This window comes from Lacticaseibacillus salsurivasis, assembly GCF_036246225.1.
GTDB classification, from domain to species: Bacteria; Bacillota; Bacilli; order Lactobacillales; family Lactobacillaceae; genus Lacticaseibacillus; species Lacticaseibacillus salsurivasis.
In genome coordinates this window covers 1-57,671 of the sequence record NZ_BTTP01000012.1, presented here as the reverse complement: position 1 = coordinate 57,671, position 57,671 = coordinate 1, and the positions used below count along the sequence as shown (strand labels likewise).

At 54.1% G+C, this 57,671-nt stretch carries 47 protein-coding genes and 2 pseudogenes (1 of these 49 running past the window's edge); 23 read left to right on the top strand and 26 right to left on the bottom strand.

Annotation, left to right across the window (positions count from 1 at the left end; translation table 11 throughout):
- The 6 genes from AAA927_RS09085 to AAA927_RS09060 all read left to right on the top strand — a co-directional run.
- A protein-coding gene (locus AAA927_RS09085) for a sensor histidine kinase (protein ID WP_338217577.1) crosses the window boundary here: on the top strand, positions 1 to 371 show its end. The gene continues 988 nt to the left of window position 1, outside the view; the window shows 371 of its 1,359 coding nt (coding positions 989-1,359); the start codon falls outside the window, past its left edge; its stop codon occupies positions 369 to 371.
- Between the two features lie 215 nt (positions 372 to 586).
- Positions 587 to 1,237, top strand: a complete 651-nt coding sequence (locus AAA927_RS09080) for a VTT domain-containing protein (RefSeq protein ID WP_002819944.1) — start codon at positions 587 to 589, stop codon at positions 1,235 to 1,237.
- Positions 1,227 to 1,898 (top strand): phosphatase PAP2 family protein, encoded by a 672-nt coding sequence (locus AAA927_RS09075; protein WP_338217576.1) that lies wholly within the window; start codon positions 1,227 to 1,229, stop codon positions 1,896 to 1,898. The genes AAA927_RS09080 and AAA927_RS09075 overlap by 11 nt, the downstream gene beginning before the upstream one ends.
- Positions 1,880 to 2,827, top strand: coding sequence for a glycosyltransferase family 2 protein (locus tag AAA927_RS09070; protein ID WP_338217575.1), 948 nt, complete (start codon positions 1,880 to 1,882; stop codon positions 2,825 to 2,827). The genes AAA927_RS09075 and AAA927_RS09070 overlap by 19 nt, the downstream gene beginning before the upstream one ends.
- 9 nt (positions 2,828 to 2,836) lie before the next feature.
- Positions 2,837 to 4,771, top strand: coding sequence for a glycosyltransferase-like membrane protein (locus AAA927_RS09065; protein WP_338217574.1), 1,935 nt, complete (start codon positions 2,837 to 2,839; stop codon positions 4,769 to 4,771).
- 16 nt (positions 4,772 to 4,787) lie between these two features.
- Positions 4,788 to 5,192, top strand: coding sequence for a GtrA family protein (locus tag AAA927_RS09060; protein WP_338217573.1), 405 nt, complete (start codon positions 4,788 to 4,790; stop codon positions 5,190 to 5,192).
- A gap of 48 nt (positions 5,193 to 5,240) precedes the next feature.
- Here AAA927_RS09060 and AAA927_RS09055 read toward each other — a convergent pair whose 3' ends face one another.
- Positions 5,241 to 6,218: a Gfo/Idh/MocA family protein gene (locus AAA927_RS09055; protein WP_338217572.1), complete on the bottom strand. Its 978-nt coding sequence runs from the start codon at positions 6,216 to 6,218 to the stop codon at positions 5,241 to 5,243.
- Complete coding sequence (locus AAA927_RS09050; protein ID WP_338217571.1) at positions 6,215 to 6,664, bottom strand: heme-binding protein; 450 nt, start codon at positions 6,662 to 6,664, stop codon at positions 6,215 to 6,217. The genes AAA927_RS09055 and AAA927_RS09050 overlap by 4 nt, the downstream gene beginning before the upstream one ends.
- A gap of 174 nt (positions 6,665 to 6,838) precedes the next feature.
- On the opposite strand from AAA927_RS09050, the gene AAA927_RS09045 reads away from it, so the two are divergent.
- Together AAA927_RS09045 and AAA927_RS09040 are read left to right on the top strand one after the other, a co-directional pair.
- The gene (locus AAA927_RS09045) at positions 6,839 to 7,690 is read left to right on the top strand and encodes a MurR/RpiR family transcriptional regulator (RefSeq protein ID WP_338217570.1); all 852 of its coding nucleotides are present in this window, start codon (positions 6,839 to 6,841) and stop codon (positions 7,688 to 7,690) included.
- 33 nt (positions 7,691 to 7,723) lie between these two features.
- Positions 7,724 to 8,215 (top strand): VOC family protein, encoded by a 492-nt coding sequence (locus tag AAA927_RS09040; protein ID WP_338217569.1) that lies wholly within the window; start codon positions 7,724 to 7,726, stop codon positions 8,213 to 8,215.
- 138 nt (positions 8,216 to 8,353) lie between these two features.
- Here the strand turns inward: AAA927_RS09040 and AAA927_RS09035 are convergent, their stop codons facing one another.
- Positions 8,354 to 11,107, bottom strand: coding sequence for an SEC10/PgrA surface exclusion domain-containing protein (locus tag AAA927_RS09035; RefSeq protein ID WP_338217568.1), 2,754 nt, complete (start codon positions 11,105 to 11,107; stop codon positions 8,354 to 8,356).
- 285 nt (positions 11,108 to 11,392) lie between these two features.
- Here AAA927_RS09035 and AAA927_RS09030 point away from each other — a divergent pair, with 285 nt between their 5' ends.
- Positions 11,393 to 13,285: a helix-turn-helix domain-containing protein gene (locus tag AAA927_RS09030; protein WP_338217567.1), complete on the top strand. Its 1,893-nt coding sequence runs from the start codon at positions 11,393 to 11,395 to the stop codon at positions 13,283 to 13,285.
- A gap of 209 nt (positions 13,286 to 13,494) precedes the next feature.
- Here AAA927_RS09030 and AAA927_RS09025 read toward each other — a convergent pair whose 3' ends face one another.
- The 5 genes and pseudogenes from AAA927_RS09025 to AAA927_RS09005 all read right to left on the bottom strand — a co-directional run bounded on the left by AAA927_RS09025 (position 13,495) and on the right by AAA927_RS09005 (position 17,180).
- A complete protein-coding gene (locus AAA927_RS09025; RefSeq protein ID WP_338217566.1) occupies positions 13,495 to 14,367 on the bottom strand; it encodes a LysR family transcriptional regulator in 873 nt (290 codons plus the stop codon).
- A gap of 15 nt (positions 14,368 to 14,382) precedes the next feature.
- On the bottom strand, positions 14,383 to 15,015 hold the full coding sequence (locus AAA927_RS09020) for an NAD(P)H-binding protein (protein WP_338217565.1): 633 nt from the start codon (positions 15,013 to 15,015) through the stop codon (positions 14,383 to 14,385).
- 1 nt (position 15,016) lies between these two features.
- Positions 15,017 to 15,352: a carboxymuconolactone decarboxylase family protein gene (locus AAA927_RS09015; RefSeq protein ID WP_338217564.1), complete on the bottom strand. Its 336-nt coding sequence runs from the start codon at positions 15,350 to 15,352 to the stop codon at positions 15,017 to 15,019.
- Positions 15,353 to 15,355: 3 nt separating this feature from the next.
- A complete protein-coding gene (locus AAA927_RS09010) occupies positions 15,356 to 15,769 on the bottom strand; it encodes a cupin domain-containing protein (protein WP_338217563.1) in 414 nt (137 codons plus the stop codon).
- A gap of 171 nt (positions 15,770 to 15,940) precedes the next feature.
- Positions 15,941 to 17,180: pseudogene (locus AAA927_RS09005) on the bottom strand (MFS transporter).
- 171 nt (positions 17,181 to 17,351) lie between these two features.
- On the opposite strand from AAA927_RS09005, the pseudogene AAA927_RS09000 reads away from it, so the two are divergent.
- Positions 17,352 to 17,591, top strand: a pseudogene (locus AAA927_RS09000) (flavodoxin); the annotation flags it as partial.
- Positions 17,592 to 17,599: 8 nt separating this feature from the next.
- Positions 17,600 to 18,142 carry an alcohol dehydrogenase catalytic domain-containing protein gene (locus AAA927_RS12930; protein ID WP_435891521.1) on the top strand — a complete coding sequence of 181 codons (543 nt, stop codon included), beginning with the start codon at positions 17,600 to 17,602 and terminating at the stop codon, positions 18,140 to 18,142.
- Here the strand turns inward: AAA927_RS12930 and AAA927_RS08990 are convergent.
- The 3 genes from AAA927_RS08990 to AAA927_RS08980 are packed head-to-tail and all read right to left on the bottom strand — an operon-like array spanning position 18,109 to position 23,799.
- A complete protein-coding gene (locus AAA927_RS08990) occupies positions 18,109 to 18,657 on the bottom strand; it encodes an AP2 domain-containing protein (RefSeq protein ID WP_338217562.1) in 549 nt (182 codons plus the stop codon). The two genes, AAA927_RS12930 and AAA927_RS08990, sit on opposite strands and share 34 nt — an antisense overlap.
- A gap of 3 nt (positions 18,658 to 18,660) precedes the next feature.
- Positions 18,661 to 19,629, bottom strand: a complete 969-nt coding sequence (locus AAA927_RS08985) for a glycosyltransferase family A protein (RefSeq protein ID WP_204118337.1) — start codon at positions 19,627 to 19,629, stop codon at positions 18,661 to 18,663.
- Between the two features lie 21 nt (positions 19,630 to 19,650).
- Positions 19,651 to 23,799, bottom strand: coding sequence for a KxYKxGKxW signal peptide domain-containing protein (locus AAA927_RS08980; RefSeq protein WP_338217561.1), 4,149 nt, complete (start codon positions 23,797 to 23,799; stop codon positions 19,651 to 19,653).
- Positions 23,800 to 24,024: 225 nt separating this feature from the next.
- On the opposite strand from AAA927_RS08980, the gene AAA927_RS08975 reads away from it, so the two are divergent.
- Positions 24,025 to 25,473 carry a hypothetical protein gene (locus AAA927_RS08975; RefSeq protein WP_338217560.1) on the top strand — a complete coding sequence of 483 codons (1,449 nt, stop codon included), beginning with the start codon at positions 24,025 to 24,027 and terminating at the stop codon, positions 25,471 to 25,473.
- Positions 25,466 to 26,509 (top strand): MucBP domain-containing protein, encoded by a 1,044-nt coding sequence (locus AAA927_RS08970; RefSeq protein ID WP_338217559.1) that lies wholly within the window; start codon positions 25,466 to 25,468, stop codon positions 26,507 to 26,509. The genes AAA927_RS08975 and AAA927_RS08970 overlap by 8 nt, the downstream gene beginning before the upstream one ends.
- Positions 26,510 to 26,640: 131 nt before the next feature.
- Here the strand turns inward: AAA927_RS08970 and AAA927_RS08965 are convergent, their stop codons facing one another.
- The 3 genes from AAA927_RS08965 to AAA927_RS08955 all read right to left on the bottom strand — a co-directional run bounded on the left by AAA927_RS08965 (position 26,641) and on the right by AAA927_RS08955 (position 31,666).
- Positions 26,641 to 27,084: a hypothetical protein gene (locus AAA927_RS08965; protein ID WP_338217558.1), complete on the bottom strand. Its 444-nt coding sequence runs from the start codon at positions 27,082 to 27,084 to the stop codon at positions 26,641 to 26,643.
- Positions 27,085 to 27,329: 245 nt separating this feature from the next.
- A complete protein-coding gene (locus tag AAA927_RS08960) occupies positions 27,330 to 30,521 on the bottom strand; it encodes a CAP domain-containing protein (protein WP_338217557.1) in 3,192 nt (1,063 codons plus the stop codon).
- A 146-nt stretch (positions 30,522 to 30,667) separates the two neighbouring features.
- On the bottom strand, positions 30,668 to 31,666 hold the full coding sequence (locus AAA927_RS08955; RefSeq protein WP_338217556.1) for a helix-turn-helix transcriptional regulator: 999 nt from the start codon (positions 31,664 to 31,666) through the stop codon (positions 30,668 to 30,670).
- Between the two features lie 536 nt (positions 31,667 to 32,202).
- Here AAA927_RS08955 and AAA927_RS08950 point away from each other — a divergent pair.
- The 4 genes from AAA927_RS08950 to AAA927_RS08935 are packed head-to-tail and all read left to right on the top strand — an operon-like array spanning position 32,203 to position 35,610.
- Positions 32,203 to 33,072 (top strand): class C sortase, encoded by an 870-nt coding sequence (locus AAA927_RS08950; protein ID WP_338217555.1) that lies wholly within the window; start codon positions 32,203 to 32,205, stop codon positions 33,070 to 33,072.
- A complete protein-coding gene (locus AAA927_RS08945; protein ID WP_338217554.1) occupies positions 33,069 to 33,872 on the top strand; it encodes a class A sortase in 804 nt (267 codons plus the stop codon). Before AAA927_RS08950 ends, AAA927_RS08945 begins: the two co-directional genes overlap by 4 nt.
- A gap of 41 nt (positions 33,873 to 33,913) precedes the next feature.
- Positions 33,914 to 34,774, top strand: coding sequence for a sortase (locus tag AAA927_RS08940; protein WP_338217553.1), 861 nt, complete (start codon positions 33,914 to 33,916; stop codon positions 34,772 to 34,774).
- Positions 34,771 to 35,610, top strand: coding sequence for a class C sortase (locus AAA927_RS08935; protein ID WP_338217552.1), 840 nt, complete (start codon positions 34,771 to 34,773; stop codon positions 35,608 to 35,610). Before AAA927_RS08940 ends, AAA927_RS08935 begins: the two co-directional genes overlap by 4 nt.
- 210 nt (positions 35,611 to 35,820) lie before the next feature.
- Here AAA927_RS08935 and AAA927_RS08930 read toward each other — a convergent pair whose 3' ends face one another.
- From AAA927_RS08930 to AAA927_RS08905, 6 genes are all read right to left on the bottom strand, one after another.
- Positions 35,821 to 37,773 (bottom strand): BspA family leucine-rich repeat surface protein, encoded by a 1,953-nt coding sequence (locus tag AAA927_RS08930; RefSeq protein WP_338217551.1) that lies wholly within the window; start codon positions 37,771 to 37,773, stop codon positions 35,821 to 35,823.
- A 56-nt stretch (positions 37,774 to 37,829) separates the two neighbouring features.
- Positions 37,830 to 38,471 carry a SpaA isopeptide-forming pilin-related protein gene (locus AAA927_RS08925; protein ID WP_338217550.1) on the bottom strand — a complete coding sequence of 214 codons (642 nt, stop codon included), beginning with the start codon at positions 38,469 to 38,471 and terminating at the stop codon, positions 37,830 to 37,832.
- A gap of 82 nt (positions 38,472 to 38,553) precedes the next feature.
- Positions 38,554 to 40,161, bottom strand: a complete 1,608-nt coding sequence (locus tag AAA927_RS08920; protein WP_338217549.1) for a SpaH/EbpB family LPXTG-anchored major pilin — start codon at positions 40,159 to 40,161, stop codon at positions 38,554 to 38,556.
- Between the two features lie 245 nt (positions 40,162 to 40,406).
- On the bottom strand, positions 40,407 to 41,963 hold the full coding sequence (locus tag AAA927_RS08915) for a SpaH/EbpB family LPXTG-anchored major pilin (protein ID WP_338217548.1): 1,557 nt from the start codon (positions 41,961 to 41,963) through the stop codon (positions 40,407 to 40,409).
- Positions 41,964 to 42,432: 469 nt separating this feature from the next.
- Positions 42,433 to 43,371 carry a helix-turn-helix domain-containing protein gene (locus tag AAA927_RS08910; RefSeq protein ID WP_338217588.1) on the bottom strand — a complete coding sequence of 313 codons (939 nt, stop codon included), beginning with the start codon at positions 43,369 to 43,371 and terminating at the stop codon, positions 42,433 to 42,435.
- 254 nt (positions 43,372 to 43,625) lie between these two features.
- Complete coding sequence (locus AAA927_RS08905) at positions 43,626 to 44,531, bottom strand: helix-turn-helix domain-containing protein (RefSeq protein ID WP_338217547.1); 906 nt, start codon at positions 44,529 to 44,531, stop codon at positions 43,626 to 43,628.
- A 367-nt stretch (positions 44,532 to 44,898) separates the two neighbouring features.
- On the opposite strand from AAA927_RS08905, the gene AAA927_RS08900 reads away from it, so the two are divergent.
- On the top strand, positions 44,899 to 45,474 hold the full coding sequence (locus AAA927_RS08900) for a TMEM175 family protein (RefSeq protein ID WP_338217546.1): 576 nt from the start codon (positions 44,899 to 44,901) through the stop codon (positions 45,472 to 45,474).
- A 178-nt stretch (positions 45,475 to 45,652) separates the two neighbouring features.
- On the opposite strand, the gene AAA927_RS08895 is transcribed toward AAA927_RS08900, so the two are convergent.
- The gene (locus AAA927_RS08895; RefSeq protein ID WP_338217545.1) at positions 45,653 to 46,696 is read right to left on the bottom strand and encodes an SDR family oxidoreductase; all 1,044 of its coding nucleotides are present in this window, start codon (positions 46,694 to 46,696) and stop codon (positions 45,653 to 45,655) included.
- A gap of 116 nt (positions 46,697 to 46,812) precedes the next feature.
- Here AAA927_RS08895 and AAA927_RS08890 point away from each other — a divergent pair, with 116 nt between their 5' ends.
- On the top strand, positions 46,813 to 47,355 hold the full coding sequence (locus AAA927_RS08890) for a TetR/AcrR family transcriptional regulator (RefSeq protein ID WP_338217544.1): 543 nt from the start codon (positions 46,813 to 46,815) through the stop codon (positions 47,353 to 47,355).
- A gap of 96 nt (positions 47,356 to 47,451) precedes the next feature.
- On the opposite strand, the gene AAA927_RS08885 is transcribed toward AAA927_RS08890, so the two are convergent.
- A complete protein-coding gene (locus AAA927_RS08885) occupies positions 47,452 to 48,174 on the bottom strand; it encodes an NADPH-dependent oxidoreductase (protein WP_338217543.1) in 723 nt (240 codons plus the stop codon).
- Between the two features lie 207 nt (positions 48,175 to 48,381).
- Here AAA927_RS08885 and AAA927_RS08880 point away from each other — a divergent pair, with 207 nt between their 5' ends.
- On the top strand, positions 48,382 to 49,359 hold the full coding sequence (locus AAA927_RS08880) for a zinc-binding dehydrogenase (protein ID WP_338217542.1): 978 nt from the start codon (positions 48,382 to 48,384) through the stop codon (positions 49,357 to 49,359).
- A 340-nt stretch (positions 49,360 to 49,699) separates the two neighbouring features.
- On the opposite strand, the gene AAA927_RS08875 is transcribed toward AAA927_RS08880, so the two are convergent.
- Entirely contained in the window at positions 49,700 to 50,749 is a 1,050-nt protein-coding gene (locus tag AAA927_RS08875; RefSeq protein WP_338217541.1) for a GNAT family N-acetyltransferase, read from the bottom strand.
- Between the two features lie 455 nt (positions 50,750 to 51,204).
- Between AAA927_RS08875 and AAA927_RS08870 the strand changes: the two genes are divergently transcribed.
- From AAA927_RS08870 to AAA927_RS08860, 3 genes are all read left to right on the top strand, one after another.
- Positions 51,205 to 51,795 carry a TMEM175 family protein gene (locus AAA927_RS08870; protein WP_338217540.1) on the top strand — a complete coding sequence of 197 codons (591 nt, stop codon included), beginning with the start codon at positions 51,205 to 51,207 and terminating at the stop codon, positions 51,793 to 51,795.
- Positions 51,796 to 51,988: 193 nt separating this feature from the next.
- Positions 51,989 to 52,930, top strand: coding sequence for a magnesium transporter CorA family protein (locus AAA927_RS08865; RefSeq protein WP_338217539.1), 942 nt, complete (start codon positions 51,989 to 51,991; stop codon positions 52,928 to 52,930).
- A gap of 117 nt (positions 52,931 to 53,047) precedes the next feature.
- Positions 53,048 to 53,653, top strand: coding sequence for a hypothetical protein (locus tag AAA927_RS08860; protein ID WP_338217538.1), 606 nt, complete (start codon positions 53,048 to 53,050; stop codon positions 53,651 to 53,653).
- A 245-nt stretch (positions 53,654 to 53,898) separates the two neighbouring features.
- Here AAA927_RS08860 and AAA927_RS08855 read toward each other — a convergent pair whose 3' ends face one another.
- The 3 genes from AAA927_RS08855 to AAA927_RS08845 form a co-directional block, all read right to left on the bottom strand.
- Positions 53,899 to 55,692: a GmrSD restriction endonuclease domain-containing protein gene (locus tag AAA927_RS08855; protein ID WP_338217537.1), complete on the bottom strand. Its 1,794-nt coding sequence runs from the start codon at positions 55,690 to 55,692 to the stop codon at positions 53,899 to 53,901.
- Between the two features lie 118 nt (positions 55,693 to 55,810).
- Complete coding sequence (locus AAA927_RS08850) at positions 55,811 to 56,143, bottom strand: hypothetical protein (RefSeq protein WP_338217536.1); 333 nt, start codon at positions 56,141 to 56,143, stop codon at positions 55,811 to 55,813.
- A gap of 256 nt (positions 56,144 to 56,399) precedes the next feature.
- On the bottom strand, positions 56,400 to 56,936 hold the full coding sequence (locus AAA927_RS08845) for a hypothetical protein (protein ID WP_338217535.1): 537 nt from the start codon (positions 56,934 to 56,936) through the stop codon (positions 56,400 to 56,402).
- Positions 56,937 to 57,671: the final 735 nt, after the last annotated feature.

Genomic DNA, 57,671 nt, shown 5'->3' with positions numbered 1-57,671 from the left:
CCACGGAAATCCAGCCCGACATCCACATCACCGGCAACCAAAGCGCAATTGAACAAATTCTGGTCAACCTGGTCACCAACGCTGCCAAGTATTCGCCAGCTGATAGCCAAATCACCGTCACCCTCTCGCAGCAAGCCGGTGAGGCGCCAGCACTGGCAGTGAAAGATCAAGGTAGCGGCATCAGTGCTGAAGATAAGAGTCATATTTTCGAACGCTTCTACCGCAGCGCCGATGTCCGCGGCACCGTGGCCGGCACCGGTTTAGGCCTGGCGATTGCCACCCAACTCGCCCAGCTCAGCAATAGTGAGCTGACCGTTGCCGACAATCAACCGCATGGCACCATTTTCACCTTGATTTTCCCCACCAAATAAACAGTTACGCGCCGCTCAAAAATATTTTTGAGCGGTTTTTTTGAGCCAAATATTAGTAATCTGAATATTTTTCAGCTAAATTACCCTTGATACCGGCACTCCCGCGCTGAAAGCTGAAAATTATTGAGTTTCGCGTTAGTTTTCATGAGTGGGAGCGCCGAGGAAATGCCGTTATGCTGGGTTCATCCTGAAAGTTCAGTCAAGGGGGACACATCATGACCGCACTCATTACCCTGCTGCCTAACCTTAATCAATTGTTGCCGCAGCTCATCAGTCAATTCGGCTCACTCATCTATCTGGGCTTGTTCGCCATGATCTTCATTGAAACCGGCGTCGTGGTGCTGCCTTTTCTGCCTGGCGACTCGCTCCTGTTTCTCTGCGGCTCGCTGGCGGCGATGGCCAATCACAGTTTGAACATCTGGGTGCTGTTCGGCCTGCTCAGTGTGGCCGCGGTACTCGGGGATTCGCTTAACTTTGAAATCGGTGAACACTTCGGCTTGCGCCTCGCGCACAGTGCCAAGCTGAGCCGCTTCATCAAACCAGCCTACCTTGAACGTTCGCAGCGGTTCTTCGACCGGCACGGTAAAGCCGCAATTTTCCTTGGCCGCTTCATGCCAATCATCCGCACCTTCATCCCCTTCACTGCCGGCGTGAGCCAGATGCGCTACCGCGACTTTGCCGCCTACAACGTGCTTGGCGGCGTGACTTGGGTGGCCGTGGCGCTGGGTGCCGGCTACCTGTTCGGCAACATTGCCATTGTCAAAACCCATTTTGAGCTGATCATGCTTGCCATCGTTGTCATTTCCTTGGCACCTGCCGCCTTCATGGCGCTGCGCCATCGCGGAGGTGCCGCCGATGCCGATTAAAACCAAAACCATGCTCGGCGGACTTAGCCTGATGGCCTTTGCCGCCTTAGCCCTCGGCGTCATCACGCATGCCGCCTGGCTTGGGCAATTAGATGCCACCGCCAGCACTTTTGCCACTCGGGCAATCGATCCGACCAATACCGCCATTTTCAAGGTCGTCGCGACCCTTGGCAGTCCTGCCACCGTGATCGGCCTGACTGCGCTGCTGTGTCTGTGGCTGTGGTTCAAGCAAGGACCTGTCATCAGCCTGTGGTTCGCTGGCCTGCAGCTCGGCGGCTCCGCCATTACGGAAGGCTTCAAGTTGCTAATTGACCGCAGTCGCCCGCTGCATCAGCTGGTGCTGGATCACGGCGCTAGCTTCCCTAGCGGTCACACGTTTTGCACGGCGCTGCTGGTGTTCACCTTGTGGACATTATGCCTGCCGCACATTCAAGACCAGGAAAGCCAACTCATCACCATTTTGATTGGGATCGGTTGGATTGCGATGGTGGCCATTTCGCGGGTGTATCTGCGCGACCACTACCTCTCTGATGTGCTTGCCAGCGTGTGCTTAGCTGGCGGCTGGTGGCTGCTCGTCACGCCCGCTCAAGCCTTTATTCAAACCAAAATGCGTCAGTTTTTACCGGAAAGGATGTTGAAATCATGGCCACATCAAAATTAACGATTGTCGTTCCAGCCTACAATGAAGAGGAGGTGCTGACCTCCTCGGTGCAAAAATTACTGGCGGTTGAAGACCAAATCGCCGCGCAAACCGTCCTGGGCCAGCGCGCCGACATCCTGATCGTTGATGATGGCTCCAAGGATCATACTTGGGAAATCATCGAAAAACTGCACGCCACGAATTCTCGCGTGCGCGGGCTACGCTTTTCTCGCAACTTCGGCCACCAGTCGGCGCTCATTGCCGGCATGAGTGAAGCGGTGAAAACCGCCGACATGATTGTCACCATCGATGCCGATCTTCAAGATGATCCCGACAAAATCGTCGACATGGTGGATGCCTACGCTGATGGCGCCGATATCGTCTACGGCGTCCGTAACAACCGCGAAACCGACAGCTGGTTCAAGCGCACCACGGCCCAAGGCTACTACAAGACACTGAAACTGCTGGGGGTTGAACTCGTGCCGAACCACGCCGATTTTCGCCTCATGTCCAAACGCGCAGTTGAAACCTTCCTGCAGTATCCAGAACGCAACATTTTCATTCGCGGCCTGATTCCTAAGCTCGGCTTCAAGACTGCCAAAGTCTTCTACAAGCGCACGCCGCGCATGGCCGGCGAATCCAAGTACCCGCTGAAAAAAATGTTGGCCTTTGCCTGGGATGGCATTACCAGCCTGACCATTGCCCCAGTGCGGCTCATTCTCATTCTCGGCACCTTGGCTTGCTTGCTAGCAGTGGGCATGGTGGTTTACGCCATTGTCATGAAAATGCTGGGGCTCACCGTGCACGGCTGGTCGTCCTTGATGGTTTCGCTGTGGTTCATCGGTGGGGTCCAAATGATCAGCCTCGGGGTGATCGGTGAATATATCGGCAAGCTCACCACTGAAGTTAAACATCGTCCACGTTACACGGTGCAAACGATTCTGGATTAAGGTGAGGGTATGAAAAAGATTAAACCCGCTTTTCTGCCAGCAATTTTAATCATCTGTCTGCTCATTGGCAGCATTGGTAACCTGACCAGCGTGCTCGGGGTGCCATCACTGGTGGTCGCAGCCCTGCTCGGCACCGGCTTGTATTTCGCTGCCCCGCGGCTTGACCGGCTGACCGCAAAGCAACTGCGCTGGGGCCTTGGCCTCGGCTTGCTGGCGATGCTGGTCGCCCAAATCGTCGTCTTGCACGTGATGCCCAATACGGTGTACCACGATCCGTACCGAGTGCTGTCGCAAGCCGACCAGCTCGCCGCCGGGCACATGACCTGGGACATCACCTATTTCTGGCGCTATGCCAATAATGTGCCGCTGGCCTATCTCATGTCGCTGTGGCTGCGGCTGACGCAACTATTTGGCTTCAGCACCAATCTTTCCGTGCACCTGCTGAGTATTTTGGTGTTGGACGGCTTTATCGCCCTGGCCCTGCAGACGATTTGGCAGCTTAGCCGGCGGCCCAGCCTGCTGGTCGCGGCCTTCGGGTTTTTCGCCTTGACGCCGTTTGCCTACACCTACTATCTGCAGGTTTTCTACTCCGACTTGCCGACGATGCTGGTGCTTTTGATCATCATGCGCAGTCTGCTCAACTGGGCGCAAAAAACACCGCGCCAGCGCTGGCTGGCAGGTGCCGGACTGGTCGTGGCCGTCACCCTTGGCGCCATGCTCAAACCAAATCTGGTGGTCCTGTTGCCAGCGTTGCTGATTGTCGGGTTAATTTTGGCCCGCCAGCACTTATGGCGGCAAGCCAAATTGACCCTGCCCATTCTCTTGATTGTGCTGGGCTTCGGTCTGAGTCTGCCAGCGACCAAAGTCATTGACGGGGCGGCCAATTATCAACCGCGAACCGCCTTTTCGTTCCCAGCCACCAACTGGATTTTAATGGGTTACAACCAGCACAGCAACGGCGGCTACTCTGGCAAGGATGTCGGCCGTTCCATCAAGCAGCCCAGCCAAGCCGCCCGCCAGCAGTACGATCTAAAAACCATCCCCAAGCGCATCAAAAGCCTCGGCGTGGTTGGCGTCGTCCGGTTGTGGTTGGTGAAGTTAGGTATCGTCCTCAATGTCCAAGGCATTCAGCGCTGGTACAACGGCGGCTTCCGGGCCGCGCCCAGTTGGTACAGCAATCATGCCGGCTTTTATCAAGGCCTGACCGTGATTGGTTATGTGGCCGCGACCCTGCTCATGTGGGGTGCGCTGATGCTGAAGCTTTTGCAGTGGCGGCCAGATCTGACCGACCCGCACCAGATCGTTGCGCTGCTGGCAGTGACCACTGCCCTGGGCTACCTAGCTTTCCACACGCTACTGTGGGAAGTTGAACCGCGCTATGGTCAAGCCATTCTACCGCTGCTCTGGGTAGCTTTGGCGGCCATCCCGCATCGGGCTCGCCAGTCGCGCCCACGCTGGGCGAACAAGGCTGGCCTCCTCAGTGGGACCGCCGCTTTACTGCTGGCCGTCGGCGCCGCTGGCATCCTTGGTGCTAAGCTACCACAGAAGCAAGTCATCGCCGCCCAGCGCAGCCAGCTGTCCGTGCAGTATCACGCCAAACCTAAAACCGTGACGCCAGGCACTGTGCTGGCAGAGGTGGTCGATGTGAACGCCCCGGCGAACTATTTTTCCGTGCAGATTCATGCTGGTAGCCAGGTGCAAGTCAGCCTCACTAACCTCACCACCGGGCAACATTATCAGTTGACGATGGCTGGCAGCGTGGCGCGGCTGCACCACCAGCTCGCCGCTGGACAGTATCGGATTAGCGTGCAAAATCTCACCTCTCGTGGTCAGCAAGTCGACGTGACGCACACCTACCATTATCAGCTCGCTGCTCATCCGCTAACGGTGAACGGCCAGTCGCAGCCCACCGCTTCATTGATCTACACCTGCATGCAGCGCTAAGAAAGGAGCAAGACGCATGGAAAAACCAATCACGAACCTTTACAGCAAATACGGCACCGCCTTACGCTACTTGATTGTCGGCGGCCTCACCACTGGCATTAATGTGGTGCTGTTCTTCGGCCTGACTCACCTCGCGATGCCATGGTTCTGGGCGAACATTATCGCCTGGGTCCTCAGCGTGCTGTTTGCCTTCATCGCCAACAAAAAAGTCGTGTTCAACTCCGCCGACATGACCTTCCGGACCGTGATCAAAGAAGGCGCCAGCTTCTTCACCTTGCGCGGCGCGTCACTGCTGGCGGACACAGCAATTTTGTTCGTCGGCCTCACCCTAATGCACGGCTCGCCACTAGTGGTCAAGTTGATCGACCAAGTCGTCGTTGTCGTACTGAATTACGGGTTCAGCAAATTGATTTTCGCGTAACGAAAAAATGGTTCCGGCAGTTTCAGCTGCTGGGACCATTTTTGCTACTCAGCCGAGTTTAATGCCGGCATCCGCCAGCGCCGCGTCGACCACCTTCATCACTGCCAGCGAATGCGCCATCCGCTGCTTGGCGGCGGCCAAATCGTGATTGGCAATCATCGCTTCAAAAGCGACGAATTCTTCATACATGCGATGCTGGTCGACTTTCTGATCGACTGTTTCCTTGGTGCCGTCATTCAGCACCTCGGTGAAACCAGTCAGCACATTCACCGGCCCCGCGATTTGAATCGAGCCGCGGTTGCCTTGAATGGTGGAACGCACTGGTGCGGAGCAATCCTTCGCGGCCACGCACACCACCTGGGTTCCTGGATAGTTGAGCACCAACGCGCCTGAGGTATCGATGTTGCGCTCAACATTCGCGTAATAATGCCCGCTCAGCGGCGCCCCCAGCAGCCCGACGACAAAATGGATGTTGTAGATGTTCAGATCCATCAGCGCCCCGCCGCCTTTTTTCGGATCAAAGGCGGGCAAAATGGTGCCGGCCTGAAAGGCATCATAACGGTGCGAGTACTGCGAGTAGTTGCATTCAATCACCTTGATGTCCCCTAGCGCCGCCATCCGCTGCTTAATCGCAGCGTAATTGCTTAGATATTGGTTCGTGATGGCCTCAACCAGCACCAATCCCTTGGCTTCGGCTAGCGCCGCCAGCTCCTGCGCCTGCGCGCTAGTCAGCACAAACGGTTTTTCGCAGATGACGTTTTTACCTGATTCGAGCGCCAACTTGGCGAAACGATAATGTAGGAAGTTAGGTAGCGCCACGTAGACGGTATCGATATCGGCCTGGCTTAAGCAAGCGGCAACGTCGGTATACACCTCATCAATGTGGTGCGCCGCCTGCATCTCCTCCATGGTGGCCAGATCTGCCGGCACGCCCATAATCGCTTTCAGCTGAACGTCAGGCACCCGGTCAATCATGGTCAAAAAGTCTTTCACTATCATCCCGGCGCCAAAAATCGCTAATTTCATTTTGATTGCTCCTTTTGTAATTGCTGTAGTGACGAAACCAACAAAGCATGATCCTGGTCATGCCTCAACCCGGAAATGGCAAAGGCGCCGCGCAACTCACCGTTAATGACCAGCGGGAACCCGCCGCCGCAAATTGCGTAACGGTCATCGGTTTGCCAGTCACGGTATGGCGCCTCCTCACGATGCAAAAATGTGTACAGACTGCTGTGGTGAGTCTGTAGCACCGTGAATACCTTGCGGGCGACCCAGCCAGCATCTTTGCGCCCCGGCATCAGGTACTGCAAAACGATTTGTTCATCAAGCACCACCCGCAGTGCCACCGGCTTGAGCTGGTCAGCTTGCACCCGCTCAGTCACAATCTGCGCCCAGCGCAGGGCATCGGCGCTGGTGAAATACTTAAAAGTGAGTTGTTGTTCCAAAACCTGAAGTGCTTGATCTGTTAGCATAACGGCCCTCCCTTATCAGTAACAGGGTTAGTATAGCCGCCATGCGGATAAGCGGAAGGCTTTGGGGCGGCTTAGGTCAAAATGTGCCAAACTAGTGTATATTTGAAGCAAAAGGCGCGACATTTTGTTTTAATGGCGGGCAAAGCGAGGCACGTCACCTGGGGAGGGTTTATCATGACGTTCATGGACAAGCTTAACGCAACGCAAAATCTGAGTGACAACGAGCGCCAGATTCTGGCTTACATCAAGGCCCACCTGAATACGGCGGCCCAGATGACGAGCCAGGAGCTGGCGGCAGCGACCTTCACTTCGCATTCGGTCATCGTCCGACTGGCCAAAAAGCTCGGCTATCCGGGCTATCGCGCCTTGCACGAGGATCTCATCAAGGAAGTGCAGGCGCGGCTCCTGCAGCCAAAAGCCGTCGATGCGAATTTTCCTGTGCAACCTGGTGATTCGGCCATGACCGTGGCCAAGCACATCGCGGATCTGACCACCAACACCATCCAAACTGCGCTGACCCAGCTCGAGGCGGCCGACCTCGCCCAGGCGGCCCAGCTGATTGAAACGGCGCGCCGGATTTTTATTTTTGCTGCTGGCGATTCGCAAATTCGCGCGCGCAGTTTTCAAAATAAGCTGAGCAAAATCGGCCTCTACCCAGTGATTGCCGACGAGTATAACGATGCTGACTGGGTCGCCACCGGCCTGACCCCTGACGACCTCGCCATTTTTCTCAGCTACTCGGGCAGCGGCGCCAGCAACTTGCGCATCGCGGAGCGGCTGGGCCAGAGTCAAACGCCGCTGTTGGTGCTCACCGGCAACGCGAAGAGTCGGCTGTTGACCCATGCCACCTGCGCATTAGTGGTCACGCAAAAAGAATCGGCGCTGTATAAGGTCAGCACTTTTTCCTCGCAAATCAGCTTTGAATATCTGCTCGACACGCTCTTTGCCATTATCTATGGCCACAAGTATCAAACCCACGTCGGCAAGCTGATGACCGATTTGTCCACCATTCACCCCGAGCATTAAGCCGTCCAAATTCGGGTAAAGGAGGTTTGTCACATGGCAAACCAATCCATCATGCACCTCGCGTTTTACACCAATCAGCTCCCAGCCTTACGCGATTTCTATGAAAACACGCTGGGCGCCAAGCCGAGAACCATCGTCCGCTTCAGTGCCTACAAAGGCGTCAAGAACCGCGGCGACTGGGCAAAGCTGGCGGAAACCAACCCCAACGGTATCGTCTATGTGTTCGAAGAACTGGCGCCAGGGCAATTCTTGGAGCTGTTCCCCGTCGACCAGCCGCTGCCTAAAGCGCCAACTTTGGGCGACGGCACCTCCCATTACAGCCACTTCTCCATTCTGGTTGATGACATTCAAGCCAGCTATCAGCATTTGCTGGCGCATGGCGCGCCCATCGACACCAAGCCCAACATTGGGAATTCCCATACGTGGCAAATGTGGACGCATGATCCTGATGGCAATATGATTGAACTGATGCAGTACACCGACCAGTCGTTTCAGCTGACGGGACATATTGATGAACGCATTTAACTAGCCAGCAAAACGGCCTAGAACGCGTGGTGGCGGATTCGTCCTCACCTCACGTTCTAGGCCGTTTTGATAATCAAAAAAGCAGCTTCACTACCTGTTACGGTGTAGTGAGGCTGCTTTTAGTGAATCAAGAGCAGGCTATGCCTGGTGGCGCTTGCGGCTTTCAGCGAAGCCGAGGAGGCTGAACAATGCGGCGGTAGCCAACCCTAATACGGTCAGGTTGCTACTATCGGTGTCGCCTGTCCGTGGCAGCGCGGCTGGCTTGCCAGTTTGGGCCAAGTTGACCGGCTGACCCGGGATGGTCCGCCGTGGGGCAATTGGTGCTGCCGTTGGTTTCAGCACCGGCTTTGATGGGTCTGCTTTCTCACCCTGTTCCAGCTTGTCCAGCTGATCCACTAACGTCTGGGCCCGTTGAATCGTCGCCAGCAATTGCTGGGCAGAGGCCAAATCGCGGCGAGCGTTAGTCGCCAGTTGGGCCAGCACCTGATAAACCGCGTCTTTCAGCTTGGCCACATTTTGGGCCGTCGTCGCTTCGCGGGTCAAGGTTGCCAGCTTCTGCTGCGCCGCGTCTAGTGCCGCCTGAGCAGCAGCCAAGGTCGGCGCGGCGGCTTGGAGCGTCTTCAGCGTGGCTTCAAGCGCCGCCGCTTTGCTGGTGCCAGCCTGGAGGGCCTGCTGCGCTTGGGTCAACTGATCTTCAGCGGCGGTCAGCGCCTGCTGCAAGGCGTTGACTTGAGCCTGTTGGGCTTGTTGGGTCGCATGCGCCGCCGCCAGGGCCGCTTCCGCTGCGGTCACCGCGGCCGCGGCGGTCTGGGCTGCGGTATCGGCTTGCTGAGCGGCATCGGCGGCGGCAGTAACGGCCTGATCAGCGGCGGCCAAGTCAGCCTCAGCTTGGGTCAGTGCTGCAGTCGCTTCCTGTTGAGCCGTCTGGGCCTGGCTCAAGGTCGCCTTGGCTTGGCTCAAATCGGTATTCGCCGCAGTTTCCGCCGTTTGGGCCGCGGTCACTGCAGCGTCTGCCGCTTTCTTGGCGGCTTGAGTTGCTGTCTGCTTGGCCTGGGCGGCAGTCAAAGCCGTCTGCGCCGCGGCCACAGCGGCAGCCCCACCATTGGCTGCGTTGGCGTTTGCCTGGTCCAAAGCTGCTACAGCCGACTCGTAGGCCGCTTTATACTCATCGTAATGGCTATCGTAACGGACCCAGTCGCCGAGGGTTTCATCGTAGTACGCGACCCCTGGTTGTTGAGCAAGGTCGTAATTCTTTTTGGCCACATTGTAGGCCTGCTGGGCGGCGGCCTGCGCGGTATCAGGCTTGATGGTAGCCGCTGCCATTGGCCCGTAATTCTCCGCGATGAAGCGGACCCGTTCTGCCTCAGTGGTGGCTTGCGTTGGGGCGTCCGGCCCCACACCCAGCACATGAATCGAATATTGGTAGGTTAGTCCCGGTATCCCAGTGTCAGCCTCGGTCTGAGTCTGAACGCGAAACGCCAGACCATAATTATCCGAACTCTGAAGAAGCCCGATGGTATGCCCGTAATTTGAGTTCTGGTCTCTTGCCGTGAAATTCACGACCGAGTCGAAGGTAAGCTGGAACAGTTCGGCTTCGGAGAACTGTTTGTTCGGTGTGGAAGTGCTGGTAAAACCGGCATTATTTTCGTAAAAATTCATCGTGGTGCTCCCAGCTAAGCCCCGCTGCTCTGCCGCAGCGCTGATTGCCGCGAGGTTGTGCCCATCCCACAAGTCAAAATCACCGTAGCGCGCAGCCACATCCTTCGCGAAGTCAATGTCACCGGTGTTGACGTAGGCGGTGCTGTGCGGATCCAACGCTAAGCGCATCGAGTTAAGCAACGTGACGAAGTATTCGTTCACCTTGAGCAGTTCTGCGTCCGGCAGGTTGGCCAAATCGTACTTGGCCTCGGTGTCCAACCCCGTAGCGTCGAAGACATTCGCGGTTGCGATTGCTTGAGCCAGGCCGTCCAGCGTGGTCTTCGCCTGCGCCTTGGCCGTCGCATCGGTCGTCGTGGTGAAAAGCTTAAACGCATCCATCCACGTTTGTGAGAGGTTGATGGCCGTGGTGTAAGGCTTGGTGTCACTTGCAGTCTGGGCAGCGGTCAGCGCAGTTTGCGCCGTAGTCACAGCCTGGTCGGCATCGTCCGCCGCCGCTGCCGCATCCGTTTGCGTCTGCTTCGCGGCGGTCGTCGCGGCGGTTGCTTTGTCAACCATCCTCTGCTGGTTTGCAACTGCGGTGGTCGCAGCATCTACCGCCTGATTGGCGTTGTCCGAAGCCGTTTGTGCTTCTTGCTGCGCCTGCTGGGCGGCAGTCTGAGTCTCGGTGGCTGCGGTCAGCGCGGCGGCGGTGTCGCCGGCGTTCACTGCCGCCGCTTCAGCCGCTGTCAAATCAGCCTGCTTCGCTTCAACGACGGAGGTATCGGTAGCCAGCGTTGCCGAGGCGTCGTCTAACTGCTCTTGGGCAGTGTCCACTGCTGCTTGAGCGTCATCAACCTGCTGCGCAGTTTGCGCGTTAGCCTGTTGTTGCGCAGTCAAGTCAGCAGTTGTCTGGGCAATCACTTCTGGGGTCGCCGCATTTGCTGTCTGCTCGGCGGCGTCAACTGCTTGCTGCGCCTCAGTTACCGTTTGCTGAGCAGCGGCTGCCTGTGCTTGGGCTGCTTCGGCTTGTTGCTTGGCGCTCTCAGCTGCACTGCCAGCGGCTGCCGCTTTTGCTTCTGCCGCATCAGCGGCCGCCTGCTTGGCAGCCACACTTTGTTCGGCGTCTTGCAGCGCGTCTGGACTCGTAGTCTCGGTTGGCGCTGCCACTGTGTCTGCATGCACCACTTTGGTCGACACGGCGGCAGTGGTCATCGTCGCCGCAACGGTGGTGGCAAGTACGAGTGCTTTTTTCATATCACAATCCCCCTTGGCCTGACCCGTGTCCCCTCCACCGATCAAGCTACCCTTTTTCAATTTACGAGCGCGGCGGCCAAAGATGGCTCTGACCGTTCCCCCCTGCGAGACCGCAGTTGGCCGCTCTGCCGTTATTTTACAAGATGCTGTTCTTACCCCTCAATCGTTTGGGCGACTGGAGACCAGCTTTTAGGCAAAATCTTGCATATCTGTAATTTTTGCTTTATTCCAGACTGCGAATATTTTGTTATAATTTAACTAATTTAGAACCAGGAGGGTGAGCATATGAGCACACAAACCATTGGTGAATTCTTCCGGCAGTTTCGCAAGAACCGCGGCTTGTCTCTGACCCAGGCGGTAGCCGACGCAGACTGCTCTGCCGCCGCGCTGTCACGTTTTGAACGCGATCAAAGCGACCTGAGCCTCGCTGCCATCAAACAAATTATGCAAAATCTGCGCCTGACCACCAACGATTTCAACACTTTGCTGACGCAACAACCAGCTGCCCTGGGTGAACCAGCGTATGTCGCCTTTATTCGGCAAGATCAGGCGGCGCTCGCCGCTTTAGCCACCGGTTTTTGGCAGACCTTCCCGCACGACACGCAGCGACTGCCCTTGGTCTATGCGGATCTGCTACTGAAAACCAGCCAGATGCCGCAAACTGCTCATTATCACCTGCTACCCAATCAGGAAAAGGCCCTCGCCCACTTTCTGAAGCCCAGTCCGCTTTGGAACATCACGCAAACCTTAACCATGGCTGCGGCGCTGCGATTCGCCAGCCACGAACTGCTCGCGCTCATCACCGACCGCTTCATCCAAAACGTCCAAGCCATAGACGAGACAACTGTCAACGAGTCCTTCCTCCGTGAAGCCGACTTAGCACTGCTGCTGTTTCACCTCCTGTGCCGGCGCGAAGCTGCTTTAAGCCATCCGCTGCTGGAGGCGATGCAGACCTACCACACCTTGCGCCGCCAGCACCTGCAGCCTGGCACCTCGCGTGACGTCCATTCCGTCAACTCAGCACCCTATGTCCACTTTGGCCAAGCCATGGCGGACTGGCTTGCCCAACCCAGCGCGCAAGCAGAGGAGCGCGTGCGCGCCGAATCAAACAAGCTGCGAACGCTGGGCGCGGTGGCATTAGCCGACTACTTCGACCGGGTCTGGCCGCAGGTCAAACAAGGCCGCCAGTCCTGGCACAATCCGGCACTAGCCGCGACTTTTGACCGCGACACCTTGGCGTTGCCTGATCGACTCATGTTCTCCGGACCGGTCGTCAAACAGATTCGCCAGTTTTACGGTCTCACGCTGGCTGATTTGAGCGTGAATTGGCGGTCTGCCACCCAATCTCGTTTTGAAACAGGGCAAACCCAGCTCGGCTTCCGCGACGCCCTTAACCTTGTCCACCTGTTGATGCTGGATGGCAATATTTTCTACCCTGGATTGTTCAGCTACCCGCTCGCCGCGTTCGATCACCAAGTGGCGGCGCATGCGACGTTACCACGGCAAGAGGCCATCAAAGCGGCCTTGATTGAGGCGCGGGCCACTGCCGCCTGCCAGTCGCTGGTTTACGATCGCTTCGCCATTGTCAATGTCGAGGTCCACGCCATCCAAATGACCCTTGACCTAATCGGTGATGATGACGCGACGCTCGCTTTCCTGGACCTGTCCTACGAGCAAATGGCGACAGAAACGCTAGCTGGGCTGCGGGCCACCAAACATGTGCAAAATTCCGATCTGGTGGTACTGGAACGCGCCATCCAGGTGCTTCCACCAGCCGCCAAGGAAGAAGCTTGGCACTTGGCCTTCACCTCTAGCCGCCTGCCAGTTAATGACTCGCTGCACCTGACCAACATGTACAGTAATCTGATTTTCAGTCTGGCTCTGGACGGCGACTTTCCCCGGATGAAACGCCTGGCACCTGCCTTGCCCGCGCTCCAAAATGATGATACCTCGCTGGTTGGAATCTTCCCTTTGGCGACGACCCAATACCTGATCGAGCTCTTCTCCTCTCCCGCCACCGCCAACTCAACCTGGCAGCGAATTCATCGAGATACGCGCTGGATCAGGGAATACGTTCAGCCCAAGGCCGGGGCCACTGTCTGGATGGGCAACCAGTACGATATCCTGGAAGTGGAGGTGCAGGAGGCGTTCGATCAGTGGCAGGCGGCGCAGGAATAACACAATGCGCACTGTTGGAGCCGTAGCGACAGGGCCTCGGCCGACAAGTTCATTCATCACCATCTTTAAGTACAAACAAACGGCCTCACCCCAGATGAATACTGGAATGAAGCCGTACAGAAACTAACAGACCTTGATACAGTCCTATCGATCAACTTGACGGTTCGCGTGGCACCGAATGCCACTCGAACCGTTTTTGTTTTGGCAATTTATTCTCGGAACCGATCGATAAACGCGGTCGTCACCGGCGTTTGCAGCCGGTGCTTGCGCCAGGCCAGCACCGTATGGGTCTGGACCCGCGGCGAAAACGGGATAAATTTCACGTCCCGGTGGTCGTTGGGTTCAATCACCCCTTCAATCGTCAACGCCGCCCCGACGCCAGCGCGCACCAGCGGCAAGATGTTGAAGATTAGATTGAAGTGGCCGACAATGTTCAGCTCGGCCAAGTCCAGCTGCGACCAATTCGCCAGCAGCTGTTGCACCGGGGCCCGGCTTGAAATCATCAATGGCGTCTCTCGCAGTTGATTCGGCTCAATCACCGGCTGGCAGGCCAGTGGATCATCGACGTTGACCACCAGGCCCCAGCGCTCGGTATGTGCCAGCGTGATGCGTTCGTATTTCTCGGCATTCACCGGCTCCAGCAGCAACGCCAGGTCAATCAAGCCTTTGTCCAACCGGTCAAACAGCTCATCACTGGTGCCAGTGAATAAGTCGAAGGTCACCGCCGGATAGGTTTGGGTAAAATCAGCGAGTTCCTTGGCCAAAGCGTGACTGCTATCAGCTTCCACCGCCCCGATGTTGATGTTGCCACTGAAGAGTTGATGCTGCTGATTAACAAACGTTTGCTGGGTCTGCTCGGTCAAGGTCAGAATTTCCTGCGCCCGCGTTTTCAAATACAGCCCCGCCTCTGTCAGCGTCAGACCGTGATTGTTGCGCGTAAATAGCGGCGCGCCGAGTTCTTCTTCCAAGCCCTTGAGCTGGCGGGACAGCGTGGGTTGCGTAATGTGTAGCCGTTCCGCCGCGCGGGAAATCGAGCCCGCGTCTTCAATCGCCAAAAAGTATTCGAGTAAGCGCAATTCCATGGTGTGGCCTCCCTGTTAGTACGGGCGATCACCATCTGTGCCCGGTTGATCAATCCCAAGGCTACTATAACGGTGCCGCTCCGGTTTGACAATCGTCCTCACGATGAGATCGGCGATACTGACGCGAGAAACAATCGTCCCTTTGAAAGGCGTCCCTTTGGCTGTTAACTCGTAATCAATCCGGTCGGCGTTGGTCATATAAGCCGCCCGAATGATGGTGTAATTGAGCGGGCTTACTTCAATCAGCTTAGCGGCGCGACGCGTATCGTCCATCACCGCCGGCCCAATCGAGGCCTCCAGCCAGCGGCCAAACTCACCAGGGACTTCGTGGTAAAGGCCCAGCCCGGTAAGGTAAATCAGCCGCGCAACGCCAGCCGCCTGCATTGCTTTGACGATGTTTGCGGCGAGCGGTTCAAACGGACCGCCAAGGTTGGCGTACACAATGTCCTGCCCAGCCATCGCTTGAAACAGGGCCTGATAGTCATTAACATCGGCTTCCACTACCGATTCGCGGCGCGGTTCGATTTGGCCGAGGCGCTTGGCCTGGCGTAGATACAGCGTCAAATGCGCATCCGTCTCGGCCAGTAGCCGCCGGCGCACCAGCTGCGCGACTTGGCCATTGGCGCCTAAGATCAACACATGAGTCATGCTACTTGGCCGCCAATTCGTCGCCAAAGATTTCCTTGGCGAGGCCGAACGCCGACCAGGCTTTTGGCCAGCCAGCGTAAAAACTCAGGTGGGTGATCAAGGCCACCATTTCGGTTTTGGTCACGCCGTTCGCTTTCGCGATTTTCATATGGGATTCGAGCTGCGGGAACAGGCCTTGCGCCATCAGCGCGGCACAGGTAATCAGGCTGCGGTCGCGAGCGGACAATTCATCTTCCTTGGCCCAAACTTCACCGAACAGCACATCATCATTCAACGCGGCAAATTGCGGGGCAAATTCACCCAAGTTGTCGCGGCCAGCCGTTTGTTTTTTCACCATCGTTTAGTCCTCCAATGCGTTGTACTGAGCGTCGGTCACCAGTTCGAGCCATTCAGGCGTGCCAGCCGTGATGGCGAGGTGCGAGAACCAGCTATCTTTGGTCGCGCCATGCCAGTGCTTCACGCCATCATGGGTCACCACCACGTCGCCAGGGTGCAACTTGCGCGCCGGCTGGCCTTCTTCTTGGTACCAGCCTTCGCCGCCAGTCACCAGCAGCAACTGGAACCCATTGTGATGGATATGCCAGTTATTGCGGCAGCCTGGTTCAAAGGTCACGTTGCCGACCCCAACGTTAATGGCGGGATCGCTGATGAGGCTGTTGAGATAGCTTTGGCCGACAAAATATTGCGCGTAGCCATCGTTCTTGGCCCCCATGGCGAAAATCCCGTTTTTGACTGCTTGTTCATTGTTTGTCATGTTGATTGCTCCTTTTCTGACCTAATTAACAACCTCAGTGTATGCCACCCTCTTCTATGTTTCTAATGCTTGGTTGTTCTATCTGACATGCTCACAAAGCATATCTAAACTCAAAAAGCATCCCCGAACAAATGCGGCCAGTCAGGCGCCATTTAGTCGAGGATGCTTGGTTCACTGTTTAGTCGTTTGCAACTGCTGGTCATACTGCCTCGCACTCGGCATGAGCCAAGTGGCCAGCCCGCACAGTAACGTTCCGGCGCCAGCAATGATGAACAAACTGGCCACGCCAATTCGATCTGCCAGCGGCCCAGCAAAAATCAAGCCAATTGGCCCAGTCAAACTCATTAACGCATTCAGCACGCCTAGCACGCGCCCGAGCTGTTCCGGGGGAAAACTCTGTTGAATCATGGCCATAAGCAAGGTGTTGAAAAATGGGGTCCCAATCCCTGCAAGTAAATTCAACGCGACGAACCACCAGTACCCCGTGCTCGTCCCAGGCAAAAAGCCGCTAGCGCCGATGGTCACCCCCAGCACCAAGTAGGCCGCTAGAATCGGCTTCATCCGGTCCTGCCCTTTTGCCAAACAGGCCAATCACCGCCCCGCCAGCCAGCATCCCTGCCGAATAAATCACTTCGATTAGGCCTGCTTGCCCCACAGTGCCGTGAAAATACTGCATCGTCATCAGCGGGTACATACTGGCGGCTGGCATAAAGACGAGCGTGAATGCCGCCCCGATGACGCTGATTGCCCACAAGCCGCGGGTTTGGCGCAATGTGCGATAACCAAATAGCATGTCGGCCACCACCTGCACCTTTTCCCCTTGCGCCGGACTGCGCGGAATGTTCACGAGGAGCAGCATGCCGGTGCCGAGCAGCGCGCCCAACACATCCAGCATGATCACCCACTGAATCGGCAACACGGCAAACAGGAACGCCCCCAGCGCCGGGGCAATCAGCATGTTCGCCGACTGCACCATCCCCAACTGGCCGTTGATCCGAGTCAGTTCCGCTTCTGGCACCATTGTCGGCAGCAGCGATTGCAAGGTTGGCATCTGAAAGGTTTGGCCAATGGCGCGCATCGCCAGGGCCACAAACACCAACCATAGCGGCATTTGCCCAGAGATGGTCGCCGCGGCAAACAGCGCCAGCGCAAAGCCAGCTACCACCCAGTCGGTGATAATCAATAGGCCTTTTTTGTTGACGCGATCCACGAAGCCACCAACAAACGGCGATAATAGGACCATCGGCAGCATCCCGACAATCGTGGCCACACTGAGCACCGTGGCGCTACCGGTGTGCTTGGTCAAATACCAGATGATGGCATATTGCACAATCATTGAGGTGATGCCGGAAAGAAATTGGCCGCCGAGAAATAAATTAATATTGCGGCGCCAGTGAACGATGGTTGTCATAACGGCCTCCTTGCCCTGGTTGCCTGCGGGTTAAGTCATTGTCTTATCAGTATACTGAGGCCAGGGTTGGCTGCCAAGCAGGCATCGACCTCATCAAAATATTTTTACATTTGCGCTTGCCTTACACCTACTCGAAGGGACTATGCTGATCTCAACTTAAGGAGATTGCTGATGTCAAAAACAATGATTGTTTACTACTCATGGTCAGGCCGCACCGCTGCACTGGCACATCAACTGCAGCAGCTGACCCAGGCTGATACTTACGAACTCAAGGTTCCCGCTGGCACCTTCAGTCAAGATATGGATGAAACGTCGACTCTGGCCAAAACGCAACGACGAACTGGCAAGTTGCCGGCCTTCACCCAGCCCTTGCCTGACCTCGCCGGCTACGACCTGATTCTCGTAGGTGGGCCGGTCTGGTGTGGGGCCCCGGCCAAGTCGCCATCCGCGATTTCGCTCACCCTGAAATTCAAAAATCCACTGACGCCATCATCAAAATCGTCCGTGCCTGTGTCTGTGGTTCAGATCTGTGGTGGTTCCGCGGTCTCAGTGAGCACCCCACTGGCTCACCAGTTGGCCATGAAGCCATCGGCGTGGCCGAAAAGGTCGGCGCGGCCGTCACCAACGTCAAGGCCGGTGACTTTGTGATTTTGCCTTTCACTCATGGCTGCGGCCATTGCGCCGCGTGCCGCGCCGGGTTTGAAGGCAATTGCCTGAACGCCACCAAACACGGCTCCAATGGTCATCACAATCGCCAATACCGCATCAGTAAATGCGGTTACTCGGTCTTTGGTCATCTGCTTTGCCTCCAACTCATGGTTAATCTGGGATTATTGTACCATTCAGTCGACACTGCGACGACATCGCAAAAAGCGACTGTCGGTCCGTTGACCAACAGTCGCTTCCTGACACACCAATCGTGTTGGCGTTATGACCGTCGCCGCTTGGACGACGACTTGTGATCATGATCCATCGGCAGCGTGCACCCAGTATCGCCTTTTTGCGGGAAATACCGGCGCTCTGCTTCGCGGCGATAGGCAATGGCCTCCGCTTTGGAATGGGACGATTTATTCAGCACGAGTTCGCCATGAAACCGCAAGCGGGCCACATAGACCTGCTGCGACTGGTCGAAGGAAACGCCTACCGTACCACTACGATTGCGCTTGGACTTGACCAATGAGCTGTAATAAATCCCTTCCGCATTTCGCAACGTTTTCGCCTCGTGATCCACATATGGCAACAGGTCATGACCGGCGCGAGCACGCGCGAGTTCTTTGCGCAGACAGCCGCAACTCGCGGTCGTCCCTTTACGCAGGCCATAGCCATCGACCACAGCCAAATTCCCACACTCACACTGACACTCCCAGCGCGCATTGCCATTGGCGGCGTTGATGCCAGCTCTGCGCAATACCGTCAGGCGGCCAAAATGCTGCCCGGTTAAATCAATCGCCCGCGGTGCTCTTTTGTGTGCCGCCACGAGTTACCCCCTCTTTCTTATTGCAACGCCTGCAATTCGCGTCAGTTGGTCGAGGTAATTGGCAAATGATGCCGGCGCCGCGACCCATGGCGCTTGTGCATGTTTATCGGTTAGCTTCACGCCTGCAACGAACTGTTGAACCGCTGGCCATCTGTCCGCATGCGTCTTGACGATTTGCGCCACGGCGGTAGTCAGAGGCATGCGACTCGCCGCCGGCACCTGCAGCACCTGGCTGTAGAACCGGACGATGAATTTCGCATATTCGGTGTCGAACCGCTCAGAAGTGGCCCGCAGCTGAGCTAAATACCCAGCCATCATCAAGACCCACTGCTCGTTGATCTGCGGCTTTTGACCCGTGATGGCATGCGTGCGGCTGCTGAAAATGACGCAGGCGATATCTTCGCCTTCAACCACCCCGCCAGCTGCTTGGCGTACCAAGCGGGCCGTGAATTCTTCACTGTACTCGCCGTATTGATCATCGAACTGCACCTGCTCTGACATCAACAATGCGCGTCTGATCATCAGTCCATGCAGCGAGGTCTGGCTGCGGCCGGCCCGATAAACAGGCTGGCGATCCTTAGTCAAGCCTTGCAGCAACGTCGCACCACCGATGATATCGGCATCAGGATGCTTCGCCTGCAGTCCAAACAAATTTTGCAGCGTAAATGGATGGTAAAGCTGATTGTTCGCATCCAGTAGCATGATGTACTCACCTTTGGCCGCTTTCACGCCGGCCTCAAAGGCGGCCATGCGACCGCACACTTGGTCTGGCGTAATTGTGCGCACCGTGAGCTGAACAAACAGATTTAACTGTGCCGGCAGGTCGAGGTGAAATTCACCGTTGTCCACCAACAGAATTTCCACCTGATTGCCCATCAGCCCCAACTGATTGTTGAGCGACGCCAGCGGCATCATCAACTCACTCAGGGGTGCATTATCAACTGGCAAAATGATACTTAATTGAACGCTCATGCCTTACCTCCACTAACTTGTTTAGTACAAATCGCTGTAGTCGTCTTCACGCCGCTTGCGGCTCGTCGCCCCAAAGGCGGAGATCGCAGCCATCGCGGTTAAGCCGGCGCCGAACATCGCCAGACCCATATCGGCCCCAGCATCACCGGTTTGTGGCAACGTGCTGGTTGAGCCGGTAGTGGCCGTCGCAGTAGTTGCTGCCTTCGCGGCATTGCCCAGCGTCGACGTGCCGGTGGTGCCGGTGTAAGCGACCAGGTTGGAGCCATTGGTCAGCTTGGAGCCGTCGCCGTTGGTCAAACTCGTGGTCACCCCAGTATGACCATTGTAACTGATCGGCGTGGTTGGTTGACCATTGGTGACGCCGCCATCGGTACCGGTGGTGTTACTGTGGCTGCCGGTCGTGTTGTTCGTGGTAACGGTTGGATTGCCACCCCAGTCAACGTCGAGGCTGCCATCTTTACCGTCGATGCCGTCCTTACCGTCTTTACCGTTAAGGCCATCTTTACCATCGACACCGTCTTTGCCGTCTTTACCGTCTTTACCGTTAAGACCATCTTTGCCATCGACGCCGTCTTTGCCGTCCTTACCGTTAAGGCCGTTGACGCCATCCTTGCCGTCTTTACCGTCCTTACCGTTAAGACCGTTCAAGCCGTTGAGACCGTTCAGACCATCTTTACCGTCTGCGCCGTCTTTACCATCGGCTCCGTCTTTACCATCAGCGCCATCTTTGCCATCGGCACCGTCTTTACCATCAGCACCGTCTTTGCCGTCCTGGCCATTCAAACCGTTGACGCCATCCTTGCCGTCTTTGCCATCGGCGCCGTCTTTACCGTCTTTACCATCGATGCCATTTGTACCGTTGATACCATTAGTGCCGTTGATACCATCTTTGCCATCCTTACCATCGACGCCGTCTTTGCCATCGGCAGGAGCAGCAACGGTACTGATGGGATTTTTGGTACCATCAGGATTGGTGGTGTAGAAAACATAGGACTTAGAACCATCAGGATTAGTAACCAATTCAACCTGCGGCGTTTGACCGTCTTTACCGTTAGTGCCAGCAGCACCGGCTTCGCCATCTTTTGGTGCCGCGACTTTGCCGACACTGATTGGGTTTCCATCCTTATCGGTGATGAAGAATTCGTAGCTCTTAGTACCGTCGTCGTTAGTAACTAACTTAACCTGCGGAGTCTGAGCATTCGTGCCGTTAACACCATCTTTTGGTGCTGGGACAGTGCCAACACTGATTTGGTTACCATCTTTGTCTGTGATGTAGAATTCGTAGCTCTTAGTACCATCGTCGTTAGTAACTAACTGAACCTTGGGGGTCTGTGCGTTCGTGCCGTTAACACCATCTTTTGGTGCTGGGACAGTGCCAACGACAGTTTTGTTACCTTTATCATCAGTGGTGTAGAAGACGTAGTTCTGAGTACCATCATCGCCCTTGACCAACTCAACTGAAGGCGTCGTGCCATTAGTACCATTAATGCCAGGCTTGCCATCTTCACCCTTTTTAACAGTGAAGGTGGTGCCATCGGTGAGTGTGACTACCGTGTTGCCATCGTCATCAGTCGTTGAGGAAGTAACGCCTAGTGCCTTTTGTGCAGCAACATACATCACCCAGACATCCTGACCGGTGGTACCAAACTGGCCATCGGTGGAGCTGTCATCAGCCAAGCTGTTGTACTGGCCGCCATTAAGATCAGCTGTGGCGTAGTAGTACAGCGTCGTCGTATCAAGCTTGCCGTTATCATCATCCAGCTTGGCACCGGCATCATCATTTGGGCCGGCAATGGTGGCAGGAATATCAAATTTGTATGTGTCGCCTGACTTACCAGTCAGCGTGACCGTCTTTTGCAGCTCGGAACCATCGACATTCTTGTAAACGTAGTGAATGTTGACGGTTTGATCTGTTGCGGCTTGTTTGTAAGTGATGGTGTCAGTGTAAGTGTTCGCAACATTGGCTGGATCAGCAGTATATGCGCTTAATTTAGCAGCCAAGGTTGTTGCATCGATAGTCGCTACACTTGGTGTATAGCCATCCAAAGCGGCTGCCGTGATGGTCTGAGGGGAATTTTCGGCTGGTTTCCATTCAGATAAGATTGGCTTCGAAGTGACCTCATCAAAATCCATCGACCGGGTAATCACGAAGGATTGTTGGCCATTGGTCGGCGTCACATCAGCAGTCACACCGTCTGGAGCGATCCCTGTTACATCAACAGTGAAAGTCCGATGAGTTGCAGCATAGTTGCCATCGTTCGGATCCGTTGGTGTTCCAATGTGATCAATGATGTGCTGAACATGAACCGTGATGTTGTCAGTATCGTCGCTCGTCAAGGTGACGTTCGGATTAACGGTGATGGTCGAACCATCTATTGTCGCATTGAACTTGGCGGCATCCGGCTGGTCGTCTGACAACTCAAATCCACCGAAACCTGTGTCTGAAATGCCTTTGGTTGCTGCTTCGCCCACATTGCCGTCAACTTCTGTGGTTTTAGCAACCTCGCCCGTCGTATCATCAATAATTGTCACCGTGAGACTTGCTGGATCAGCATTCTTCGTATAGGTTACTGTAGCAGTCTTATCAGTTGGGACATCAGTAGTGGCAGTTAATGTCTGAGTGAATGCGGTGTCTGCATCAGCCGTGTAGCCATCAATACTTGGCGTTGCTGTTGCGACGGAGGTAACCTTTGGCGTATAGGTGACGGTGCCATCAGCGGCCGTGCTGGAAGTCCAGACGACTGACTTGGAGACACTGTTATCGCCATCCGGGCCACCGACATAGTTAACAGTATAGTTCGTGCTAACTTGCAGATTAGTCAGTTGATATGAGGCCGGATAAGTACTTGGGTCTTCGATTGTTTTGGGGGCGATTGGCTTCAAGATTGAGACGCCACCCAAGGTAGTGATTGTATAACGATCTACATCCAAAGTGTGCCTTTGAACAGTGAAAGTAGTACCTTGACTGTTTTTTTGTAAAACCCAGACCTCTGAAGAATAACCATCATTAGTCAAGTCAGCATTGTTCACAGGAATATCGAACACCTGCTTGCTGTCATTCTCTATCTCCTCCACAGAGCTCCCTTGGAGGTTAGTGGCTGCATCACCATTTTCAAAAGTCAGCGTTGCTGTATATAGATTGGTAACATCAACGAAGGCATCAAGTGAAACAGGATTGCCTGTCTCTGAATCGACATATTTATAATTATAGGTTATTAATTTGGCGTTTGTACCTACGTTCTTGTTTGTCCCACCACCATAAGAATGATCAATTGTTACTGGGAGATTTTCATCGTCAGCCTGGACAGCCGTAACAGTTTCAATCAAATCCACATATCGTCCGGTTTTGGCATCAACCATGTCGTTTTTATATAGCCACTGGGCACCAGCTTCCAGCGCTCCACCAGCATCAGCTTGCTTGGCTGCGTCATTAGCCGCCACTGCGGGGACATTTTCGTGAACAACAGTGATATTCTGGATATCATCGCCAAGCAGGCCCTTAACTTGATCATCAGTAAAGTTACCAAGAGGATCAAATGCTTTACCGCTTAAGGCATTTTGCCGCGTGGTAATTGAATCTTCATAAGCCTTGTTATCCGCCTGCTGCTTCGCGGTAGCTGCTTGCAACTGCGAAATGGTATCTGCAGCATCGTCCGCAACTTTCTGGGCAGCAGCCTGAACGTTGTCACTGGTAGTTTCAACTGTGGCATCTGGATCCTTGGTGACGGTCAAGCCAGCATCAGTAGCGGCATTGGCAGCGTCCTGCAAATCCTTTTGCGACTGGGCATAGTTGTCAGTGCCTGTCGTATCTTGTGCTGTCGTATCATCGGCAGCAGCTGGCGCTGGGGCTGGGGCTGCCGTCGCCGACTTGGCTGCGGTTGTAACTGTTTTGCCAGCTGGCGCAGCGGTGCTGGCAGCGGATTGCGCTGGGGCACTTTGCAAAGCGACTGTTGAGGCCTGGTTATCCTTATCTGTATTCGTCGCCACGGTAGTTTGATCCGTGGTGGCAGCGGACACGTCGTTAGTTTGGCTCAACCCAATGGCCGTACTCAACGCGAAGATGCCAGCAAACACCCAAAGCTTACCCGACTTGTAAAGCCGAAAATGTTCCTTACGCTCGAATGTTGCCTGCATCATGCGTGAACGTGCTTCATTTGTTTCTTTAGACATGATTCTCCTCCACTCTTTTGCTTATGCAATTATCAGCAAGATTTTTGATTTCTTGTTACGAGTGAATGATACCGCTGCAAAAAGCGATTGATAAGGGGGATTGACTATCACTATTTTGTAAATAATTTAAAAAAACGATAGTGTCGATTTCCCCACGTTATCCCTTTTTATAGGGTTGGTGCGCTACAATCGAAGAGAAGTGGAATGAAGCTTGGGGGAGCAACCATGAGATACGACTTTTTGTTCAATAAGGATGACACGCTGACACTAGCGGTCATTCACCAACTCAACAACGCGCTAACCAACACGGTCACGCGCAACGATTTAATATCGCAATACGAGCTCACGACTTACCAGTTGAACAAACTATTCACGGCGATCAATGCGGCGTTCAAAGCAGTGGGCGGCGAGCCGCCGTGCTACATTGAAGAATCCACCAAGGATCTGTGGCAGGCGCATCACCTGAACACCTTCGTCGTTCAACAAGCCACGCTCTATTTGCTGGAACAGTCGGCGAGCTTCAAGGCGTTCACCTACTATTTCCTGTACTCGAAACAAACCACGACCACCGCGTTTGCCAAAGACCACTACCTCACCGCAGCGGTCTTTTTCCGCCAAACCAGCACGCTGAAACACCGGTTTGGCGACAACCCCGGCCGTGCTAGTAGGGAGCACAGCGAGTTTGCGCTGCGCCAGTACTTGTTCCAGCTTTTTTATGAACTGTATACCGGCGTGAAGGCGCCGTTTCCTGAGCTAGACGGCAAAATCGCCCCGCTACTGGCCGCTTGCACCACCACGATTGGCCACGATTTACTGCCGACGCAGCAGGTGAAGCTCACCACTTTTCTCAAAGTTAGCTGGCTGCGCCGCCAAAACGGTGATGCGTTGCCGGCAGTGCCGACGCCTTTTCAGGCCACCGGCTATTCGACCCTCGAAGCCGCAGTGGCGGATAGTGACGCTGAAAATCTGACCCCAAGCGAACTCGATTATTTGTATCAGTTCCTGGTGACTCAGCGCTTTTTGGCTTTGCCGGCCACCGAGCTGCCGGGCCTGTTCCCCCGAGCGGACGAGCTCACACGCCAGTTCATCGCCGATGTGGCCCAAAGCAACCAGGTCAACCTCACCGGCGACACCATCGAGGCCTTGACCACCCGCCTAATGCCGGTACATATCAGGTTAACCACGGCGTTTTTGGAGCCAACCACGTTCATCGATGCCAGCCAAATCATCTTTTTCGCCGACTTATATCCTGCTTTTGACGCGATCATTCAGCAATTCCTCGGGCAACTCGACGAGCGAACCGATCTCAAGCTCAGCGCCAATCGCCGCATCAACCTGTACTTCAGTGAGATGTTCGCGCTGATTAGCGCAGTGCCGCAAACCGCTTTGCGGCGCACCGTGAACATCTGCGTCGATTTCTCCGAAGGGACGCTGTACAGCGAGTATGTCACCATGACCTTGCGCGCGTTCAGTCACGCCAACATCTATGTGGCGCACAAATTAACGGCAGAAACCGATATTTATATTGCCGATTTTCGCGCCCCAAGTTTGAAGCTTCCTCAGGTGATCTGGCAAAATCCGCCGACGCCGCATGACTGGACCGAGCTGGCAGATCTGATTCTCACGTTTACCCGGACGAATGCTGGCCTCGAAGGAGGCGGTGCTGATGTCTGACACTCATCTTGCCCTCACCCATCTGATCTTACTCACCGCTACGACGGTTGGTTTAGTGTGGGCGGGGACCCCAGCAGCCAAGATTGTGCACGCTGAAGGCCCCACTACCCCCACGACCCAAGTCAGCGCGACGATTCGCTATGTCGATGACAGCACCGGCCAGATTGTAAAAAGTGTTCAGGTTGCAGGCACGCTCGGCAGCAGCGCCACGTATCAAGTTGCCCCACCGGCTGGTTACACCGTGCGCGGCGGCTACCAAACCGTGACCTTCCGCTTCACCTCGACCCGGCCTGGCACCATGACCTTTCATCTCGTCAAACAGGCCCCTGTCAGCCAACCCCAGGCCAAGCCGCCGGTCACGCCAAAAACGCCAGCCCCCACCGCGCCATCCAAGGCCCAACCCGTTAAGGCCAAGGCCATGCTGGCCTACGTCGATGCCGCCACTGGTAAAGTGTTGGGCTACCTGCCGCTGAACGGAATCGTCGGCCAAAGCATCACGGTCACCCTACACGCGCCGGCAGGCTACACCATCAACGGCAAAACCACGTTCACCTATCATTTTACCAAGGCAGACGCTGGCCAAATCAGCATTCAAGTCAGCAAACCCGGCACCCCTGCGCCAGCACCAGTGGCGCACGGGCTGATTACCGTACGTTTTATCGACCTGCTGACAGGCAAAGTGTTGTACCAGCACTGCCTGCAAGGAGTCGTTGGCCAACCCTTGGTTTATCACGCCACCGATGGTCTGAAGCACCTCCCTGTTGGCCTGCAGCTGGCCGCTGATGCCACGACTCGCGGCCATCAATTTACGGCCGCCGCGCAGCATGTCGACGTTTACGTCACGGAAAAAGAACCGGTGGCCGCGCCAGCTGAAGCTGAACCGCCACGGCAGCCGAAAGTCGTCATGCCCAAAGCCATCGTACTCAGCCGGCCAGCCCTGGGCAAAGGGCCGGATGGCCAAGATCAAGCCAGCGCTGAACTGGCTGCATTCTTTGTGAGCCTGTCGGGTAAAATCAATTTTGGCATGCGCGGATAAAAAAGGCCTAGAAGCTCTGACGTTGCGCAACGTCGCGGCTTCTAGGCCTTTTTTCGGATTCTTTTTTAATTGTCATGACTTATCAAAAACTGCCCGTACTCTAAACTTGCCGAACGAGACCGCGCTGACTACTAATCGTCATCGTCTTCATTACCCAGACCATCCCAGTCATCGCCGTATGCCAGCTTTTCATCCTCCAGCCAGGCATCAGTATCCTCGTCGTCGCCCAGAGATTCGCCATCCTCGTGACAATCGTCTGGCACTTCTTCGTCATCGTCGGTTTCATCAAGGTCCAGTAACGGGGCATAATCGGGATCATCAGCAAGATCTGGCGCTGGTGCGGTCTTGGATGCTTCATCCTGCACTTCGCTGTGAGCGACCTCGGCTTCGGCAGCGCGTTTGTCGAGAGCGTCCTGAAACATCGTCGAGTATCGCTCTTCAAGAATCGGTTCTAGCGCCGCCGCCAAATTCTCAGTGGTGGGCTTTTGACCGGGTGCTAAAGATACGGTCACCCAATCGCCCTGCTCTTGGCGCCGCTTCATCGCGTTTTTACGTTTACGCTTTGCTCGTCCCATAATTGTCCTCCCCAAAAATTCTGCCACTCGCACGGTTAGATTTCGCCTATACCATACCGCTAAGCCAGCATTCAAACAATGCCCAGCTTGTTTGCTTAGTGGCTCTTCAGCCCTGTCCGATAGCCAAAAAATCCCTCCGCAAGCGTCAGCCAGGTTTTTCACCTTATCTGATTCTCACGGAGGGATATTCGCAGCCATCACGCCGCATCAGTGCACTAATTCAATTTTACAGTGTTTTCTAGGGCTTAGTTTCCCGATTCGATGCCTTCGTAGACACCGAAAAAAGCGGGCGTGCCGTTCTCATCGGTGCCCAGAGCCACCGCAACGGCCATGTCATCGAACCGTGCATCCAACAGGTTGGCACGGTGAGGCTGATCAGGTTGGCCGTCATCAATCCAGCCGGCCAAAATGGTCTTGGCAATAGAGGCGGCCGCCTCATCGGTGATCTCTGGGTTCAATAGATAGCTGGTAGCGCCAATCTCATTCAGATTTTCACCGCCAAGCCCCTCGCCAAGATGGGCAGCGTTAATATTCTGGACCCAACTCAAACCATCCGGATTGACATGTGAATAGCTGGTGAACATGTCCTCTGCCCGCTGATCAGCGAAAGCCTGCAAATCTGTCCGGTCAGTCTTGAGCGCTGCGAGTCCATTTTCCTCCCGATAGGCATTAATCTGATCCGCTAACGATTGTTGCACCTTTTGCAGGAAGGCGTCGTCCTTTGAGGTCGTGTTAACAACGTTCTTGATATAGCGGAAATTCACCACATAATCCTTAGCGGTTGCGGTTTGCAGCGGATGGGTCATGGCACCGAAGGCGGTGTAGCCCGCAAGCTCTGGCGCACTCGCAGTGTATGACGTCTGGTCAGCAGCCAGCGTGATTGGAGCGAAGGTTTTGATGACGTTGCCGGCCATGTCGAGGGCTTGGATGGTGACAGTTTTGGCCACGTCGGCCGCTTTTTTCACGCTGATCTGAAGCGTGGTCTCATCTTGCGTAATCGTGAAGGATTGTTGAGCAGCCCCAACTAATTCATAGCCATCAGGCGCGACTGCATCCACCGTGTAACTGGCACCAGCATCGACAAAAGCATCGCTGCCACTGCCGACCGTCTGCCCGGCTTCATCCACATAAACCACATGGACAACGAACGATTGCACCTTCAGCGCGTCAAGCGCGCTGGTCAACGTCTGCGTGGCCTGGTCCACCTCAGCTTGGGTGGCATTGTTCTGGGTATCCAACGCTTTGGAAGCGTCAAGCGCAGCACTAAGAGCGGTCACATCCTCATAATAGTTCTGATTGACCAGCGCCGCCTTGGCTTTGGTGATGGCACTCTCCAGGGCCGTCTTATCCGCCTTCACCTCAACCGGCTTTTCAACCATGGCGTTCAGCGCAGCGTTGACATCAGCGGTCGCAGCATCAATGTCCGTCTGAGTCAGTGTGTCATCAGCGAGAATACCCTTAGCCCGGGTGAGTACGGTTTGCGCTGCTTCATACGACGCCGCCGTATACTTCGCCGGGTCCAACGCTTCAAGTTGACTGATGGCCGCTTGAAAGGCTGATTTATCCACTGGTGTCGCCGGTTCTGTGGTTGCAGGTAACATGTTGCCGAGCGCATCGTTTAGTGCTTCCAGCGCCGCGTCAACCTCTGCTTGCGTCGCGGCATCGTCGTTATTCACCCGATTGCCAGTAGCCAGGGCGGCGGTCAACGCAGCGGTTGAATCGCTAGTGTAGGTGGAGCCATCATTGAGAATATTTTCGGCATTGGCCACAGCCTCAGCGAGATAACGCTTCTCAACTGGGATTTCAACCGGTTCTTCAACCAAGCCCGCCAGAATGTCATTCAGCGCCTTGGTGGCAGCGTCCACCTCAGCCTGAGTGGCATCGGGATCTTGGTTGACGGCATAGCTGGCTTCATAAACCGGCAAAAGGTCGGCCGAGGATTCATCGGTATAATGAATGCCGTTGCGACTTTCAGCATCGTCAATGGCCGCTTGCAGCGCCGTCTTATCCACTTTGGCGACAGGCTGATTGGTCAAGCCCGCAATGGCCGTCTTGAGCGTTTCGGTAGCGGCATCGACTTCAGTTTGCGTGGCGCTTTCGCTGGCGGCGATCGCTTTGGCCGCACCCAACGCATCGGTCAGGGCCGCAGCCGAAGTGGTAGTTTTACCCGTCAAATCAGTGGCATCGGCTTCAGCAATCGTTGATTGCAGCGCTGTCTTATCCACCGGTGTTTCAGCAGGCTTGAGGACTAAAGCATTCAAGGTATCAATCAAGTGATTCACTGCCGCATCGACTGCCGCTTGGGTCAGTGCCGTGCCAGTTGACGCCTGGGTTGATTTGGCCTCAGCCAGCGCCGGTGCTAAGGTCTTGAAAGAATCCTCGGTATAATAGGCCGGATTGAGCGCCTCCGCGTTAGCAATGGTCTCATTCAACGCGGTCATATCAACCATTGCCGGTACAACCACCGCGGCCGGTACTAGCTGCTGCACCGCCTGAAGATAGTGGCCAATCGCTTGCGCAGCCTGCGCCGCGGTGGCAGTTGGATCATCATACAGGCCTTGAAGCGCATCCCCTGCGGCGGTCACGGCGGCAAAACTGGCCGGGGTGAAATCAGCCGCCTTTAAGGTCTTCGTCGCCTCGATAAATTGCTGGAGACTCGGCTTATCCGCTAGCACGGGAGTCTGCGGCTGGGTCGTTGGCTCAGTCTCGCCATCAGCATCCGGGTCAGTGCTTGGCGTCGTTTCACCAGGTTTGGTCTCGGGCGTGGTTTGGCCGGCGTTGGTTTGATCCTCCGTGGCGTCTTGACCGGCGTCCTTAATCTGGTTGACCACCGCCTGATCTGGCTTGGCGGGTTGCGTCACGGTCCCTGGCTTCGTCGCCGGCGCGGTTGTGTTCGCTTTGGCCCCAGCCTTCACCACATTGCCATGCGCGTCCGTCTTTACCGGGTTGGCTTGCTGGTCCGAGGTCTGGTTGCCAATAGGCTTGTTCGGGTCGACCTTCTGCGCATCGGTCACCACTTTATCCGCCACCGTGTTGCCAGCCGCATCTTGGACCGTGACATGGTTGCCGTCCCATTTGATCACCGTGCCAATCTGCAGCTGATACTGCTCACCCAACTTGATGTTGTTATACGCCAACAAGTCCATTGGGTTTTTCATGTTGATGGCCTGCCCGATATTGTAAACGGTATCGCCATTGATCATCGTCAAGCTGGTCTGGCCGGCGCTGATTCGCGCCTTGATGGCCGCCACCGAGTTGGCGGTCCAAGTGGCTGCGCTAACGGTCTGCCCGGATACCCCAACATTTGAGACTGCGAACATCCCCACTGCAAAAAGCGTCATCCCTGCCGCTACCCAAATCTTCTTGGCCTTATACATTTTCTTGTGCACGATTCGTTCTGCCTGTCGTGCCTGTTTTAACTGCATTCGACTCATCATTTTCCCCTCCAAAGGAATCAAACACGGCCGCCTCACCGACCTCCCCAATGGACGTGGGGCGCCCGTTACTAGAGAGTGTACCAATCGTCATGGCCACAATGCGTCCATATAAAAAGGAATCAACAATTTTTTGCTGATTCCTTATTTTATTCATCGTAGTAAGCCAGCGCCCAACGCATCCGTTCGGTCACGTAATCTCGCAGCGACTGAGGACTGATAATTTTCACCATGTGGGCCTGTTGCAACAACCACATCTTAATCCCATAGCCATCGTTGGCCGGAATCGTCACCCGGTGAATCTGCATGGCCCAAGGCGGCTTCACTCCAGCACTAGCGGTGACTTTGGCGCCGGGAAAACGGTCGATCACGTACTGCGGATCCGAGTAGTAGTCAATCACCAGCGTCACCGGATTGCCGAGAAAAGGCAGCGTGGTCTGTTGGCGAAATTCACCAGCCTCAAAATGCTTGGCCCGTGACGTGTCTTCTGAGTGCCCGACCACCTGGAGATCGGCCATCAACGTCAGCCGAAACTTGCTCAGCCGGGTGACGTCCATGTCGTCATAAGCCCGGTCATTGTCTGTGGTCATCCAAAAGTACAAATCGGAGAAGAACACCGCAGTCGGCCGCCGTGTCAGCATGGCGGCTTGCGTATCGCGAAAATAGCGAAACTGGAGGACCTGACGTTTCTGAATTGCTTCGGTAATCACCGTCAGTTTGGCCAACATGCTGCTCTGCGGCACGCCATGATAGGCGACGAGGTCACTTTTAATCGCCGTTTCCAGGCGCTTACCATCCTTGGCCAGGCCCAACACCTGATCAACCAATGTGGTCATTTCCGCATTGGCCAACCCGCGGCTAGCCAAAAGCACCTGGCAAATGGCCAGTAGCTGGGTGTCATCCAAACTCGTCGCATGCGCCTGCTCAAGGGTGTATATGCCCCTGGTCCGCTGGACGACCGCCAGCTGACCGGTAAAATCAGCCGCGTCGATGGCGCTAGCGATTTGCATCATGTCACGCTGAATGGCCTTCGCTGACTTGTGGTACTCATCCGCCAAGGCCTGCTTGGCCAAGTTTTGCCCGGCAAGTAAGCGCATGAAGATGGTCATGATACGTTCCTGACTGTGGATGGATGACGTCTCGCCCATAGATTCTACCTCCGCCAATACCCTTTTTACCCTCGCCCCACCCACCAAAATCCTGGGTGTAGCCGCTCAAACTTGAAGTAATTGTACCATGACTTTGAGCTTCTCCGTGGCATCAAAAAAGGCGTTGTCTTATCAACAACGCCCTACCATCGCCACATGTAGGCTGGAGTGATGGTCGCCTCACGTTCTTGGGGGAAACGCTCGGTGGTAGCACATTTTACCTGTGCCATGAACACAGCATACCAGCTTCATGACCATTGGCGGAAAAAGTGGGCACAAGTGACCTGCTCAATTTCGATCAAGGCATCATCTTCATCGGGTGGTGAAGCCTCAGATGAGGTCGTTAGTGGTCAGGTCAGAAGTGACCAAGTCAGTTCTGACTTCAAACACGTCTTGCTACAGTGCAGTTACCGTCGAATCCCTACTAATTCAGCGCAGTGAGGCCCCATCATTCCCCAGCCGCTTTTGCTACACTCTTAATAGTTATCATTTGGGGCAGCGCCAGGTTTTGGCGCTGATGGATAAGGAGTCTGAATATGGCTAAAAGTAACCGGCCGCGGTCACGCTATGCTTGGTTGAAATGGTTTTTCGGCACTTTGCTGGTGCTTGGCGCCATCGCTTTTTTCGCGCCGACGATCTACGAGGCCCAGCAGGCCAATCTACGGTTAAAAACTGCTGAGAGTTATCGCAAGCGGCTGTATCCGGCGGACAAAAAACGCGACGAACTGATTCGCCAATACAATGCCAATATCGTCGCGACCCAGCAGCATCGCGCCAAGCCTTATCGGCCGGTGACCATGCAGGAGATTCTTGGCAAAAATGCCAACCAACCTATCGGCTACATCAATATTCCCGCCATTTCCTTGAAGGGCATGCCAATCTATTACGGCACCAGCGATGAAATTTTGAGCCGCGGCACCGGCGTGATGCCTTTCACTTCCCTGCCCGCGCCAGGGCAAAACGTCACTTCGTCAGTGACTGGGCACACCGGGGTAGCCAATCGGATTTTCTTTGACAACATTCGCTATTTAAAAAAAGGTGACGTCTTCTACATCGATGCGTTTGCGCACCGGTTAGCTTACGCCGTCACCGGCCGCAAGGTGATTGATCCAACCAGTCCTAGTGCCGGCACAAACTTCTACGTGAAAAGTGCGCACAACAAGGCCATTTTGATGACTTGTACTCCGATTGGGATTAATGACCACCGCCTCCTGATTTACGGCAAGCGGATTCCCTTAAAACAAGCGCAAGCCAAGAAGACCATCCCCCGCGATGCTTTCAGTCCGATGAACTTGTGGCGCGATGCCATCATCTTACTGCTGATATTGGTGCTGTTATGGTGGCTGCACTACTGGTACAAAGAACATCGGCGTCGCCAAGCAGCGCAAAGTGAGGCCGCGTCATGAAAAGATTTCTCAAGTATTTTTGGCCACCGCTGCTGCTGTTGATCATCGTGCTGGGCGGCGTGGCGGCGGCCTGGTACGCTGTCAGCCGTGACGTCCCTGTCGACGATGCCAGTTGGTCAAAACAAGCGGCCAGCAACACCAGCCAAACCCTTAAACGCCCGGTGGCTATTCGCGACACCAACACCATCGAAACTGCTAACGCCCAAGCCCAAGCTAAAGCATTGCAGCAGCAGTACGGCATGGGGCTTTTGCACATTCCAGCGGTGAACATTAATTTAACCATCTTCTCAGTGGTCACGAATGCCACGCTGGCAACCGGCGTGGCGCGGTATTTTCCCGACCGGGTCTTGGGGCAAGGCAACAACGTGTATGCCGCTCATAACCTCAGCGGCGCCGGTATTCTGCTGAGCCGCATCGGTGAGCTCAAACCACATGCGCTGATTCAGCAGACTGACTTCAAGCATGTCTATTCCTACCGCGTGGTGTACAACCGCGTGGTGAAAAAAACCGAAGTGGCTGTGCTCAAACAAACCGATGAGCGGCGTATCACGTTGATCCGCTGCGAAGGCCCTTACCACACAGCATACCGGCGGGTGGTGATTGCCCGGTTAGCCAAAGTGACCAAATATACCGCAAGGCCTACACAAGCCCAACCCCTGCTCACCCGCGCTCAGCAAGTTGGTGCTGGTCTGCTGGCTTGGCAAACCATGAAATGGCCCTTGGTGCTACTCGTCGGTTTGTTTATCGTCCTGCTGGCGGTGAGCTTCCGCAGCTATTACGCCAACCTCAGTCAGAATTAATGCTCACTGATAAATATGGTCAGATTGGAGGAAAAGGAGTCGTGCCCAAAAACCAAAAGTCTCGCCGTGGCCGCTACGGTATCTTCGCGGCCATGTTCCTGTTCGGCGCCTTGCTGATGCTGGTGCCAATTGGTTATAGTCTCCACCTCGATCACCAGCAAAATCGCTTGGCCAGTGCTTATCTGCGACACCCGCAAACGCCTAGCCCGCTCAAAGAAGCGATTGCGTGGAATGCGGACTTGTTTGCCAAGCAACAAGGCAAACGCGAACCGTTCCACCAGACATTAAAGCCGATTGTGCCGCATTTTAACAAGCCGATTGGGCTCGTGCGGGTGCCTGCCATTGGCATCAAAGGCGATCCGATTTACTTCTCTTCGACCGACGCCCATCTCGACAAGGGACCAGCCACCATGGATGGCACCAGTCTGCCGGTCGGCGGTAAAAATACGTTGGCCGTGGTGACCGGCCACAGTGGGTTGGCCAATCGGATCATCTTTGACAATATTCGCTATCTGAAGCGCGGGGATATTTTCTACTTCACCGCCTTGCGCCAAAAGGAAATCGCGTATCAAGTCGATCAAATTAAGGTGGTTGATCCTGACCAACCGGAGGCAGCTAAGGTCGTCAATGCCGTGCCAGGTATGGACCGGGCAGCGCTTTTGACATGCACGCCGCTTTTCATCAACACGCACCGGCTCGTGGTGTTCGGCCACCGCATTCCCATTCGTCAGGCCAAAGCACAGGCAATCATTCGCCGCGACTTTTTCACGCCGATGCACATTTGGCTCATGGCAGTGGGTCTGCTGATGCTCATCTTCACCAGCTGGTTCATCGTCACCGAATGGCGGGAATGGCGTACGCGCCGCACCGCTAAAAAGAACGAAGGGGGCAATCACGCGTGAGACGTCAAAAGTATCGCCAGGCGCGCTTGCGTCGCCTCGCCATTTTATTCTTCATCGTTGGCCTCTCCCTCTTGTTACTGCCGACCGTCGCCGGCCTCGGTCGCAAGCATTCAGACGAGCTGGCCGTGAACCGCTATCAGCAAAAGAAAGCTGCGGCGAGTTTGGCCACCCGCCTGCATCGCTACAATCGCGCCTTGGCGGCTGGCCGCACCCCTGCGGCTGCGCCAGTGGCCACTGCGCTTAGCGGGACGCTTGGCTATCTGTCCATTCCTAGCATTCACATCGCCAAGGCGCCGATTTACTACGGCGCCGATGACGCCACCCTCGCCAGAGGCATCGGTCTCTTACCGCACACCTCGCTACCAATCGGCGGAAAGAACACCCTATCAGTGCTGTCGGGCCACTCCGGCTTCGAGAACCAGATCATTTTTGATAATATTCGCCACTTGAAAAATGGTGATTATTTTTACCTTACGACCTTTGGCCAGCCGCGCCGAGCATACCGCGTTTACCAGCGTAAAATCGTGACGCCAGCCGGCGCCGATGCTGCGGCCGCCATCAAAATTCAACCCGGCCAAGACATCACGGTGCTGTTGACCTGTACCCCCTTGTTTATTAACTCGCATCGCCTGCTCATCTACGGCAAGCGGGTCCCGCTGAAGACCGCCGCCGCCATGCCGGTGGCTGTGCGCGATCAATGGGGCTTCGCCCACCTTCTGCTTCTGCTGGCCGCGGTGGTACTACTGATTGCACTATTGGTCATCATCGGCCACCTGACGCAAGCCCGGCGCGAACGGCGGTCCCGGCAGCGGCGTGGTCCCCGGCCCGAAGCGTAATTTCAACCATTCAAATGCAAAGCGGCGCGCCATCATGGTGGGCCGCTTTTGCATAGCTAACCATGCTTCAACGCGCACCCCCTAAACCCAAACGCTATTCTGCCAGCGCTCGCGTATTCACGAAAAAAAGCGCAACCCCATCTTGAAATGAGGTTGCGCTAGGTGATGCGTGTTCCTACTCGCGTTCAACCGACCAGCCCAGTCTACCGACTAGGCGCGACGTTTCCGCCACAGCAGGACACCACTTGCAGTAATCAGACTGACGCCTAAAGCCGCTTCGATTAATGGCGTATGCCCGCCCGCTGCCGGCAACGTGGTGGTGACAGGATCGACGATTAAGTCCACTGGCGCGTAGACCCCGGCCAAGGTCGTGGTCCTCGTGGCAAAGGGTGAGGCAGTACCGCCATCTAGGGTCAGCATCGCAGTCGCTAAGCTCGCGGTCCGCTGGACATTCGTCGGCGAGTACTGGGCCGGCAGTTGTGAAGTGAGCGCTGCCTGATAAGTGCCATCGGCATAATTCGTCACAGTCGCCTCACCATTAGCATCGGTGGTGACGGTTTGCAGCGTGGCCCCCGCCTGACCCCAAGTAATCGTTTGCCCCGCCAAAGCGACCTTATTGCCTTGACTGTCCACTAACCGCAGCTTGACATCGTAACCCATGCGAAGCGTGTCGCCACGCTGGCTGGCATTTGCACTAGGCTGATAGACATTCTGGGCAATCGTACCACCAACTTGAGCGCGATCATATTTTGCCCCACGCCAATAGGCCAAAGGATAAGTGCTCTGTGGCGAATAGGAATAGTAGTACATACGCGAGGTGCCAATACTGTATGGGCCCACGGGATACACGGGTAAATTGACTGTTCCCGACCAGTTTGGGCCGAACGTAATCGAGGTTAGCTGAACCCCGATATTCCCGTCGGTACCAGCGATTGAACTGTCGCCGAAGAAAGGGGTCGTTATATTTTTACTAATGGTCCAGCCACTAAAATCAACGGTTCTGAGGGCAAACGTGTCATAGAGAAATGAATTGGCTCTAAAGGTGGCTTTGTTGGCGTCGTTTACCGCCCAATTCGTCAAGAATGATGCGTCTTGCAGACTGCGGCAGCCATTGAACATCGACGAAATATCTGACGCTTTGCTCATATTCCAGTTCTTCAAATCGGCAAAGGAAGTAATCGCACTGTCAGCGGCAAACATGCTATTAAAGCTATCCCCATTGCCCACGTTCCAAGTGCTCAAATCCGGCCGCACTGCCAAATAGGCTGACGGCCGAGCCTGATTGAAAGCACTATAGAACATGCTATTGAAGTTGGTGCCGTTGTGGACGTCCCAACCGCTGATTTCGGCCAGACTGGCCGTATCAAGGTTGGTTTGACTAAAGGCATAGGCAAAAGAGGTAACCGCGGAGGTGTTCCACTGATCGAGGCCTTCAATATGGGACGAAATCGTGATGGCTTTGCCACTGACCTGTTTGCCAGCAGCGGTGCTAGACCCATCGAAGAGAAAGGCCATACTCTTTACGTGACTCGTATCCCACTTTGCCACACTGGGCCAGGCGGTCACTGGGCCCCCGAAAGTGCTGGCCAGCGACGTCACATTGCTGGTGTTCCAATTTTCATACCCAGAAACCGAGCGCAGACTACTGTTGACGAAAAAGTCACTCAGGGTCGTCATCTGACTGACATCCAGTCGCTCCAACCCAGTAATGCTGGCGAGATTGATACAAGTGTTAAAAAATGTGGTGCTAACCCCACTCGTATAAAAATTAGCCCCCAGCCGAATGGTGCCCGTGCCTTCAAACGCAATCCCCTTAACATTGGTATATTTCTGCTTCGCCGTCGCTGTGTCCATGTTCGCCACAGTCAGGTATTGACCGTTGGCACTGTCAGTATTGACATGCAACATGCCGGCCGCATCCAAATAGGCTTGAATCACACCATTGGTGGCTGTGTTATAGCTGCCGGAGCTGGCGCGATACAAATCAAGCTTCGTGGTTGAGGCCGCATACGCCGCACTGTCAAAGGCCGCAGCATGAACTGGCCGTGGCCGAGTGCCCCAAGCACTGCCACCAATCAGTAGCAGTAGCGCAACGAGGCTTTGGAGCCAAAACCTTCGCTGCGGGCGCACGATTCTCATAATCCTCATCACCAAATTTTTCATCTCAAAGTCCTCATTCTTCTCATGCCGTGCTTGGTCCAAGCCGCCTAGATTAACCATCAGCTTTGCTTGCTGGCTGGCGCTTTGACGCGCCAAGCCGCCAGCGCAACGGCAAACATCAGACCCACCATCAAGACACACGCCCAAATCAGCGGCAAAGTGAACTGGCCACCGGTTTGCAAAATCGTGTCGGCGTGCTTGGTGCCATTGCCGACCTGTTCACCTGTTGGCTTTGGCGTCTTTGAAGGCGTTGTTGGTAGCAAACCGGATTTGGGCGTGTAGGTATAGTGCGGCTGAGCCTGAGAAAATCTGATGTGCACCGGGGCAGCCGGAGTCTTCACCCCAGCGCCTGGTAGCTCCGTCAGTAGATAGTCGGCGCCAATAATCAAAGGCGCGATTTGCGCCTCGCCGTTAGCGCCGGTCACCACCGTCGTTTCGAACCCCCACTGTCCCGCCAGCACCCGGTAAGTCGCCGCATTGGCCGGATCAATGGCCGCGGTGGTCGCCTTTTGAATGCGCACTAACCGATACGCAGCACCGGCCAGCGGCTTGGTTTGCTGAGTGACGGTGTTGTCAGTCGTCACGCTCACCACTTTACGAATGGTCAACGAAGCCGTGGGCGTGGCGGCCTGAACGGGAAGTGCACGGGCCATGATGATGAGGGAAAGCAGTGTCAGTAAGGCAAATCCCCATTTTTTCATTGTCGTGCCTCCTTTCTCCTAACCAAGAAACGGGCGTGGGCTACCGCCACACGCCCGCTAATCATTCAGATTAACCTCAAGCTTAAGCCTTACGCTGGCGCCGCTTGATTACAACGACCCCAGTCGCCCCAACCACAATCAGGCCCGTGGTCAAAGCGTAAAGCAAAATCCGGCCTTGTGACCCAGTCAGTGGCAAGTTAGGAATGAGGTTGTCGGTATCGGTGACCTTGGCATCCTCAACCGTATCCTGAGTAGCGGTTACGGTGTGGACCGTGCCATCAACGTCATACCCAACTGGCGCATCGGTTTCGACCAAGTAGTAGGTTTCCTGCTTGCTGTCTGGATCAACTTCCAACCCAGTAAATTCAGCCTTACCAGAAGCATCCGTCGTCACCGTATAGACGCTACCGTCTTCCTTCGTGACTGGGTTGGTACCCGCCTTGGCGTCGGCCTCACTCTTGTATAGCGTGAAGGTGGCGTTGGCCAGTGCATCGCCAGAGTCGTCAACCTTGGTAACGTCAACATTACCAAAGTAAACAGTTGGCTGCGTCCCAGGATTGTCCTTGCCTGGCTTCGTGGTTTCATCGGTGGTCTGACCTGGCGTTGCCGTCCCTTGATAACTGGTATCAAAGGTGTTGACGATCTTGGCGTCGGAATCGGCCTTCACGGTGGTGGTCAGTTTAGCAGTTAAAGTGCTGCCCTTAGGCGCTGCCGCAAACTTCTTAATCCCGGCGTCAGTCAGACTAACCGTGACGGTGGTCTTGCCATCTGCCGTGCTGGTTTCAACAGTGTAGTCGTCATCCTTCGTCAATGCTGTTTCAGTTTGCGAGCCTGCGCTGTTTTCTGAGCTAATGACGACGCTGCCGACTTCTTTGTAGGTCATGAGATTGTCGTCCAGCACATCGACCATTTTCAGTTCGCTAGCGTAAGTGGTGTACTTCGTGGTGTCTTTAGTGGTCGTACTGCCGTCTGGGTTCGTCACCGTTTCCGACGTATTCCCTGCGGTTTCCACACCAGACCCGTGGATGTCAGCTGGCCGCTGAACCGTCAGATCCCAGGTCACGTCAGCGCCGCTCTTGACACTGCCGGCCTGCTTCCCATTCAAGCTCTTGGTAGGGTCCAGGTTCAGGTCTGTGCTCAATTGGTTCTTTGGGTAAACGTTGATGTCATACTTCAAGGAAGCATTCCCGCCATTTGCATCCTTCACGGTCATTGGTACGTGGACAATGAATGGTGCCGCCTTTTGCGCCACGGCATCACTGTCTTGTTCTTCAACCAGATAGTAGCCATCAACAGCAGAAGTGCTGCCCAAGTCCCATGAAGCGGTCCCATCGGCCGCGGTGGTGATGGTATTCGTGGTGGCAGTGGTGGTGTAAGTGGACGCATCTGAAGCATCCAACTTCTTCCCATCAACCCGAGAAATCTTCGTGATCTTGAAGCTGATGCCGCCGATTGGCTTGTTGGCATCCGTCAAGCCGGTGCCATCAGGGGCGGTCGTGGTGCCGTTTTGGCCAACTGTACCAGTGTACTTGTGCAATGTGATGGAACGTTCAGACGTTTCATCAGGAACAGTGGAAACCGCGGAAACGGTTGCTTGATGTGACGAAATAACGGGGACGCTCACTGCGCCCAAGGCTCCCAGGGTCAAACCACAGACCCCAACGAACCGAATGATCTTACCTTTTTTCATGAATAGGTTCCTCCTAAATGGTGTTTGCGCAACCCACCCCAAACCCAGTGGTGTGTCTGCATGAGTTCAACATAACAGCACAAGTGAGTGAATTGTCGATTTCGGCCAGTTGTGACCGAGTCAGAAGTGGCCCGGCCACTTCTGACTTAAATCCTGTTCGTGGCGCAAAACTTCTGAAGCAGAAAAATAGGATGCCTCCGCTGGTCTAGCCAGCGAACGCATCCTGTACTTGAGTGAACTGCACGTTACCGGTTCAACCGGCGCCGCCGCATGAGGCGGTATGCCACTGTGCTGCCTGCCGCCAACAGCACTGCGGCTAGGCCATAGACCAACAGCCTGAAATCAGCGCCAGTCATGGGGAAATTCGGTAGCAGATTATCATGATCGGTGACCGTCACGGTTCGCTGCAAATGATCACTATCCAGCGTGATGGCATGAATTTCGCCATCGACATCAAAACCAGCCGGTGCATCCGTTTCTACCACGTAGAAGGTCTTGGCCGCATCATTCCCCAGGTTCAGGCCATTCAACACAATCTGGCCGGCACTGTCGGTGACAAATTTAGTTTTGCCACCAATTGCAAGGGGCGCTAAATCAGCTTTTGCATCCGCCTCGCTGCCATAGATCTGGAACGTGGCATTGGCCAGCTTGGCGCCAGTATCATCGACTTTATTGATGGTCAGCTGGGGAAAATACGCTGTCACCGTATTGGAAGTGAGAGCGCTCGTTGTCACTTTGTCGGCGGTCCCGTCACTTAAATAATACTCATAGCTAAACGTGTTCTTATTCTGCGCAGCTTTATTCAGGTATTGGTTCTTGTACGTGATTTGAAGCCGGGTACTATCCGCCGCATAGCTAGCGAAGGTCTTAATGATGGCCCCTGACAGGTCGAATGACACCACATTGGTTGACCGATCAATGGACATGTTCACCTGACTATTCGGAACCGTGATGGTTTGATCATTGCCATCCGTATCCTTCACGACCAGTTGCACACTGGTCAAAGCTGGGTCACCCAAAGTCGCATCATAGGGATCCAGCAGCGTGATATGGCCATATTGCGCATAAACCGTGGTGTCGTGTTTCACCACCCCACTACCAATCGTTTGCTTCTCCACTTGACCGGCAGTGGTGACTTGGGCCCCATGGAGGCTCAGCGGCCGCGTCAGTTGCAGCGTCCAGTAAGCGTACATGTTGCCGCTGGCGTCAGGCGTGGGATATGCTGCCACGTCACTGTTTTGGCCGTCTTCGCTGCCGCGAACGTATTTTTCGATGCTGATCTGATTGGGGTCATTGGTTGCCGTATTCTTCGGATAAACCTCAATCGTGTTCGGATCGCTACCCAGCTGAAAGGGAAAACTCACCACGAAGGGAATCCCTGCGCCGTTCGTTTCTTCGACCAAATACTTCCCATCTGCGGCTTCACCTTTGCCAACGACTAGACTCGCGGTGCCATCCAAATCAGTCGTAGCCGTGGTAATCACGGCACCATCGCGGGTATAAGTGGTGGGATCGCTGGCATCAAGCTTTTTGCCGGCCACATTTTGGATTTTAGTGACCTGAAACTTAATGTCACTCAGCGGATAACTGCCAGTCGGCACGTCAGCTAAGGTCGGCTTAGTATCTGGGGTTGCCGTCCCTGGCGTCCCCGTGTATTTATGAATGACAATGGTGCGGGCAGTGTCATCAGCCGCCTGCACTGACTGCTGGCGGCTAGCGCTAGCGCCAACCGCGATCATCAGCAGTCCTAACCCCAGCCAGAGCACTCGACGCAGTGGCTTCCACGGCGAAACAGACCCCATAATGTATCCTCCATCCTTCTAACCCAATTCACCCGGCAACGAATCAGCCATTTGGCCAGTTGTCGGCATCTGGTCTCATTGTGTCACATCACCTGCGGCCAATTGCCCTGCTGGCCTAAAGTGACCAGGCCACAAGTGACCTTGCCGGCCGTCTATTGCCACAGGCGCCGAAACCCCAGTTGCGCGCAGTGGGGCTGATTGGCTTAATCAAAAAGGCTCTGCCACAAGCAAACCGCTGGCAGCAGAGCCAAAGACGTTATATCAGCTGAAGCAGCTTTCTTCTGAAAGTGCCCGGTGAAGAGTGATTCTGCTAGCGCTTGGGGGAACGCCGGCACCCCATCACCGTGGTCATCCTCGCCTGGAGTTAGCGTAAACGGGTAACCTCAACGCTGCCTAGTATAAAGCGCCTGTGCCGCCAAAAGTATAACTCGGCCAGATGTGGCCGAGTCACTTATGGCCGCGTGCCGTTTTACTGTTCGTTGGCCACGCGCGTTGCAGCCTTAAGATTGACCGCGATATTCGTCTGATGCGTCAAGGTCTTCGTGCAACCGGCAATGCTCGCTAATCGGCTTGCCGCTACCAACCAGCCCTGAAACAAGGGCGCCATCTCAGCAAGTTCAGTTTCCGCCCCTAACACCATGAGCCCTGACTTCAAGGCCTCGAAGTCATGCTGAGCTGCCGTTTCGTGGCCATCCAAGGCCAAACCCAACACCCCAGCAAAATGCCGATAGGCTTGAAGCGAAACACAGTCAGCTTGCGTGATGTTGCTTTGAATCACGTCGCAGACATAACGAACCGCCGCGGGATCTTGCTCAGCAAAGGCAGAATCAAGAAGTTGACGGTAAAGGCGGCTCACGACCGTACTTTCTGCTGCGTTGCCTAGGTGCCGATGAAGCTGGCCGCTAATCAACAGTAGTTTGAGCCGATCAAAACTAACGCAACCCGCGACCAAAGTCAGCAGCTGGAAGTCATAGGCGGTGATGAAATCGCGCAGCATGAAGCCATTCACCATCCGATTCGCTAGCCGCTGGGCCGCTTCTTCATCCCCAACCAAAGCCAGCCGCAGAATCTCGCAAGCGATTTGGCTGGTTTTGAGCCACTCGGTCCGATACTTGCGGGTTAACCGGGTCAATTCATCGGCCAGTTGCACAATCTGTGGTAAGTCCGTGGCCGCAGCCATCTCCTTAGCCACCGCTGCTGGATTGGGCAGGACGGTGTTCGTCCGCGCCTGCACCTCGGCCGGTGAAACGGCAAAGTAGTTCATAAAGGTCATCAGTTGACTCACCTTCGCGTCCACCTGACCGAGTTCGATGCGCTGCAAAGTTTTTTCTGACATATCAATGCGGCTCGCCAATTCTGTACGCGAAAGACCATGCATAAGCCGCAAGTGCTTAAAATAGTCACCCATTATCATGCTGTTGTCCATCATCATTTCCCCCTTGAGGCAGAGCAGATTTTAGGCTTACACGGGCGTTGATCTGACCAAAAGGCGTTCCCCCGAAGCCCCGACAGACCAAACTTAACTGGCATCATGCTAGCATGGTCCGGCTGCAGCCAGTCTTAAACGGGTCAGATTTGCGCCATTAAAAAGTGCGGCGGTGCTTGCTTGGTTGTATTCAAAAAGCCGGCTGCATGCTGCAACCGGCTCAAACTATTTTTTCCTTAGGCCTTCAACCACGCCCGCATGGCCTCGACTTGGCTGTGCAACTCATGGGCATCAGAAGGCGCTTCAGCCTCCTTCACCACCGCCGTCACGGCTCCGGCCGCCTGTTCAAATACTGCCGGGTCGTCGCTGTTCACGGCATCTGCGAAGCCGTTATAAACCTGACGCATCAAGGTCGCGTGGAAATAACGCTCTGACATTGGCATCGCATTGAAGTAATCCAGTAGCTGCGTGAAGGCTTCAAAGTTTTGCTCCCTGATTGGCGTGGCGAAACTTTGCTGGATGACTTCCTGCTGCGTGGGCAAAAACGCACTGCCTTCGCCCAGCAATGGATTGTTTCTCACCATGAAGAGATAGCGTGTGACCATCGCCATCAAGGTGTCCACGTTCAGCACTTGGAGCACGTTCGACAACAAGCCAACGTCATTGGCGTACCAGGTGTCCATCTGATTTAAGTAGTCGATGATTTGTTCCAGATACGAATTAGGCTTAGTGTTATCCCCTTCGTTGTCCAGATACGTCGCCAGTGCGTCGGCCGTCAATCCACTAAGCAGCTCATTGGGGTAGTGGTAACGCTCATGCAGCTCATAGCACAGCTGAGCCGCCTCCCGCAGCGGTGCTGGGTCTTGCTCGGTCCAGCCTTGATTGAGCAACTGATTCACTCGCAGGGTGGTTTTGCCCCCCGCATCGCGCCCTAAGGCTTGGTTGTAGATGCGGGTCCATTCCGGCATCGAAATGTTTAATCGCTTGGTCAGCTCGTACAGGTTATCAGCCGAGGTATCAATTTGCCCATCCTCGAAGCGGGCATAATTGGCGCGCGACATCAGGCGGTCATACATGGCTTTAGCCGTATAACCACGCTTTTGGCGGACTGACTTGATGGTCGGCCCCATATTTCTTTTCATCACTAACTCACCTTTCCGCAAAGCCCCCAAACTTTGCCTGTTGCTTTGCTGGTGGCCGCGGCCATCACTGGCCGCGACAAAAACCCGCGCGGCAACTCCAATCACCGCACGCGTCATTGTCATTCTAGCACGCAATTGAAAGTAAACGACAGTAACTCATTGTTTTGTTCGTTGTTTCACATTTACCAAAACGCATTCTCTAATTTTGCTGTCCTGATTAAAGCTCTGGTGACTGCTTCCGGTGACCTCACTACTCCGTCACTGTCTCCTGCCTCAGCTGCAGAATCACCAATCAGCCCAGGTAGCAAAGCTAATTGGGCACTAGAAAGATATTCGCTTATAATAGGGCAAAAAAGGATGTGAGCGCATGAATAAAGGGAGATTAGAGGCTTTCACGGATGCGGTGATCGCGATTGCTGCCACTATCATGGTTTTAGAATTGCGGCCGCCAAAGACAGTCAGCCTGCAAGGGCTAACTGAAGATTGGCCGACCTTTGTGGCCTATTTCTTTAGTTTTTGGATCATCTACATGGTGTGGTTTTCGCACCATAATGTCTTCAATAAGGCGAAAGTCATCTCAACGCGAACCTTTATGTTCAACGGCTTGTGGCTTTTCATGCTCACACTAGTGCCTTTCGTCACGGCCTGGGTGGGCGAACATGCTGAACAAACGCTCCCGGAAATTGGCTACATCACGGTTCTGTTGCTGTGGTCAATTGCCTTTCAGTTCATGGATGAATCCATTCTTAGGGATAATCCAGGCCTTCAGCACGATAATGCCAATCAACCAGCAATTCGCTGGTGGCTTTATGGCGGGTACGTGCTGGGCATCGTCATTGCCTTCATCTGGCCCTTAGTATCCTTACTGATTGTTGGTCTGATTACGGCGTTTCTGTCGGTAGGCATCATGCGCACCCAACCGGAACCGCGCCAAGGCCAGTAAACATTGGCCGTTGCTGAATCCCATTGGTCTGATCAGATTGGCAAGCGTTGCTGTCATTGTTCAGTCATAAGTATTCGCCAACATAGCTTGTTTGGCGAAAGTTAAAACAAGCCCTCCTGGCTAGACGTATCGGTCTGGCCAGGGGGCGTGTTTTTGGTGACAGTCACCAACGCGGCTGTTAGTCTTCCAATTTGACAATGCCCAAATCGATCATCGATTGCGCGGTCGCAATAATTGCCTCCCGCGCTGGTCGTGGGTCCCAGCCCAACAAGCGCTTAGCTTTGGCGTTGGAAGTTTCAGCGTAAGTACCAGCAACGGTGGCCACCATCTTCAGCATCGGGTTAGCGATGGCGGCGAGTTTCAACAATGGCGTCGGAATCTCATGCTTGGGCAACCGCTCCGCAAACTGTGGGAACGCCTCACGCAGGATATTAGCCACCGCCAACATCGATAAGGTCTCACCAGTGGTGGCCAAAAAGCGTTGGCCGGCCGCTTCTGGCCGAGTCATGGCCAGCAGATGTAAGCTGGCGACATCCCGGACATCGACGTAACCCGAATCCACTTTGGGTACTAGGGGCGTTTTGCCGGTCAGAAAGTCTTTAATCTGGATATTCGAGTGCGAGTAGTCATCTGCCAGCACTGGCCCCATCACCGCCACTGGATTCACCGTAGCCAGCTCAAGGCCGGAAGCATCATGGGCGATGAAGTCCCATGCCGCACGTTCGGACAGCGTTTTGGATTTTTGATACGGGTGCACCCCTGGCTGCGTCAGGTCCGACCAATCCGCCTCGGTGAACGGCTTTTTTTGCTCGCGATGGCCGGCAAAAATCGCGCCATAAGCCGAAGTCAACACCACCCGCTTGACATGATGCGCAGCCGCCGCGCGTAGAACGTACACCACGCCATTCACGGCTGGCTGAATCATTTCTGATTCCTCTTTGAAGTTCAACGTTGGCGTGGGTGAAGCCGGGTGAATGACGTAATTCGCGCCAGCAATGGCAGCACCCCAATGCGCCGGTGCGGTCAGATCAGCGGCCACGAAACTTAGATCACTTAAGTCAGCCACGCCGGCTTGATGCATCATGGCCTCAATCAACGGCCGCTTCTTGGCGACATCTCTCACCGTGGTCCGCACGGCATACCCCGCATTCAAAAGCTGAACGATAATGTGGCTGGCGATAAAGCCTGAGCCACCGGTAACAACAACGAGCGATTTTGACATGTGAATGCTCCTTTTCTTCTGTGATACACTTGTAACCTCAGTGGCACTAATGTACACTGCAGGGCAGCGGCCCACAAGGCCAAACCCGGCATCTATGACAGAATGGAGTAATTGTAATGGCAGCGACCAAGCACGCAATCGCAATCAAAAATGACTCGCAGCAATATCTCACCCAGGCCTTGTTTCAGCTATTGGCAAAAAAACCGCTCACTGAAATCACCGTCACCGCACTCGTCGCCCGCGCCGGGGTCAGCCGGATGGCCTTTTATCGCAACTATGATACGCTCGAGGACATCCTGCAGGCTTACTTTGCCCCGCGCATGCAGCAACTGTTTGATAACGTGATTTTGCAGCAACCTGCGGAGAAAAAGCTTGAAGACATGACCACCTTTTTTACCGAGCTGGGAGAGCAGTTGCGGCTGGCGGAACAGCGGCACTATGAGGACATCATTCGCGACTTATTCACGGCCAAGATGACGGCCTACTATGCCCAATGGCCCGCCGCGAACCGCTATTGGATGGTGTTCATGACGCACGGCGTGTACGGAATCTGGCGCGAATGGTTACTATCGGGGCAACACGAGTCCTTAAGCAGTTTGCATGCCTTGATCAAAGCCCTGCAAGACACGACGGCAGCGGTCGTCATGTCACCACGCTAAACGTCAAGACCCGGCTCGACCATCACGCAACACACGCGTCATCGTCGAGCCGGGTCTTTGGGGTTATTATTGTTGATGGCAAGGCAGATAAGCCAGTTAGTATCCTTCTCCGAGGAAGCCTTGTCCCTTCACCGCCGCCAGCAACTCTCCCCGCTTGGCTGGCGTGACCGCCGCGCTGGCTGCCAGCAAGTGCGAGAAGGTTTCCTCCCGCCGGTTGGTATCGCGGGTGGCGTAGTAGTCGCGAATAATATCATCGTAGGCGGCGAGCTGCTGATCGTAATTGCTTGGCAGCGCGTAAGTATTTTCAAAAAAGACGGCATCTTGCGGCAGCCGTGGCTTCAGCTGCGGCGTTTGGTCGGGATGCCCCACAAGCAGGCCGCAAATTGGGAAGGTGAACTTAGGCAAAGCGAGCAGGTTGATGAGCTGCTTGGGGTCATTCAAGATGCTGCCCAAAATCACGGTGCCGAAGCCCTTTGCCTCGGCTGCCGTCACCACGTTTTGCGTGGCCAGTAGTGCATCCGAAGCCGCCTGCAGGAACTTGTCGAAGGAGCCAAGATGGTGCCCAGGCGCAGCGCTGAGGCTGGCGCGATACTGATCGGCGACGAAGATGAAGAGTTCGCCATTTTGGTTGATGTAATTTTGCTTGGAAATACCCGCAATTGCAGCCCGCAAGTGCGGGTCCGTGATGTGAATGACACTCATGGACTGCAGGTAATGCGAAGTCGCGGTGTGTTGCGCGACGTCTATGAGGTCAGAGATTTCAGCGTCAGTGAGCTTTTCGGTGGTGAATTGGCGAATGCTGCGGTGAGATTGGGTCATGGTGTGCCTCCAAAGTTTTTCTGCGGTTAGCATAGCACACTGCAGACGAGCTGAACCAGTGACTAGACACTCACAACACTGATAAAATAACAGTGCTGGCGCAGTTAACGCTCAACGCTGCCGGGAAACTTGATGCTGCCCAAGACCGCTAAGCCTTTTAAGCGCCACTGTCTGCTTAACGTCCAGCCAGAAAAAGGAGAATCAATCATGCAAGCAATCAAAATTACCGGTCCAGTCGCAGCTAGTGCGCTGCACCCCATCGAGGTCGAAACCCCGGTGGCCAAGCCGGGTTATGACTTGGTCAAAATTAAAGCCTTCGGGGTGAATGAATCAGAAGTCACCAGTCGCAAAGGCGAATCGTCAAGCGATTTTAGCTTTCCTCGGATTTTGGGGATTGAAGGCGTCGGGGTGATTGCAACGGTGGCGCCAGATTCACCTTATCAACCAGGCCAACAAGTCGCCATGATGATGACCGGCTTAGGTCGGGAAATCGATGGTACCTACGCCGACTATTGTCTCGTGCCCCACGCCGCCATCATTCCTTTTGAAAGTGCGCTCGACTGGGGCACGCTTGGCGCCCTACCCGAAATGCTGCAGACGGCCAACGGTTCGCTACAAAAAGGCCTGCACTTGACCGGTAGGGACAGTGTGCTTATTCGCGGTGGCTCCTCGACGGTGGGCTTAATGGCCGTTAGTCTCGCGCATTTACTCGGCGCTCAGGTCTTCGCCACCACCAGAAATCAGCGTAAGGTGCCAACGATTGAAGCCTTCGGGGCGGATCAGGTCCTGATTGATTCCGGTCACCTGGCTGACGAAATTCATGCCGTATTACCAGCTGGCGTTGATAAAGTCTTAGAATTGGTCGGCACGACCACCCTTTTTGACAGCTTTGCGGCGTTAAAAACAGGTGGCACCCTTTGCTTCACCGGTGGCTTGGCCGGCGGCTGGGAAATCGATCACTTTTCTCCGTTCATGATCCCGTCCGGTAAGTTTCTCACCAGTTACGCGGGGGAGGCCACAGATTTATCCGCCGCCACGCTGGCTAAGGTGCTTAACGCTGTCGCGGCTGGGACGTTTAAGGTACCCATCGCCCAGACTTACCATGGCTTAGCCGCTGCTGGTGAGGCGCAAACCAATCTCGAATCTGGCCAGTTCATCGGCAAGCATGTTGTGGTGCTCGACTAAAGGTCAGACCATGATTGAAGCGTCAGCAAACAGCCCCCTCTCATTCGATGCTAGTCGAATGAGAGGGGGCTGTTTTACGATTCGCGCGAAAAGCACGCTACATGGGTGGTGCAGATTAACGATTGTTTGCTCGTTGCCGATGAGATCAGAGATTTTCGACCCCGGTGAGTTTCTCCCGTGAAGGGTGGCGAAAACTACGGTGAGATTTCATGGCAGCCCCCAAAGCTTCAGGATTAAGCCTGTCCAGGCTCAGTGCGACAACGATTTCCAACGCTGTGAAGGCCCAGTCTGAAGTCTGGGATCAGGCTCTAGTCTCCTGGTTGAAAAATCGAATCGGCAGTCAGTGATTGCGCCCGCTTGCAGGCCTGGTCCAGACCCACTCATTACCGTCCTCCACCCCACTGGCGAGATGTTCGAGGTTGGCAATTTGCCGAACTTTAACAAAGCCTGCGCGCTGAGCCAAGGCGTTGCTGGCTTGGTTGCCCACCGCCGCATGTATCACAAATGTGCGAAATGGCAAAACCTCAAGCACTTTTTTCACCGCCTTTGTCATGTAACCTTGGCCGGTAGCCGTTGGCAGGAGCCAATAACCAAGCTCAGCGGTCGCCGAATCTAACGGCGTCACGGCAAGACTACCAATAATTTCTTCCTGCCAGAACAGCAGATAGCGGGCTTTTAGCTCGCGCTCCAGGGCTTGGCGTTGAAGTATCCGTTGCTCGTCCTCAACGGTTTGCACACTTGGCAACCACGTCAACCAGCGGCCGAGGAAAGCGCGGTTGCTGTCAATCAGCTTAAACAGCACTTCTGCATCCGCGTTAAAATCGGCAATCCGCAAGCTGAGTCCAGGTTCAACCATCAACCTGGCCGGGAACCGGCTGTCTTCACTCCGAGGCGTCAGATGGTAAATCAGCAGTTCCTCGCCATCTTCCGTGGCTCTTTCAGTGAGCTGGCCCCCACAGCTTTCAATCACGCGCTGACTCGCCTTATTCCCCGCTGAGGCGCTAATGACGATGAACGGGGTTTCAATCGGATCATAGTGAGCGAGCGCCGCTTTCAGCATGAACTTGGCATAACCATGACCGCGACTGCTTGGCGCAACGGAATAGCCAATGTTGCCAGCCCCATGGCGCAGTTCGGCTGTCAAATGCCAGCGAAGCGCCAGGCGCCCCACCAGCTTGGGACCGTCAAACAAAAAGAGCTCAGCTTGCAGAACTGGCAGTTTTTGCTGTTTTGCCGCAGTCAATTGTGCTGCCACTGTTGGCCGTTGACGCATCCTTTGACGCTGACTTTCGGCGTAGAGATTCGCCAAGTCATGCGTTAACCAATCTTGGCGAAAACTAGCATAGGCCTTAGCGTCATCAAGCGTGAGCTGACGCAGCATTAATGTCATCGTGATCTCCTCTTCCTATTCTTCCTCTAGCCGAACAAACCAGGAGTGGCCAAAACTGATCACCCGGCAAACGCCGCTTGGCCGCGAACAGGACTTACGCGACCCGAAACACTACGATGAAGGACGCACTTGCTTTCGATATTGCCAGAATTATACCACGCGCTAGGCCGAGGTTTGCAGGCAAGTCGGTCTTAACTTTTAATTCCGTCACCCGCCAAACCACGTCTGTTCAGGATCGCAAAACACCCAGCTTCACCTCGCACTTACCACCTCCTGAAATCAGCATTGCAAGCAATACTTTCAGCAAAGCATGTGTCACTCGCCAGCAACTCCCACCCTGCTACAAAGCAAGTTCGAGGACGTGTACCTGCCCCCTGCTGGTTTTTATTGATCAATGTGGGATTAAATAACTAAAGTGCTATACTACGGCTAACTATTTCGAAGGAGCGATTAACTTGAAACAATCACGCGTGGAAGCATTCACCGATGCCATTGTTGCCATCATTATGACTATCATGATCTTGGAGTTTAAGACGCCGGAAACGCCGAGTTGGACTGGCATTCTAGCTGATGTACCTTATCTTTTTGCTTATGTGGTCAGCTTCTTCTTCATGGCTGTCGCCTGGTACAATCACCATTACTTATTCGCGCTGCTTGATCGCATCACCAAGCGCATTTACTGGGTGAATAACATGTGGCTGTTAACGATGTCGATGATCCCGGTGGCCACCGCCTGGACTGGCCGCTACATCTTCGCCCGCGGACCGGAGTATTTCTACCTGCTGGTCTTTTTCCTGTGGAGCCTCGCCTTCGTGTGGCTGAGTGTCGAAATCCGCAATGTGCTACGGCAATCCAATCCCAAAGCCGCGGAGAAAATCGACCAGATGGCAACCATGCGCTTCATGAACGGTTGGAAGCTGCCGGCTTTCACCCTCGGCTTAGCGATTGCCACCTACTTCTTCCCGCCGCTTTGCTTGGTGGCAACTTTGGGCGAGTTAATTTACATGGGGCTGAATACCAATGCGGACGCGGACCGAGTGGCCTAAACAAAAGCACGCCGGCCAAGCGCTTGGGCCAGGTGGCGAATTTCGAATGAGCTGCTTCAGATCATCTTATGAGGCACACATTACACTCGGCGCAGCGGGTTCTATGCATTCCTATCTCCGCCTTGGTGAAGGCGATATAATAGTGGAGAATGTCCGTGTTTACGATTCCCATCATTAACGAAGGAGCCATACCATGCTGATCACTAAAACCTTGGGCGACGCGCTGCAATGGGTGCGCGTCACCGCCCCGACCGATACCGACTTTACTACTTTAACCGAGCAATACCATGTCCCTCACCGCTTCATCGCCCACCTGCGCACGACCAAGACGCGGGCCCGCTTTGATTACGATATTGATCAAAAGTTCGGCATGTGTATTTTCAAAGTGCTGGCGGCCGATGACAAAATGGATAGCGAGCAGGTGAAAACGACGCCTTTCGCGTTCTTACTGCTCGGCCAGACCTTGGTGACAGTGACCCAAGCGGCCGATGACACCACGGAATCCGCCATCGCCACAGAATATAAGCACCATGGCGCCGCGGCACCGAGTCCCACCTTGCTGATGCTGGCGGTCATGACCGCGCAAAATAGCCGCTATTTTGACCGCATCAACGCGCTCGATGACCTCCGCGCCGAACTTGAGCGCTACAAGACCGCTCCCACCAACGCCCAAATCGTCAGCCTGGCTGAAGTCAGCAAAAGCATGGTGTACCTAAAAGCAGCGGCCAGCGCCAATCTCATCACCGCCCGCCAGCTCCAGGCCGGAGTCGATTCCGATGAATACGCGGATAAGCTGCCGCGCCATGAGCGTTACTGGCTGCGCAACCTGATCAACGAGTTCGAACAAGCCAAGGAACTGGCCCAGGTCAATGGTGAAATCGTGCAACAAGTGACCGATACTTACGCCAACCTTCTGGACAAAAACCTCAACACCACCATGTGGATCATGACGATTTGGTCGCTGGCGCTGGCGATTCCGCCGATTATCTCTGGCTTCTATGGGATGAACGTCAAACTGCCAATTCTCGGTGGATGGCTCGACTGGCCGTTTAGCATTTTGTTGTCGGTGATTCCGGCGGGGCTGTTGATTTGGCGGCTGGGGCATAGGAAGAATTTGTCGGTTAAGAATCTGTAAACAGTCTGGGCTTTTGTAGGCAGTCAACTGCGGGGATTATTGATTAGCCATGCTGCCGCAAAGCAAAACCCTAATGCGACACATCCGTCCGTTCACACACTCATTTTGGAGATCAAAATGCCAGACGAACCGCGCGAGGACGAAATGGTCCATTTTTTGATGGCTGCCGAAAAATTGAGGGCATTTCCCGAGTTTTTCTTGGGTTGGTCACCCGAAGACATTAAGAAAATTTGGCCGTCACAGTTTCCCCATTTTGCAACAGTTGAGGAGTTGGTGGTTGGTCTCTTCAAGCGCAATTACATCGCGATCTTTCAGCCTCGGGAGAGACTGGATTGGTTCCCTCAGGATTGGTCGGCGTTCTATCGCGATTGCATTACTTCACAGCTATACGGGTCGATTGCCACGACCCTCACATTGCCGTCGCTTTCCTCTAACCTGTCAAGCGAGAAGATTGAGCGTGCCATATTGTCAGAATTACACCGAGTGGTCAACCGTTACTATGAACACGACACTGAGATGACCATCACTTGGATGTATCTTGCTCATCAACTAGAAAAGCGTGGGATTGCTGCCATGAACCCAAAACAACTGATACTGATTAACCAAGTCGACCGCTTACTGCGGCGAGCAAAGGTCTGGCAACCGGCTATAAATGAGGAGATTGTATTCCACACTCAATGGAAGATTGATTCCTATGGCCTACAGTTTTACTTTCCTGCCTAAGGATTTCTCTCTTTGCTCTGTTTACTAACCTTTGACGGGAAGAAATCCAACGGATAACGTCGATTCTGCTACTGATAAGCATCATTGGTGTAGAGAAATGGTCCATGATTGAGAATCTCTGGCTAACGAGATGAGTCTGGATCTAAATATATCTTTTTAGATTTAAGGTTGAATTACCAAAAAAGCCGGCACTCGCCACTTTGATCAAATTTCGGCTTTTTGGTAATTCAAATCTACTTACCTGCTCAGTCATTAGCCGAACCGGCCACTGCAAACGAATAATACAGTCCTCGAATACTCTCCGCCATGAGCATTCGCCGCTGGTCGAGAAAGCTCTCGTAATGCGTGTAATCCATCGTTTTAAGGGAGAGGGGCACCGAATTCTCGGCAAAATTTTCGGCGCTACCGTACTGAACAATATCTGATTTAGTCAAGTATTCCTTTGGCGCCTGATCCGAAATCTGCAGGTTGCGCGGTTGCGACAGAAATACGTAGTTGGCAATCTGATTGTATTCGTTCTTTCCGAATCCGTGCTTAATCAAGTATGCCCGCGGAAAGATGTGGTGCACATTTCCTTCTTCTGTCAACGCATCAACAAGCGACAGATCCCGTTCAAGCCAAAGCTGACTGTGTTTACGAACCTGCGACATTAAAAATACTCGCCAAAGATTAGTAACCGCGCTGGACGTGACCAAATTTTTCGGCAACCTGTCGGACCAGAAACCATCGGTAAGATTTAGCTTTTCCTGCAGCGCGAGCACTGCTAATGGGTCACCAAGTCGAAACTTCTTAATATCGGCTTCACTCTGCGTCTCTGATGAACCACTATATCGCTGCGTCAAGATTGACAGCAAAATCCACCGGCGTACCACGTTCTCAATCTGTGTATTACTTAAACCAGTATCTATTTCATGTTTTAGCAAAAGGTACAGCGCATACCCGAAATTCAGAACCCCGGTTCCCTGAATTTTGGTTTTATCGCTAGTCACCATCCCCATCCCGCGTAAAATTATGATGTAACGTTGGAAATTGCTCTTATCTGTCACTAACTTGATGCCATCTGAAAGACGTGTGTAGGTATCATCCATTGCGGCCTGCGTATACTGCTTGGTGGCAAAGTCACGTCCCGAAACCAGACTAATCAAGTCTGCGTGCTTACCACGATTGAACTTAACGTTGAGGATAACGTGGAAGATGTCACCAAATTCTGGCAAGTATAGATTACTATTTTCGTTAGCAGCCCAAGCCACCATTCGGTAATATTCAGAACCGGCAAACAGAGTGTCATTACTGGTAATATCATCCAACGCAGTTCCATCACGCAACAATCGTGTAAAGTACTCCACCGCTTTGCGCAGCATGTCCCCGTGATGTTCGGTATCCGCCGACAGTTTAGACATGATAAAATCGGCCGAAGACAATACCGTCCCCTTGGAGTTAATTCGGTTGAACACTTCGGTGACCGCATCAATACTCAGACGATGCGACAGCTGAATGTTCCCAATCTCATTGTTGGCCAGCATCCGCACTCGCTCAATCACGGCGGCGGTGTCATTGACGTCATAGTCGTTCTTGCCGGCAAATTCGGTCACAAACCCGAACGAATTAAAATCATCTTTGAATAAAACAGCGATGTCTTCAATCCAGGCGGGGTCCCTTTCAATCGCTGCGGTGCGGGTGGCAAACTCTTCTGTCTTAGGGTTAAATGCAATGCGAATCCGCTTCATCTCAAAGCGCTTGTCCATCACCTTCTCACCGGCGATAGCGGCACGCAAAGCAGTGACACGCTGCTGGCCATCAATCATCAACGTCTTCCCGCGAGAAGTGGTGCCGTCCTTTAACCGAACGTCAGGGTTGCTCCAGGTGATGATGTAGCCAATTGGAAACCCACGATAAAGGGAGTCAATCAGATCGCGTACCTTTGAGGACTTCCAAACAAAAGGGCGTTGCAACTCGGGCAAACCAATTCTGCCTTCACCAATCCAATTGATAAGATCACTAACTTTGTTATTTTGAACCGAATAGTTCAACGTCTGCATATGCTTTACTCCTTGGTGGTGATAATTGCTCCCACACTCTTTCGGTCCAGAATCTTCAGATGACCACTATCGAGAATTTTTTGCAGCAATCATGCCTGAGGCCAAAAATTCTCGACAGTTAGTTATATGAATCTCCTGATTTCAAAGCTCTGACATCTGCCTCCACTGAAAAAATGTCTGACTCTACTGCGTTCACTCGGGAATGCAGCTCGTCCTGTATTGCCTCAATATCGGCAATACGCTCATTGTAACCTCTAAGCGCCATAATCGCCTCAACCATTAGTTCCTTGTCAGTGAGCGCGAGTAAAGCCTCCTTTTCACGGCGAATCCTCTCTCTCTCAGCCTGAGCCTCTGCCTCAGCTCGCTCCTGTTGTTTGCGAGATTGCTCTTCTCGATACTGACGGAATTCATCAATCTTATCGTTAATTTTACCTTTGATGCCATTCAACATCTATGATCTCCTCCTTTGAAGCATTATGATCAATTTTCTCTAATTTTACCGCAAGTCAGTGTCAATAGCCCAATGAGTCAGCTGCCAAGACGACGGCATCAAATAATCGATTTAGTGTTGTAAGTGAGATAACCGCAATATGGGCGCACTAAGGCCCTATCAGAAACTTTCCTCCCGCACTCGTGGCAACATACTAGCGCCATGGTGTAATTTCTTTACTGGCAGCTAACAAATTCAACCAGAGATATAGGAACGTTTAATAAACTTTAGAGCTACCATCCGCCGTGTTAACTTCAACCAGGTCTTGTCCATCCCACAAATATATAAAGTTAAATGGCATTTCGACCATTTCTGAGACTACAGACACTGTCATTTTAATTTCGTCCCTCGAATCTGTTACATGAATAAACAAATCGTTTTCATCAAATTTAGTGTAGTTGCGCGCCTTGAATACTTTCGAGCGAACAGCTCTCTTAATATCATTGCCTGATCCCCAATAAGCGTCGGGGAGAATTGCACGCACGCCGTTAATAACGACAACATGATATCCCGAAGTAATTCCCATTCGACGTAACGCGTCAACCGGGTTTTTTATGGCTGGATTGTTCATGCGTAATACACGCTGAATGATAAGCTTTTCTCCAATCACGACCTCTACACCTATCTCACCCGAAGTCACCCTTACGTCGGGCATATCCTCCCGGGGTAAGTAAGCTGTCGCAAATTTTTCAGGAATCCTTTTTTTGAGAGCTTCAACAGCAGTGCGTTCCTCATATCTATCTTGACCGTTCACATATACCACCTCTGCAGGTTACCAATCATTGTTTGGACAAAAAAGATTGTTTGATTAGCTCAGCCCATTTCTGTTAAAAGTTATCTGCTCAGTTTTTTAAACCCACATTTCTATGGCTGATTGTGTAAATTCAAGCGGATATTCATTCCTTCGCAAGAAACTTTTACCGGTAATTCACATCTAGCACGTGCTTACTCGAGCTGTGCCCAGTATTCCCGCCGTGTAAAACCGCCTAACTACATAGCTTTATCGAAAGTATCTCGATTCTTGTGTGTTTTTGAGGAGTGTGAGCATTTGCTTTCAACTCAACAATTAAGCCGTCCATAATTCATGGTGTCACCTAATGTTCAAATTGAGCCAACAACTTATTGAGATCGGATTCGGTCAATGGAGATTCCCCCGAGTTTCCAGATTCGATCCAGTCTGCAATCTCTATACGCTGTTTAGCATCAGTTGGCGTTTCGTTTAATGGTATGAAGTGGCGAATCTTTTCAGCCAATTCATGTAATTGGACTTTTCGTAGCAGCGCTTCGACATCCTGGTACGCTACATCATGGCGTTGACGTTGTTCAGCTTTAATTTTAGCCTCGTTTTCAAACAGTTTTTGTTCCCCAGTTTACAATTCAAGTGCAACACCCTGACGACTAGACCAAAAAGGCCATGAAGACCTATTCTTGTTAGTACTAGCTAAACAAGAAAGCAGGAATCTTCATGACCCACTCTCAGACTAACACC

Excerpts from the sequence above, each read along its gene's own strand:
- AAA927_RS09035 (WP_338217568.1), bottom strand. The coding sequence starts at position 11,107 with ATGAAAAAAGCACTCGTACTTGCCACCACCGTTGCGGCGACGATGACC.
- AAA927_RS08930 (WP_338217551.1), bottom strand. The coding sequence starts at position 37,773 with ATGAAAAATTTGGTGATGAGGATTATGAGAATCGTGCGCCCGCAGCGA.
- AAA927_RS08850 (WP_338217536.1), bottom strand. The coding sequence starts at position 56,143 with ATGTTGAATGGCATCAAAGGTAAAATTAACGATAAGATTGATGAATTC.
- AAA927_RS09045 (WP_338217570.1), top strand. The coding sequence starts at position 6,839 with ATGACGTTCATGGACAAGCTTAACGCAACGCAAAATCTGAGTGACAAC.
- AAA927_RS08950 (WP_338217555.1), top strand. The coding sequence starts at position 32,203 with ATGGCTAAAAGTAACCGGCCGCGGTCACGCTATGCTTGGTTGAAATGG.
- AAA927_RS08910 (WP_338217588.1), bottom strand. The coding sequence starts at position 43,371 with ATGGGTGACTATTTTAAGCACTTGCGGCTTATGCATGGTCTTTCGCGT.
- AAA927_RS08895 (WP_338217545.1), bottom strand. The coding sequence starts at position 46,696 with ATGTCAAAATCGCTCGTTGTTGTTACCGGTGGCTCAGGCTTTATCGCC.
- AAA927_RS08925 (WP_338217550.1), bottom strand. The coding sequence starts at position 38,471 with ATGAAAAAATGGGGATTTGCCTTACTGACACTGCTTTCCCTCATCATC.
- AAA927_RS08955 (WP_338217556.1), bottom strand. The coding sequence starts at position 31,666 with ATGGGCGAGACGTCATCCATCCACAGTCAGGAACGTATCATGACCATC.
- AAA927_RS09010 (WP_338217563.1), bottom strand. The coding sequence starts at position 15,769 with ATGACAAACAATGAACAAGCAGTCAAAAACGGGATTTTCGCCATGGGG.
- AAA927_RS09080 (WP_002819944.1), top strand. The coding sequence starts at position 587 with ATGACCGCACTCATTACCCTGCTGCCTAACCTTAATCAATTGTTGCCG.
- AAA927_RS09055 (WP_338217572.1), bottom strand. The coding sequence starts at position 6,218 with ATGAAATTAGCGATTTTTGGCGCCGGGATGATAGTGAAAGACTTTTTG.
- AAA927_RS08905 (WP_338217547.1), bottom strand. The coding sequence starts at position 44,531 with ATGAAAAGAAATATGGGGCCGACCATCAAGTCAGTCCGCCAAAAGCGT.
- AAA927_RS08855 (WP_338217537.1), bottom strand. The coding sequence starts at position 55,692 with ATGCAGACGTTGAACTATTCGGTTCAAAATAACAAAGTTAGTGATCTT.
- AAA927_RS08945 (WP_338217554.1), top strand. The coding sequence starts at position 33,069 with ATGAAAAGATTTCTCAAGTATTTTTGGCCACCGCTGCTGCTGTTGATC.
- AAA927_RS09065 (WP_338217574.1), top strand. The coding sequence starts at position 2,837 with ATGAAAAAGATTAAACCCGCTTTTCTGCCAGCAATTTTAATCATCTGT.
- AAA927_RS08900 (WP_338217546.1), top strand. The coding sequence starts at position 44,899 with ATGAATAAAGGGAGATTAGAGGCTTTCACGGATGCGGTGATCGCGATT.
- AAA927_RS08885 (WP_338217543.1), bottom strand. The coding sequence starts at position 48,174 with ATGACCCAATCTCACCGCAGCATTCGCCAATTCACCACCGAAAAGCTC.
- AAA927_RS08880 (WP_338217542.1), top strand. The coding sequence starts at position 48,382 with ATGCAAGCAATCAAAATTACCGGTCCAGTCGCAGCTAGTGCGCTGCAC.
- AAA927_RS08960 (WP_338217557.1), bottom strand. The coding sequence starts at position 30,521 with ATGATGAGTCGAATGCAGTTAAAACAGGCACGACAGGCAGAACGAATC.
- AAA927_RS08980 (WP_338217561.1), bottom strand. The coding sequence starts at position 23,799 with ATGTCTAAAGAAACAAATGAAGCACGTTCACGCATGATGCAGGCAACA.
- AAA927_RS08970 (WP_338217559.1), top strand. The coding sequence starts at position 25,466 with ATGTCTGACACTCATCTTGCCCTCACCCATCTGATCTTACTCACCGCT.
- AAA927_RS08975 (WP_338217560.1), top strand. The coding sequence starts at position 24,025 with ATGAGATACGACTTTTTGTTCAATAAGGATGACACGCTGACACTAGCG.
- AAA927_RS09070 (WP_338217575.1), top strand. The coding sequence starts at position 1,880 with ATGGCCACATCAAAATTAACGATTGTCGTTCCAGCCTACAATGAAGAG.
- AAA927_RS09030 (WP_338217567.1), top strand. The coding sequence starts at position 11,393 with ATGAGCACACAAACCATTGGTGAATTCTTCCGGCAGTTTCGCAAGAAC.
- AAA927_RS09075 (WP_338217576.1), top strand. The coding sequence starts at position 1,227 with ATGCCGATTAAAACCAAAACCATGCTCGGCGGACTTAGCCTGATGGCC.
- AAA927_RS08890 (WP_338217544.1), top strand. The coding sequence starts at position 46,813 with ATGGCAGCGACCAAGCACGCAATCGCAATCAAAAATGACTCGCAGCAA.
- AAA927_RS08875 (WP_338217541.1), bottom strand. The coding sequence starts at position 50,749 with ATGACATTAATGCTGCGTCAGCTCACGCTTGATGACGCTAAGGCCTAT.
- AAA927_RS09025 (WP_338217566.1), bottom strand. The coding sequence starts at position 14,367 with ATGGAATTGCGCTTACTCGAATACTTTTTGGCGATTGAAGACGCGGGC.
- AAA927_RS08915 (WP_338217548.1), bottom strand. The coding sequence starts at position 41,963 with ATGGGGTCTGTTTCGCCGTGGAAGCCACTGCGTCGAGTGCTCTGGCTG.
- AAA927_RS08985 (WP_204118337.1), bottom strand. The coding sequence starts at position 19,629 with ATGAGCGTTCAATTAAGTATCATTTTGCCAGTTGATAATGCACCCCTG.
- AAA927_RS08860 (WP_338217538.1), top strand. The coding sequence starts at position 53,048 with ATGCCAGACGAACCGCGCGAGGACGAAATGGTCCATTTTTTGATGGCT.
- AAA927_RS09050 (WP_338217571.1), bottom strand. The coding sequence starts at position 6,664 with ATGCTAACAGATCAAGCACTTCAGGTTTTGGAACAACAACTCACTTTT.
- AAA927_RS09020 (WP_338217565.1), bottom strand. The coding sequence starts at position 15,015 with ATGACTCATGTGTTGATCTTAGGCGCCAATGGCCAAGTCGCGCAGCTG.
- AAA927_RS08920 (WP_338217549.1), bottom strand. The coding sequence starts at position 40,161 with ATGAAAAAAGGTAAGATCATTCGGTTCGTTGGGGTCTGTGGTTTGACC.
- AAA927_RS08865 (WP_338217539.1), top strand. The coding sequence starts at position 51,989 with ATGCTGATCACTAAAACCTTGGGCGACGCGCTGCAATGGGTGCGCGTC.
- AAA927_RS09015 (WP_338217564.1), bottom strand. The coding sequence starts at position 15,352 with ATGGTGAAAAAACAAACGGCTGGCCGCGACAACTTGGGTGAATTTGCC.
- AAA927_RS09060 (WP_338217573.1), top strand. The coding sequence starts at position 4,788 with ATGGAAAAACCAATCACGAACCTTTACAGCAAATACGGCACCGCCTTA.
- AAA927_RS08965 (WP_338217558.1), bottom strand. The coding sequence starts at position 27,084 with ATGGGACGAGCAAAGCGTAAACGTAAAAACGCGATGAAGCGGCGCCAA.
- AAA927_RS09040 (WP_338217569.1), top strand. The coding sequence starts at position 7,724 with ATGGCAAACCAATCCATCATGCACCTCGCGTTTTACACCAATCAGCTC.